The organism is Deinococcus aquatilis DSM 23025, assembly GCF_000378445.1.
GTDB classification, from domain to species: Bacteria; Deinococcota; Deinococci; order Deinococcales; family Deinococcaceae; genus Deinococcus; species Deinococcus aquatilis.
The window spans coordinates 56,007-96,755 of sequence record NZ_KB899709.1 but is presented as its reverse complement, the minus strand read 5'-3'; the positions used below and the strand labels follow the sequence as shown (position 1 = coordinate 96,755).

Annotated in this window: 38 protein-coding genes (1 of these 38 cut by a window edge); 27 read left to right on the top strand and 11 right to left on the bottom strand. The window is 62.8% G+C overall.

Features of this window, described 5'->3' with window-relative positions:
* Nucleotides 1–601: 601 nt before the first annotated feature.
* Nucleotides 602–5,149, bottom strand: a complete 4,548-nt coding sequence (locus tag F561_RS0110485) for a glutamate synthase-related protein (protein ID WP_157451753.1) — start codon at nucleotides 5,147–5,149, stop codon at nucleotides 602–604.
* Nucleotides 5,150–5,790: 641 nt separating this feature from the next.
* Here F561_RS0110485 and F561_RS0110480 point away from each other — a divergent pair.
* The 5 genes from F561_RS0110480 to F561_RS0110460 all read left to right on the top strand — a co-directional run bounded on the left by F561_RS0110480 (nucleotide 5,791) and on the right by F561_RS0110460 (nucleotide 9,422).
* Nucleotides 5,791–6,063: a stage V sporulation protein S gene (locus tag F561_RS0110480; RefSeq protein WP_019009920.1), complete on the top strand. Its 273-nt coding sequence runs from the start codon at nucleotides 5,791–5,793 to the stop codon at nucleotides 6,061–6,063.
* A gap of 231 nt (nucleotides 6,064–6,294) precedes the next feature.
* Nucleotides 6,295–6,984 (top strand): zinc metallopeptidase, encoded by a 690-nt coding sequence (locus tag F561_RS0110475; protein WP_019009919.1) that lies wholly within the window; start codon nucleotides 6,295–6,297, stop codon nucleotides 6,982–6,984.
* 94 nt (nucleotides 6,985–7,078) lie between these two features.
* Nucleotides 7,079–7,294, top strand: coding sequence for a hypothetical protein (locus F561_RS0110470; protein ID WP_026298793.1), 216 nt, complete (start codon nucleotides 7,079–7,081; stop codon nucleotides 7,292–7,294).
* Between the two features lie 73 nt (nucleotides 7,295–7,367).
* Nucleotides 7,368–8,459: a glutamate 5-kinase gene (gene proB, locus F561_RS0110465; protein ID WP_026298792.1), complete on the top strand. Its 1,092-nt coding sequence runs from the start codon at nucleotides 7,368–7,370 to the stop codon at nucleotides 8,457–8,459.
* A 135-nt stretch (nucleotides 8,460–8,594) separates the two neighbouring features.
* A complete protein-coding gene (locus tag F561_RS0110460) occupies nucleotides 8,595–9,422 on the top strand; it encodes an EamA family transporter (protein WP_019009916.1) in 828 nt (275 codons plus the stop codon).
* 183 nt (nucleotides 9,423–9,605) lie between these two features.
* On the opposite strand, the gene F561_RS0110455 is transcribed toward F561_RS0110460, so the two are convergent.
* Entirely contained in the window at nucleotides 9,606–9,968 is a 363-nt protein-coding gene (locus F561_RS0110455; RefSeq protein ID WP_019009915.1) for a metal-sulfur cluster assembly factor, read from the bottom strand.
* Complete coding sequence (locus F561_RS0110450) at nucleotides 9,968–10,297, bottom strand: rhodanese-like domain-containing protein (protein WP_019009914.1); 330 nt, start codon at nucleotides 10,295–10,297, stop codon at nucleotides 9,968–9,970. The genes F561_RS0110455 and F561_RS0110450 overlap by 1 nt, the downstream gene beginning before the upstream one ends.
* Nucleotides 10,298–10,367: 70 nt before the next feature.
* Between F561_RS0110450 and F561_RS0110445 the strand changes: the two genes are divergently transcribed.
* From F561_RS0110445 to F561_RS0110420, 6 genes are all read left to right on the top strand, one after another.
* Nucleotides 10,368–10,640, top strand: coding sequence for a rhodanese-like domain-containing protein (locus tag F561_RS0110445; RefSeq protein ID WP_019009913.1), 273 nt, complete (start codon nucleotides 10,368–10,370; stop codon nucleotides 10,638–10,640).
* A 66-nt stretch (nucleotides 10,641–10,706) separates the two neighbouring features.
* Nucleotides 10,707–13,301: a U32 family peptidase gene (locus tag F561_RS0110440; protein ID WP_425386921.1), complete on the top strand. Its 2,595-nt coding sequence runs from the start codon at nucleotides 10,707–10,709 to the stop codon at nucleotides 13,299–13,301.
* A gap of 217 nt (nucleotides 13,302–13,518) precedes the next feature.
* Nucleotides 13,519–14,100: a DUF402 domain-containing protein gene (locus tag F561_RS0110435; RefSeq protein ID WP_019009911.1), complete on the top strand. Its 582-nt coding sequence runs from the start codon at nucleotides 13,519–13,521 to the stop codon at nucleotides 14,098–14,100.
* 228 nt (nucleotides 14,101–14,328) lie between these two features.
* The gene (locus F561_RS0110430; RefSeq protein WP_019009910.1) at nucleotides 14,329–15,102 is read left to right on the top strand and encodes an ABC transporter ATP-binding protein; all 774 of its coding nucleotides are present in this window, start codon (nucleotides 14,329–14,331) and stop codon (nucleotides 15,100–15,102) included.
* Complete coding sequence (locus tag F561_RS0110425) at nucleotides 15,099–16,793, top strand: putative ABC transporter permease subunit (RefSeq protein ID WP_019009909.1); 1,695 nt, start codon at nucleotides 15,099–15,101, stop codon at nucleotides 16,791–16,793. The genes F561_RS0110430 and F561_RS0110425 overlap by 4 nt, the downstream gene beginning before the upstream one ends.
* An 85-nt stretch (nucleotides 16,794–16,878) precedes the next feature.
* A complete protein-coding gene (locus tag F561_RS0110420; protein ID WP_019009908.1) occupies nucleotides 16,879–17,526 on the top strand; it encodes a GNAT family N-acetyltransferase in 648 nt (215 codons plus the stop codon).
* A 208-nt stretch (nucleotides 17,527–17,734) separates the two neighbouring features.
* On the opposite strand, the gene F561_RS0110415 is transcribed toward F561_RS0110420, so the two are convergent.
* Entirely contained in the window at nucleotides 17,735–18,952 is a 1,218-nt protein-coding gene (locus F561_RS0110415; protein WP_019009907.1) for a saccharopine dehydrogenase family protein, read from the bottom strand.
* Between the two features lie 90 nt (nucleotides 18,953–19,042).
* Here F561_RS0110415 and F561_RS0110410 point away from each other — a divergent pair, with 90 nt between their 5' ends.
* Entirely contained in the window at nucleotides 19,043–19,390 is a 348-nt protein-coding gene (locus F561_RS0110410; RefSeq protein ID WP_019009906.1) for a hypothetical protein, read from the top strand.
* Between the two features lie 140 nt (nucleotides 19,391–19,530).
* Complete coding sequence (locus F561_RS0110405; protein ID WP_019009905.1) at nucleotides 19,531–20,082, top strand: hypothetical protein; 552 nt, start codon at nucleotides 19,531–19,533, stop codon at nucleotides 20,080–20,082.
* A 100-nt stretch (nucleotides 20,083–20,182) separates the two neighbouring features.
* Here the strand turns inward: F561_RS0110405 and F561_RS0110400 are convergent, their stop codons facing one another.
* The gene (locus F561_RS0110400; protein WP_211214808.1) at nucleotides 20,183–21,070 is read right to left on the bottom strand and encodes a bacteriorhodopsin-like; all 888 of its coding nucleotides are present in this window, start codon (nucleotides 21,068–21,070) and stop codon (nucleotides 20,183–20,185) included.
* 355 nt (nucleotides 21,071–21,425) lie between these two features.
* Between F561_RS0110400 and F561_RS0110395 the strand changes: the two genes are divergently transcribed.
* From F561_RS0110395 to F561_RS0110380, 4 genes are all read left to right on the top strand, one after another.
* Entirely contained in the window at nucleotides 21,426–21,767 is a 342-nt protein-coding gene (locus F561_RS0110395) for a hypothetical protein (protein WP_157451751.1), read from the top strand.
* A 50-nt stretch (nucleotides 21,768–21,817) separates the two neighbouring features.
* The gene (locus F561_RS0110390; protein WP_019009902.1) at nucleotides 21,818–22,381 is read left to right on the top strand and encodes a DUF1572 family protein; all 564 of its coding nucleotides are present in this window, start codon (nucleotides 21,818–21,820) and stop codon (nucleotides 22,379–22,381) included.
* Between the two features lie 56 nt (nucleotides 22,382–22,437).
* A complete protein-coding gene (gene aroA / locus F561_RS0110385) occupies nucleotides 22,438–23,763 on the top strand; it encodes a 3-phosphoshikimate 1-carboxyvinyltransferase (RefSeq protein WP_019009901.1) in 1,326 nt (441 codons plus the stop codon).
* Between the two features lie 230 nt (nucleotides 23,764–23,993).
* Nucleotides 23,994–24,284, top strand: coding sequence for a YiaA/YiaB family inner membrane protein (locus F561_RS0110380; protein WP_019009900.1), 291 nt, complete (start codon nucleotides 23,994–23,996; stop codon nucleotides 24,282–24,284).
* Nucleotides 24,285–24,359: 75 nt separating this feature from the next.
* On the opposite strand, the gene F561_RS0110375 is transcribed toward F561_RS0110380, so the two are convergent.
* Nucleotides 24,360–24,659 carry a hypothetical protein gene (locus F561_RS0110375; RefSeq protein WP_019009899.1) on the bottom strand — a complete coding sequence of 100 codons (300 nt, stop codon included), beginning with the start codon at nucleotides 24,657–24,659 and terminating at the stop codon, nucleotides 24,360–24,362.
* A gap of 209 nt (nucleotides 24,660–24,868) precedes the next feature.
* On the opposite strand from F561_RS0110375, the gene F561_RS0110370 reads away from it, so the two are divergent.
* The 3 genes from F561_RS0110370 (at nucleotide 24,869) to F561_RS0110360 (ending at nucleotide 29,288) form a co-directional block, all read left to right on the top strand.
* A complete protein-coding gene (locus F561_RS0110370) occupies nucleotides 24,869–26,062 on the top strand; it encodes a hypothetical protein (RefSeq protein ID WP_019009898.1) in 1,194 nt (397 codons plus the stop codon).
* A 152-nt stretch (nucleotides 26,063–26,214) separates the two neighbouring features.
* Entirely contained in the window at nucleotides 26,215–27,357 is a 1,143-nt protein-coding gene (locus tag F561_RS0110365; RefSeq protein WP_019009897.1) for a [LysW]-lysine hydrolase, read from the top strand.
* Nucleotides 27,358–27,458: 101 nt separating this feature from the next.
* On the top strand, nucleotides 27,459–29,288 hold the full coding sequence (locus F561_RS0110360; protein WP_019009896.1) for an SLC13 family permease: 1,830 nt from the start codon (nucleotides 27,459–27,461) through the stop codon (nucleotides 29,286–29,288).
* Between the two features lie 74 nt (nucleotides 29,289–29,362).
* Here the strand turns inward: F561_RS0110360 and F561_RS29500 are convergent, their stop codons facing one another.
* Both F561_RS29500 and F561_RS0110350 read right to left on the bottom strand, forming a co-directional pair.
* Entirely contained in the window at nucleotides 29,363–29,524 is a 162-nt protein-coding gene (locus F561_RS29500; RefSeq protein ID WP_168733616.1) for a hypothetical protein, read from the bottom strand.
* Nucleotides 29,525–29,649: 125 nt separating this feature from the next.
* Nucleotides 29,650–30,960 carry an MFS transporter gene (locus F561_RS0110350; protein ID WP_019009894.1) on the bottom strand — a complete coding sequence of 437 codons (1,311 nt, stop codon included), beginning with the start codon at nucleotides 30,958–30,960 and terminating at the stop codon, nucleotides 29,650–29,652.
* Nucleotides 30,961–31,220: 260 nt separating this feature from the next.
* Between F561_RS0110350 and F561_RS0110345 the strand changes: the two genes are divergently transcribed.
* Nucleotides 31,221–32,207 (top strand): peptidoglycan endopeptidase, encoded by a 987-nt coding sequence (locus F561_RS0110345; RefSeq protein WP_019009893.1) that lies wholly within the window; start codon nucleotides 31,221–31,223, stop codon nucleotides 32,205–32,207.
* Nucleotides 32,208–32,447: 240 nt separating this feature from the next.
* Here F561_RS0110345 and F561_RS0110340 read toward each other — a convergent pair whose 3' ends face one another.
* Nucleotides 32,448–32,672: a hypothetical protein gene (locus tag F561_RS0110340; RefSeq protein ID WP_019009892.1), complete on the bottom strand. Its 225-nt coding sequence runs from the start codon at nucleotides 32,670–32,672 to the stop codon at nucleotides 32,448–32,450.
* 385 nt (nucleotides 32,673–33,057) lie between these two features.
* Between F561_RS0110340 and murA the strand changes: the two genes are divergently transcribed.
* Nucleotides 33,058–34,341: a UDP-N-acetylglucosamine 1-carboxyvinyltransferase gene (murA, locus tag F561_RS0110335; RefSeq protein ID WP_019009891.1), complete on the top strand. Its 1,284-nt coding sequence runs from the start codon at nucleotides 33,058–33,060 to the stop codon at nucleotides 34,339–34,341.
* Between the two features lie 105 nt (nucleotides 34,342–34,446).
* Here murA and F561_RS0110330 read toward each other — a convergent pair whose 3' ends face one another.
* Both F561_RS0110330 and ald read right to left on the bottom strand, forming a co-directional pair.
* Nucleotides 34,447–36,252 carry an ABC transporter ATP-binding protein gene (locus tag F561_RS0110330; RefSeq protein WP_019009890.1) on the bottom strand — a complete coding sequence of 602 codons (1,806 nt, stop codon included), beginning with the start codon at nucleotides 36,250–36,252 and terminating at the stop codon, nucleotides 34,447–34,449.
* 169 nt (nucleotides 36,253–36,421) lie between these two features.
* Nucleotides 36,422–37,528, bottom strand: a complete 1,107-nt coding sequence (gene ald, locus F561_RS0110325; RefSeq protein WP_019009889.1) for an alanine dehydrogenase — start codon at nucleotides 37,526–37,528, stop codon at nucleotides 36,422–36,424.
* A gap of 176 nt (nucleotides 37,529–37,704) precedes the next feature.
* Here ald and F561_RS0110320 point away from each other — a divergent pair, with 176 nt between their 5' ends.
* The 5 genes from F561_RS0110320 to F561_RS0110300 all read left to right on the top strand — a co-directional run.
* Nucleotides 37,705–38,205 (top strand): Lrp/AsnC family transcriptional regulator, encoded by a 501-nt coding sequence (locus tag F561_RS0110320; RefSeq protein ID WP_051096887.1) that lies wholly within the window; start codon nucleotides 37,705–37,707, stop codon nucleotides 38,203–38,205.
* A 79-nt stretch (nucleotides 38,206–38,284) separates the two neighbouring features.
* The gene (locus F561_RS0110315; RefSeq protein WP_019009887.1) at nucleotides 38,285–39,013 is read left to right on the top strand and encodes a peptidylprolyl isomerase; all 729 of its coding nucleotides are present in this window, start codon (nucleotides 38,285–38,287) and stop codon (nucleotides 39,011–39,013) included.
* 107 nt (nucleotides 39,014–39,120) lie between these two features.
* Nucleotides 39,121–39,807 carry a phosphatidylserine decarboxylase gene (locus F561_RS0110310; RefSeq protein ID WP_019009886.1) on the top strand — a complete coding sequence of 229 codons (687 nt, stop codon included), beginning with the start codon at nucleotides 39,121–39,123 and terminating at the stop codon, nucleotides 39,805–39,807.
* Entirely contained in the window at nucleotides 39,804–40,331 is a 528-nt protein-coding gene (locus F561_RS0110305) for a PH domain-containing protein (RefSeq protein WP_019009885.1), read from the top strand. The genes F561_RS0110310 and F561_RS0110305 overlap by 4 nt, the downstream gene beginning before the upstream one ends.
* Nucleotides 40,328–40,749, top strand: partial view of a tetratricopeptide repeat protein gene (locus F561_RS0110300; RefSeq protein ID WP_019009884.1) — the 5' portion only. It continues 544 nt past the right edge of the window; the window shows 422 of its 966 coding nt (coding positions 1–422); its start codon is at nucleotides 40,328–40,330; the stop codon falls past the right edge of the window. Before F561_RS0110305 ends, F561_RS0110300 begins: the two co-directional genes overlap by 4 nt.

The window sequence follows — 40,749 nt, the reverse complement described above, 5'->3', positions numbered from 1 at the left end:
CGGTCTCGCCTATTTGATGCTCCTGAGTGAAGGGACTGCGGTCGTCGCTGTTGGAGCGCGCCGGACGGTGGATACGCACTGGCAGCGGGGACTAAGCTACCTTCACATCGGCTGGCGAGCTGTTCGTCGATCGCTCACGGAAAGAACGCCGCTCTTGGAGAGGCTGCGCCTCTCCTCAAACGTTGATCCCGAACCCTCACGACGACGAAGTTCCCCACTCCGCTGGCACCTCATCCAAGGCTTCACATGACTTTTGTCGGTCCCCCAGCGGATTCCGTATGATTTCCGTACAGTCGGAACCCCACCGCCTGTCCGTCCATCTCCCGGAATCCGTACTTTTTCCTACTCGCTCCGCTCGAATTAAACGCCGAAAAGCACGGTGTTTAATCGGAATCCGTATCAGTGGGCAGTAGGAAGTGGAAAAAGCGTGGGAGCCGAGAAATCTGGGTTGCGGATAGGTGCGTAAACTTTCAAAACGCTGTCGTGGGCGGTCTTGTCCATTCTCTATCCCAACCCAACAAAAGCAGCCCCCAGCACTCAAGCCGGGGGCTACATCTTTTATCTTTTTCCACTCACCACTACCCACTCACCACTGACTGCTTTACTCCGTTGCCACCGACTGATCCACCGTCTGAGACGCGGGCAGCACCATACGGAAGTGTCCGGCAGGATTCACCAGCAGTTCGGCAATGCGGCGGGCGGGTACGGGCTGTTCACTCTTCAGCAGCAGCTCGTGGTATTCGCCCAGCAGGTCGCGGATGTCGGCGGCTCCCTGTGCGCTGAGAGGCAGAATTTGTACGCTGGCTCCCTTGGCGAGGCGGCGAGAGAGCGCGGCGTCGTCCATGCCCTGACCGGGTTCATAGCGCAGGTACACCACGCCGCCGCTCATGCCGGAGCAGATCCACGGGCCGGGGTCGCCCACCACGATGGCGCGGCCTGCGGTCATGTACTCGAAGGCGTAGCCCTTGGCGTTGGCGCGGGTGGCGAGTGCGCCCAGGCTGTCGTCGATGGGGGTTCTGAGTTCGCCGCCCAGCACCACATCGGCCCCGCTGAGGCGCACGCAGAAGCGGCTGTCGGCGCTGCCCTGCACGAAGAATTTGCCGCCGATGGCTCCGTAAGCAAAGCTCTTGCCGACGCTGCCGTCTACCCGCGTGCCCTGATGGTTGCGGCCCTTCAGGATCACGATTTTGCCGCCCAGTGCACTCTTGCCCACGCCGTCCTGTGCGCCGCCGTCCACATGAATATCCACGGGGCTGTTGTTGAACGCCCCCAGACCGTTGCCGGGAATGCTACCTGCTTCAAAGTGCAGCTTCACGCGGCGGGCCTGACGGGCGGTGCGCGGATCGCGGGTCAGGGTGCCCACCAGATGCGTGCCCAGCGCACGCTCGGCGCTCTGGACGGGGCCATCACGGTAGATCACGTCTTCTTCGTCGTCTTCCTCGATGGCTTCCGTGACCCACTCGCTCACCATCTTGGTCATGTAATTCAGGGGCTTGTGAATCACGCGCTTGCGGCTGCCCACCGTCTGCCACGCTTCGGGTTCTTCGGCCCGGCTCAGCAGTTCGGTCAGGTCAAGGGCGTCGGTCACGCCGCTCAGCAGGTCGGCGCGGCCCACGAGTTCTTGCAAAGAGCCGAAGCCGAGGCCCGCCACCAGCACCCGCAGTTCGGAAGCAATACCGCTGTAAAAGGCGTGCAGGCGGTCTACCTCGGTGGGCAGCACACGCGGCACAAAGCGCTTGAAGCCGTGTGCCTTGGCTTCTTCCTCCGTCTCGACCTGCGTGGTAATCCCCACATGGCAGGTGTCCAGTTGGCAGCCCCGGCAGATCGTACAGCCGATGGCGACCATGCTGAGGGTGCCGAAGCCCACGCGGTTTGCGCCCAGCGCCACCATGCGGGCCACGTCCAGCGCGGTTTTCAGGCCACCGTCGGCCCAGAGTTCCACGCGGTCACGCATTCCAGCGGCCACCAGCATCCGGTGGGCACGCGCCACGCCGAATTCCACGGGCATTCCGGCATATTTCAGCGCGTGGCTGCGGGCCGCCCCCGTGCCGCCTTCAAATCCAGACAGCGTGATGATGTGCGCCCCGGCCTTCGCCACGCCCAGCGCGATGGTGCCCACTCCCGGCGTCACCGGAACTTTCACGCTGATCTTGGCCTGCGGCGCGATGGTCTTGAGTTCCTCGATCAGTTGCGCGAGGTCTTCGATGGAGTACACGTCGTGGTTGTTGGAGGGCGAGATCAGGTCGGTGCCCTGTACCGCGTGGCGGGCCGCCGCGACCTTGGCGCTCACTTTCTTGCCGGGAAGGTGGCCGCCCTCGCCGGGTTTCGCGCCCTGTCCCACCTTGATTTCAATGACGTGGGCGCTGTTCAGCATCACGCTGCTGACGCCGAAGCGCCCGCTGGCAACCTGCTGGCCGCGCCAGTGGGTGTACTGGTTGAGCATCGAGGGAATCTCGCCACCCTCGCCGTTCATCGCCATGATGTTCAGGCGTTTGGCGGCTTCCACGTAGGCGCGGAAGGCCGTTTCTCCCTGAGAGCCGAAGCTCATGGCGCTGATCACGAAGGGCAGGCTGTGGCCGCCCACCGCGAGGTCCACGCTGTCGGGGTCCACGTCTTCGCGGTCTACTGGGGCCTTGAATTCCAGCAGTTGCCGCGCCGAGAGGGGCATTTCCAGTTCCAGCGCCCGAATCCGCTGTTGGTAATCGGCGGGGCTGATTTCCCCGTTGGCGAGGCTGAAGGCGGCCTTGAACACGCGGGGGTTGAAGCGCTGATCGCGGTCCATCGTTTCGCCGCCCGCGCCGAATTTGGTCAGGCGGGTGTGCAGGGTCTTTTCGATTCCGGCGAGGTCGTAGCCCTTCTCGCCGCCCCAGAAGCCGCGTGCGCCGATGGCATTCATCACGTCGGCAGCCAGCCCCAGCGCACTGAAAATCTGGCCGTAGCCGCGCAGCTCGTGAATGCCCATCGTGGACATCACCTTTTCCACGCCTTTGGTCAGGCCCGCCACCAGTTTGTTTCCGGCTTCCTCAGACGGATACAGGGCGTACATGGCCGCAGGTTCCACCGCTTCGGCTCCAAGCCCGATCAGCAGCATCACGTCGTGCAGGTTGCGAATCTGTCCGCTGCGAACCACCACGCTGGTCAGGCGGCGCAGGCCTACGCCAGCGCCAGAGGCAGAGTCAGTATCGGTGCGGGTGTTGGTGAGGGCCTGTTCCAGCGAACCCACCGCCAGCGCGATATCTATGGCGGCTTCTCCGTTGGCATACAGCGCCGAATCGTCCACGATCAGCACTTCCGCACCGCCGCGCACCGCCTCGGCTGCTTGCGCGTGCAGGCGGGCCAGAGCGTCGGTCAACTTCTCGCCCGCTTGCAGGTTGGGCACCAGCGTCACGGTCTGGAAGTAGTCGCGCACGCCCTGCACGGTCAGGGTGCCGTGTGCTTCTGCCACCACCTTGCTGGGGGCTAGAATCGGCGTCAGCAGGTCTACGGAGTTGCCGTCGCTGCTGCCGGGAAGAGGGCGGCGGCCCAGCAGGGCGCGGGTCGAAAAGTGCTCGATTTCGCGCTCCCGGTCAATGGCGGGGTTGGTGACGACGGCCACCGTTTCCTTGAAGAACTCCGCGAGGTTGGGTTTTTCGCCCCGCAGCGCAGGCATCTGGCCGTCGAAGCCCAGCGACGCAATCGGCTCTGCGCCCTTGTCGGCCACGGCCTTCACATATTCCTCGTCCCAGCGTTCCCAGCCCAGCGCGGCCCGCATGGCCTTGGAAAATTCGGGGCGGGTGGCCTCGTCGGTGGCGGGGGCATGGGGGCCGTTCACGCGCTCGTGGGCGTTCTCGAAGTTGTAGCCCTTGCCGTGTACGCGCTCCAGCACGAGGCGCTGCACGTTTTCGTTGGCGTGCAACTTGACCACGCCGCCGCCCAAACAGGCCACCATTTTTTCACCGGGGGCAAAGGGAGCGGGGTCGATGACCATGCTGCCCAGCGGAATCACGCCGCGCTCCGAAGACCAGAAGTATTCCTTCTCGGTTTCTCCGAACCAGAGTGGGCGCAGGCCCATAGCGTCCACGCTGAACACGCACTCGTTGCCGTGCCGCGCAATGATGGCTGCCGGGCCTTGAGCCAGTGGCCCGCCGCCTGCGCGCAGGCCGATATAGGCGCTTTGCAGGGTCGTCGAAAAGCTCTTGACCTCGCTGAGCACGGGTGGAAACACGCTTTCCACGGCTTCCAGCAGGCTCATGCCCCGGTCATGGATATAGCCCATCAGGACGCGGTTCAGGTCCTGACTGTCGCTGCCGCCCGTGAGGGGCAGACCCAGTTGCGTGCCTTCCTTTCTCAGTCGGTCAATGGTATTGATTTCGCCGTTGTGGGCCAGCAGGCTGAAGGGCTGCACCTGCTCGAAGGTGGACAGCGTATTGGTGGAATAGCGGTTGTGGCCGATGGTAACCACCGACATAAAGTCGGGCTTGGACAGTTCGGGGTAATAGCGGGGCAGCAGTTCGGCGCTGCCGCGAACCTTGTACACCACGGCGTTGGTGGCGAGGCTCACCACATGTACGGGGTATTTCTGCTCCAGCTCCAGCGCCAGATTGAAGAGCTGAGCGTCGCGTTCGTGGCGGGTTTCGCCCTTCACCATTCCAGCGATCTGCACAAACTGAGGCTCGGTCAGGCGGGCAATCGGCCCCAGCGCGTGCGAATAGACCTGCCCCTGACGTTCCAGCGTGACGCTGACGCCGTAGCGGCTGGCCGCAACCCGCAGCGCGTCCAGCAGTTCGCGGGTGCTCTGACCCTGCGGCACAAAAAAGTGGCCCACAAAAAAGTTTGGAGAATCCACATCGGCTGCGTTCTGCCGGGCTTCTTCCAGGTAGCGCTTCCAAACGAGGCGTGGAATATCGGTCTGGATGCCTGCGCCGTCGCCCTCGCCGCGCACCTCGCCGCTGCGGTGGGCCATGTGCGCCAGTTCTTCCAGCGCCCGCACCACGTTGCCGTGAGAGGCCTCGCCCGTCTTGCGAATCTTGCACAAAATGCCGCAGGCGTCGTGTCCAATCTCATCGAAATTGCCCGGAAACATCGGTTCCAGCCGGGTGCGCTCGGACTGGCGGTACAGGCTATCGCCCGGTTGGTAGAAGGGTCGGTCAGAGTGAGATGGGTGAGTCATGGGCATCCTCCGGGAGACTGGAACGGGATTGAGGTCAAGCGCAGATTCGGCTTCGTGTCCGGTAGACACCAACAAGGTGTATGCGGCGCGAAATTATTCATGTAATGGCATAAATCGTCGGCTCTAGGCGCGGGCCTGTCCAGATAGAATGCCGTGCCTGTCCAGATCGTGTAGGTCACTTGTACAGGCACAGGTCTTCATGAAAGAGCCGTACAGCTATATGAAAGTAAAGCGTCTGCTTCGCTTCTCATCCGTTACACAATCTATTTTGCCGGATATCTACTCAAGTGATAGGGGCCGGGCACACTCCACAGAAAAGGTTTGGCCCGACTGGTCTAGCCCTCTGCCTGTATGCATTCTCTGCATATAAAATCCGCTTCTGGAGACGAATCCAAAAGCAAATTCAGCCCCAGAGAGATGCCGACTGGTCAATAATGCTGCTCCACACCTACCCGGCACCCCTTCCGACCAGCCGGTTTGCTTCCAGAACAGTGATGAGATTAAACTAAAAAAATATTAAAACAGAGTGAATTTGGTTACACGTCCGATTTCAATTGTTGCCTGCCGCGCGTTCAGACCGCACAGCTCGGTTCAGTGCCCCCGAAACTTCGGCACCGATTCTTTTAAGGAAGTGACCTACAGTGGAAACCTTGCGCGTATCCGGTAAATCTCGGCCCAATGCAGTGGCCGGTGCTATTGCCTCTTTGCTCCGAACGGAGGGGCAACTGGAAGTGCAGGCCATCGGCCCCGCCGCCGTCAATCAGGCGGTCAAGGCGCTCGCCATCGCCCGCAGCTATCTGGAAGGCGACCACCTTGACCTCACCGCCCAACCTGCGTTCGTCAAACTCGAACTCGACTCCGAAGAACGCACAGCCCTGAAATTTGTGGTGCTGGCGCATAAGCCTGCGCGTTAGTACAGCGTTCTGCGTTTGGCTGGTGGTCGGTCGGGAACGCGCACTGGCTCAGTCAGTTGCGCTGCAAAGAGGACTCGGAACAGCCCAATGTGGTCATGCACGCCCTATCCAGCAAACCAGCACATCCGTTCACCCCTTGCAGTCTGCTCTGGAGTCGCTCAACCCACTCCCCGCTGTATCTCATAAAACTTGAGTGCTATGCACTAAGATAACTGTGGAGGAACTGCGTACATGGACTTTCTGTTTGGCCCCTACAGTTCGCTTATTCTGCTTATCTTCGTGGCCTCGCTGCTGATTCAGGGCTACCTGAGCCGTACTTACGGCAAATGGAGCCGGATCGCCAACCCCCGCCAGCTCACGGGCGCACAGGTGGCCCGCATGATGTTGGATGAAAACGGCCTGCATCACATTCCTGTTCAGGCCGTGCCGGGGCAACTCAGCGACCACTATGACCCGGTGCGTAAAACGGTAAATCTGTCTCAGGGCAATTACGCCGTGCCCAGCGTCAGCGCGATGGCAGTGGCGGCGCACGAGGTCGGGCACGCCCTTCAGGACAAGGTGCGGATGCCCGCGCTGGTGCTGCGGGGCAGGCTGGCCGTGCCGCTGAGTCTCGGCATGAACCTGGCTCCCCTGCTGCTGCTGGCGGGCGTTTTCCTGAAACTTACGGGCCTGATCTGGGTGGGTGTGCTGTTGTTCGGTGCGGCGCTGCTGTTTCACCTGATCACCCTGCCCGTCGAATTCGATGCCAGCCGCCGCGCTCTGGCCTACCTCGATTCACGCGGCCTGAACGGTGGACCTGAAACGGCCAACGGCGCACGCACGGTCCTGACTGCCGCTGCCCTGACCTATGTGGCGGGTTTTGCGATGGCTTTGGCCCAACTGCTGAACGTGCTGGGCATCGCCCGCAGCCAGAGCGACTGATCGGGGTGCGGGTCGTGGGATGTGGGCCTGTGCCTGCATCCCTTTTTTCGTTATGGAGTTATTGCACCTCGTTGGTTTTGGCATACTGGCCGCCATGCAGCAGTTTGTGTATGTGCTGGAAGTGGTGCGCGGCAGCGGGTTTGTGCGGGTGCATTTTGCCCAGACGGCGGGCGCGGCGCAGCGCAAGGCCAGCAAGTTTGTGGTGGGTGGAAGTTGGATAGAAACGGGGCAATCGGGCCTTCCGCTGCGGCTGCTGCACGGCGAGCAGGAACTGGCGCGGGTGGTCCGGGAAACGGTGGATTACGGGTGAAGCTCTGAACTCACCTCGCCCCGCCTAAACGAAGCTCGTTCCCCAACCGCTTCAACCCCTATCCTGACCCCCTATGCGCGTTGTTCTGAAGTTGGGTACGAGTGTCTTGACGGCTGGGGGAGACCGGATTCACGCCCCCCGGATCGTGGACTTGATTCGGGGCATGGTGGCCGTACGTGCAGCAGGGCATGAGGTCGTGCTGGTCACCAGCGGCGCAGTCATCGCGGGCTGGGAGGCGCTGAATTTCCCGCCGCGTGACCGTACGTTGGCCGAAAAGCAGCTCTTGGCCGCCGTGGGTCAGGGCCGCCTGATGCACACCTACGCCCAGATTGCCGATCTGTACGGCGTTCCGGTGGCCCAGCTGCTCCTGACTGCCGACGATTTCCGTGACCGCACGCGCTATCTGAATGCCCGCACCACTCTGGATGCCTGCCTTGCGCGGGGCGTACTGCCGATCATCAACGAAAACGATACGGTGGCAACCGGGCAACTGAAAGTAGGCGACAACGACACCCTGTCGGCGTTCGTTGCCAACCTGACCGAAGCCGATCTGCTGGTGATTCTGACCGACGCCCCCGGCCTGTACACCGCCGACCCGCGCACCCACCCGGACGCCACCCTGATTCCCCTCGTGGAGCGTGTGACCCCCGAGATCTGGGCCTTGGCGGGGGGCGTGGGTAGCCACCGTGGTACGGGTGGGATGCACACCAAGATTCAGGCCGCCGAGATTGCCACCCGCGCCGGAACGCCCGTGGTGATCGCGCCCGGAGACGCCCCCGACGCCCTGCCCCGGATCGTGGGCGGCGAGGCACTGGGCACCCGCTTTCTGGCCGCCGTCAACCGGCTGGAGGCCCGCAAACGCTGGATTCTGGCCGAGATCGCTCCGGGCCGGGTCATGCTGGATGAGGGCGCGGCGCGGGCGGTGCGGGAGCGGGGAGGCAGCCTGCTTCCCGCCGGAATTACCGCTGTAGAAGGCGTTTTTGAGCGGGGGCAGACCATTCGGCTGTTTGCGCCCGATGGCAGCGAGGTCGCCCGTGGCCTGACCCGTTACCGCGCCGCCGATCTGTCCCGTATTTTGGGCCGCCATTCCCGCGACATAGAGGGCGTGTTGGGCTTTACCTACGGCGCAGAAGCGGTGCACAGGGACGATCTGGTCAGAATTTAGCGAAAGGCCGCCGCCATACTGCGGATCATCCCGAGCTACTGACCTCCTCACTTCCTACACCCCGCAACCCGCTGCCCCATACTGTCGGGCGTGCGTTCATCCCGCGTTCCGCCGATTCCCGCTCTCGTGCTGTCCATGCTCTCTATTCAGGGCGGCGCGGCCTTCGCCAAAACGCTGTTTCCGCAGTTGGGCGCTATGGGCACGACCACGTTGCGGGTGTCTCTGGCGGCGCTGCTGCTGATGCTTATTTTTCGTCCCCGCTTGGGTGCGCTGACGTGGAAGGACTGGCAGGCCGTTATTCCCTACGGCCTGTCTCTGGGCCTGATGAATCTGGCGTTTTATCTTTCACTGACCCGCCTGCCGCTGGGTTTGGCCGTTACTTTTGAATTCGTGGGGCCGCTGGTGCTGTCGCTCCTGCTTTCGCGCCGCCCACTGGATTTCGCCTGGGTGGGGCTGGCCGCCGTGGGCATCGTGATGATCGCGCCGCACGGGGCCAGCACTGCGCCGCTGGATCTGATCGGGGTCGGGTTGGCATTGCTGGCGGGCGCATTCTGGGCGCTGTACATCCTGGCGGGTGGGGCTGTGGGGCGGCGCTTGCCGGGGGCAACGGGGGTAGTAGCGGGCATGGGCATTGCTGCGCTGGTGTCGTTGCCATTCGGACTGGTGCAGGCAGGTGCGGGATTGCTGCATCCTGCCGCGTTGCTGTCTGGTCTGGCGGTGGCTATTTTGTCCAGCGCCCTGCCCTACACCCTGGAGATGTACGCCCTCCGCGCCCTGCCCGCCCGCGTCTTTGGCGTGATGATGAGCGTGGAGCCTGCCATTGCCGCTCTGAGTGGCCTGCTGTTTCTGCACGAGTACCTGACGCCAGTGCAGTGGGTGGCAGTGGCCTGCGTCATCGCCGCCAGCGCCGGAATCAGCCTGACCGGAGTCAGTGCCCACAGCGAACCCGAGCCGGTTGGCTGAGTAGGTTCTGGCCCTGAGTCTTGAACACTGGGCTATTGGCGGTTCACAGGTTTTCTTGCGCCTCACTGGACTTGCAGAGTTGCCTCCCTGTCGGCCCAAGCCAAAAAAACGCGGAGTGCGTCCGCAGTTGCCCACGGTCTACACTCCACGTTCCGTTGCTTGTTTTTAAGTACTGGCCCTTCCTTACAGGTTAAATCCGAACATCCGCATCTGGCGTTTGCCGTCTTCGGTCATTTTGTCCGGTCCCCAGGGTGGCGTCCACACGAACTCAACGTTCACTTCATTCACGTTGTCGAGGCGGCTCACGGCCATTTCTGCATCGGCGCGGATCAGGTCCTGAACGGGGCAGCCCACGCTGGTCAGGGTCATGGTGATGTCGATCACGCCGTCCGGGTTGATGTCCACGCCGTAGATCAGGCCCAGATCCACCACGTTCACGGGGATTTCGGGATCCTTGACCACTTTCAGGGCTTCCAATACCTGCTCTTCGGTAGGCAGGCCGGAGACGGCGGCTTCGGTCACGGGTGTAGGGGTGAGATCATCCATTATTGACCGCCTTTGACGGTGGGGAGGCCCTCATTTGCCCAGGCCATCGTGCCGCCCTTGAGGTTGGTGACGTCGGTGTAACCGTTTTGCAACAGGAATTGTCCGGCCCGGTCGCTCCGTGCACCGCTGCGGCAGATCATGACCAGGGGGCGGTCTTTGGGCAGTTCGCTGAAGCGGGTTTCAAATTCGCTGAGGGGAATCAGGGTGGCTCCCTCGGCGTGGACTTCGTCGTATTCGTTTTGTTCGCGCACATCGACCAGCAGTGCGCCGCCCTGCACCAACTGTTGGCCCTCGGCGGGCGTCGCTTCGTTCAAAGTTCCGGCAGTCATGACGCCATGATACCCGACCAGAGCACTCGGATTGTGCTGGCTGCTTCAGCCCCGGCGGTATGCTGCCTGTATGTCCATCCCGCCCCACGTTACCCTGATCGACCTGCGCTCAGACGCACTGCGGGCCGCCCAGCCGCTGGAAGGACACGTCAGCAACCGCGTGTTGGCCGTGAGTCTGGAGGCCATAGAAGAGGGAACTCATGACCTTGCCCGTGTGCCGGGGCCGCTGCTGGTGGTCTGTGAACGGGGCGTGCGCTCAGGCCTCGCGGCGCGGTATCTGCGGGCCGATGGTCTGGACGCCGAACATGTGCCGGGGGGCATAGCGGCGCTGTTGAGAAGCTGACCTCTGGCCTCTAACCCCAACCCGCCCCACCTTCCCACCTGCGCCCACCCGCTAGACTGATGCGTTATGTCGTCTGAGCCAGTTCTTTTCCGCCCGCGAGTGAAACCCGAAGTGATGAGTCCCGTGGGCGGCTGGCCCCAACTGCGTGCCGCTGTAGAGGCCGGAGCAGACGCTGTATTTTTCGGAGTCAACCCGGTAGAGGGGACAGGTTCCGGCTTCCATGCCCGTGCCAAAGTCGGCTTCGATGCCGCCGAATTGCCCGACATCATGCGCGATCTGCACGAGCGGGGCGTGCAGGGCTTTGTCACCTTCAACGTGCTGGTCTTTGACCGGGAACTGCGCGACGCCGAGCGGCAACTGATCCACCTGGCCGAAAGTGGCGTGGACGCCATCATCGTGCAGGATCACGGCGTGGCGCGGCTGGCCCGTCAGATTTGCCCTGATCTGGCGGTACACGGCAGCACCCAGATGAGCGTGACCAGCGTGGAAGGCGTGCGGCACGCGGCGCGGTTTGGGGCCAGCCGGGTGGTGCTGGGGCGCGAGTTGTCGCTGCGCGATATAGAACGCATCGCGGCGGCCACCGACATAGAACTCGAAACCTTCGTTCACGGCGCGTTGTGCGTGTCCTATTCCGGCCAGTGCTTTTCCAGCGAGGCCTGGGGCGGGCGCAGTGCCAACCGGGGCCAGTGCGCCCAGGCCTGCCGTCTGCCCTACGAAATGCTGGTAGACGGCGTGCAGCGCGACCTCGGAGACGCCCGCTACCTGCTGTCTCCGGGCGACCTGTACGCGCTGCATCAGGTGCCGGAGTTGGTGCGAATCGGCGTGAATTGCCTGAAAATCGAGGGCCGTTACAAAGACGCCGAATTTGTGGCCCTGACCACCGCCGCCTACCGTCAGGCCGTGGACGAGGCGTGGGCGGGGCTGCCCCTCAGCGTCACGCCGCAGCAGGAGCGCGATCTGGAACAGGTGTATTCACGCGGCCTCGCGCCTCACTTTATGGCCGGAACCAACCACCAGACCGTGGTGCGGGGCCGTGCGCCGCGTCACCGGGGCGTGCAGGTGGGCGTGGTACGCGGCACCACCGAACGCGGCGTACTGGTCGAGCTTTCCGAAGCCCTGAAACCCGGTGACGGCCTGGTCTTCGATCCCGCCAACTGGCGTGCCCCCGAAGGCCGCGAGGAAGGCGGATTCCTGTACGGCCTGTGGTCGCAGGGCCGCCAGTTGGGTGAATCCGAACTCGCCTCGGTGCGTGCGGGCCAGACCTACGAACTCCGCTTCGGACGCGGTGCGGTGGATGGCCGCCGCGTGCGCGTGGGCGATCCGGTGTGGCGCACCCACGACCCCAGTCTGGTGGCCCGCGTCAAACCCCTGCTGGACGCCAGCGATCCGGTGTATACCCGCCCGATTTCGGCTCAGTTCGTGGGGCAGGTGGGCCAGCCCGTGTCTCTCACTCTGACCGACGAGGCAGGCCGCAGCGTGACCGCCACCCTGCCCGAGCCGCTGGCCCCCGCCCGCAACCGGGCACTGGATCAGGCCAGCTTGCAGGAGCAGTTGGGCAAACTGGGCGGCACGCCGTTTCACCTCTCGGCCCTTAGTGTGGACTTGCAGGGCGCTGGATTCCTGCCCGTGTCGTCGCTGAATGCCCTGCGCCGGGATGCCACCGACCAACTCCGTCAACTGCGCCGGGAATGGAAAGCTCAAGCTGTCGCCCCAACGCCTCAGCCTTTCCCACTCACCACTGACCACTCACCACTTCCCGCCCCTGTTTCCCGCCTGCATGTTCTCGTCCGTACCCCCGAACAACTGGACGCCGCCCTCACCGAGCGCCCCGATTCCATCACGCTGGATTATCTGGAACTGTACGGACTCAAGCCCAGCGTGGAGCGGGTGAAGGCGGCGGGCATTCCGGTGCGGGTCGCCAGCCCGCGCATTCTGAAGCCCACCGAACAGAACCTGCAAAAGTTCCTGCTGTCGTTGGGGGCCGACCTCTTGGTGCGTTCCGGCGGACTGCTGGAAGGGCTGCAGGACGCGGTGGCCGAATTGCCAGCGGGCCAGAAACCCGCGCTGACCGGCGATTTCAGCCTGAACGCCGCCAACGCGCTGACCACCCGCGCCCTGCTGGAACTGGGCCTGGACCGCGTGACGCCGACCCACGACCTGAACGCCCGCCAGGTCACTGAGCTGGCAGGTCTGGCTGGGGCCGCCTCGCTGGAAGTCATCGCGTATCAGCATTTGCCGGTGTTTCATACCGAGCATTGCGTGTTTTGTCGCTTCCTGTCCGACGGCACCGACTACACCAACTGCGGCCATCCCTGCGAGACCCACCGGGTGGCCCTGCGCGATGAACGCGGCGTGGCGCACCCGGTCATGGCCGATGTGGGCTGCCGTAACACTGTGTTTGAGGGTCGCCCGCAGGTGGCCGCCGCGCATCTTGGCGGCTGGCTGGAAGCGGGCCTGCGAGATTTCCGCTTAGAGTTCGTTCACGAATCGGCGGACGAGGTGCGCGAAGTCATCCGCGCCCACCGTGCCTACCTGAACGGGCAGGAATCGGCCCAGATGCTTGGCACACGCCTCGCTCCGATTGGCGCTCAGGGCGTCACCGAGGGCAGTCTGTTCGTGCCCAGCGGCTTTGAGCTGTTGCCTGCCCTGCCCGTGCTGTAGTCCCTGCGACGGGGGTGCAACGGCTGTGGGCCACGGACACCTGATCTTCAGTGCAACAACTTCAACATGGACGTCTTGAATGCGTGTGACTGCACTGGAAGAGGCATTCAAAGCTTCTAATTTCTGGCCCAGACTCGAAGACTTGTGCCCCCAATCCATACCCCCACTTGCTTCGACATCTACTTTTTAAACTCAGACCAGTCGGCTAAGCTGCTGTATGTCGGTTCATTTGCGCGCCTGCCCTGATGCTGCGGCACACCCTGTCAAGACCGAGCGTCACGACACCGACGCGATGACGCATCAGACCAACACAGGCATTCGCCGCGTGCAGACCTACCGTGAGCACGCACACGGCCTGTTTGTGGCGCGGCCCTTCGACCGCCACCCACGAATTCGGCACTGGCAGGCGCACCTTCTCCCTGCATTGGGGGTGCAGCTCTGCCGCTACGCCTTCTATCAGGCCCGCGAGCACGACTATTACATTGACATCGCCACCATTTCTCGGCCCCTGGGGAACGCGGCGGTGTGGGAGGTGCGTGACCACTACCTGGATGTGATCGTGCATGAGGGCGTGACCGCCGAACTTGTGGACGCCGACGAGCTGGAAGCTGCCCAGGCCGCCGGATTTATTTCCGAATCGGAGGCCCGCTGTGCCCAGGCCGTCGCTGACGCTGTTCTAGACGGCCTCCGGTTGGCCCGTTACCATGTGGCCGACTGGCTGGCCGCAGAGGGCGTGCAGCTGGAATGGATGGAGTCTCAGGATGTGGAGCAGGCTCAGTTGGCTTTGGGGCTGTCCTAAGTACGTCCTGGCGAGAGTGGAAGGATGGAGCGTTGTTTGCGAAATCCCGAAACGGCAGCCAGGACGTACTTCTGTCCTCTCCCGCTCTGCTCGGAGACCCTAAAGAGCATCAAGGAGCGGCGGAACGTGGATCGTGGAACGTGAGAACGGCCAAACCACGATCCAGAATTCACATTCCACGATCCCACCTGTCACTTTTTCGTGACAATCCACCCGGTAACTTGACCCGTGATACAGGTCAGTCATTACACCAAGCGGTACGGGCGGCATGAGGCAGTCAGCGACCTGAGCTTTACGGTTCAGCCGGGGGGCGTCTTTGGGCTGCTGGGCAGCAACGGGGCGGGGAAGACCACCACCATTCGGGCGCTGGTGGGCCTGACCCGGCCAACTTCGGGCACGGTGCGGGTGCAGGGGTTTGACGTGTGGGCCGATCCCGTGAAGGCCAAAGAAGCCTTTGGATATATCCCGGACCGCCCCTATCTGTACGGCAAACTGACCGCCCGCGAACTGCTGCGCTTCGTGGGGCAGCTCTACCGCGTGCCCAACACCGATTCCGAGATAGACCGCTGGCTAGAACTGTTCCGCCTGACCGAGTACGGCAACGAATTGATCGAAACCTATTCTCATGGGATGCGGCAGAAGGTGGCGATCGTGGCGGCCCTCCTGCCCGATCCACCCGTGCTGATCGTGGATGAGCCGATGGTGGGCCTTGATCCTCACGCGGCGCGGCAGGTGCGCGAACTGTTCCGGGCGCACGCAGACCGGGGCCGCACGGTCCTGCTGACCACCCATTCTCTGCCCCTGGCCGAGGCAATCTGTGACCGTTTGGTCGTGCTGGACCGGGGTAAGGTACTGGGCGAAGGCACGATGGACGACCTCCGCACCCGCACTGGCACGGAGGCGGGCGGCGTCCACGGCGACAGCTTGGAGCGGATTTTCTTCCGGCTGCTGGAAGAAGAACTGGCCGAGGCCGAAAGCAGGAAGGCAGAGGCAGTCGGGTGACCACCCAGCCTTACGTCTCGCCGCGTCCGCCTGCCCGTGCCCCGAGCCTGCTGGCGCTCAAGGCCACCGCTTTCGGGCATACGCTGCGGCGCGGGCCAAAGTGGGGATACGCTTTTCTGGTGCTGCTGGCGGTGGTTCTGGTGTCAGCAGAGGTCTACGGCACGTGGCGTTCACTCCAGTTTCTGGGCCGTTTCGGCTCCATCGGCACCAACGTGTTTGCCCGCATTCTGGAAATCGGCCTGATTACCCTCAGCAGCGGCGTGACCTTCAGCGCCACCACCACCGCCATTTCTACGCTGTATCTCAGCGACGACCTGAATTTTTTGCTGACCCAGCCCCTGCCCACGCGCCGGGTCTTTGGCCTGAAGGTCTTTGAGACATTCCTGAATACCGCGCTTGTGCCGCTGTTCCTGATGCTGCCGCTGCTGGCGACCATCGGCGTATTTTTCCATGCTCCGGTGTGGGCCTATCCTGTCATGCTGGCGGCTGCAATTCTGACTTTCGCCGCCCCGGTGGGCCTCGGCGCACTCCTGGCCGTGGGCCTGATGCGCGTGGCTCCGGTGGGCCGTGTGCGCGAGGTCTCCACGGCGCTGGGCGTGCTTCTCAGTGCGGGTCTGGTGTACGCCATCCGTGCCCTGCGGCCCGAAATCCTGGTGCAGAAGGTGCAGGACCCGGCCCAGTTTGAGGCCCTCCTGAAAAACTTTGCCAGTCCGACCAGTCCACTCCTGCCGCCCGCGTGGGCCTCGCAGGGGATCTGGCAGGCCGCACAGGGGCAACTGGCGTGGCCGCTGTTGCCGCTGCTGCTGCTGGCTGGGGGCCTGTTGCTGGCGGCCACCGCCCTCGCCACCCGCGCCTATCAGGAAGGGTGGGCGCGGGCGCTGGATTCCAGCACGCCCCGGCTCGATCCACGCCCCCGCCGTGCCAGTGCCGCCGAACGTTTTGCGGCCCGCTTCGGCATCGGCGGCAGCCTCGCCTACAAGGATCTGCGCCTGACCCTGCGCGACCCGACCCAGTGGAGTCAACTGCTGGTCGTGGTCGCGCTGGCCGGCGTGTATCTCGTCAGCGTCAAGTCGGTGCCGATTCCGATTCCGCAGTTTCGGGGCATTCTCGGGTACGTGCAGTTGGCGTTTCAGGGCTTCATCGTGGCGGGTGTGGCGGTGCGGCTGGCGTTTCCGGCCCTGTCGGTGGAAGGCCGCGCCTATTGGCTGCTCAGAACTGGTCCCATCACCGCCCGCCAGATTGTGGTCAGCAAGTTTCTGGGCGTGCTGCCCGTCACACTGATTCTGGGCCTGGTCATGGGCTTGGTCAGCGCCCGCAGCATGAGCCTCGGCCCCACCCTGTTTCTGCTCAGCGGGCTGGTCAGCGTCAGCAACGCCTTTGTGATCACGGCTCTGGGCGTGGGCCTCGGCGCGGCGGCTCCCAAATTCGACGCCGACAACCCCGCCGAAATCGGGGTCAGTCCCGGCGGGTTGGCCTTCATGGGCCTGAGCCTCGCCTATTCCGTGCTGGCGCTCCTGCTGTTGGCCCGCCCGGTGGCCGCAAGCGTGCTGCGCCCCGACCTGTTTCCCGGCTACAGCGCTCTGGCCGCCCCCGAAGGAATTCTGGGCCTGATCGGGCTGGCGTTGGCAACGGTGCTGGGTACGTTGGGGGCCTTGCGCTGGGGCTGGGTACGGCTGGACCGGCTGGAGTAAGAAGCAGGACGTCCTGGGTGCCTGAAGGGGGTCATAAGCCCTTTTGCCCATGCTTTTTCCGGGTCGCCCGTGGCTTTCTGTAGCGATGTCGCCAACCTTCTATCCGCCGCTCAATGTCAGGGTCATCACGCCAAAGCTGGAGCTTCACGGAGCCACGGATGACCTGCTGGCCCAGCTTCTTCCGGTGGTTCGTCGGGGCATGATCGGGCCGCCGCCCTACCCGTTCGATGATCCTATGTCTCTGTACGAAGAGAGTCCGCTGCGAGAAAGAAAGTGGCTTCAGGCCATCTGGCGCGGGCGCGGCACGGTTCGCCCCGATACCTGGCGGCTGTACTTTGTGGTTGTGCTGGGCAACAGGGCCGTGGGGATGCAGGACCTGATCGGCGTGAATTTCGACACCTTTCAAACCGTGACCAGTTTTTCTTGGCTGGCCCCAGACTTCCGGCAGCGAGGTCTGGGACGTGAGATGCGCTCGGCCATCCTTCACCTTGCCTTCGAGGGATTGGGCGCAGCGGAAGCGACCAGTGAAGCGTTTGTTGACAATACGGCCTCCAACCGCGTATCGGCGGCCCTGGGATATCAGCCCAACGGCAGCGATTGGGCCACCCGGCGCGGCGAGCCAGCCGTCCTGAACCGGTGGATACTCCGGCGGGATGACTGGGCCACGACTCGCCGTGCCGACATTGACTTGATTGGTGTGGATGAGTGCAAACCCGTGCTGTACATTCCCTAATTCGGCTTCTGAGAATAGGCTGGGAGAGTCTGTGTTCGTTTTGATGCGGGTGCAGTGGAGACCTGACAGGCACTCGGTGTCAGCATCCGTTCTGCTCCACGCAATGCCTATCCATAAAAAGGGCGGGAAGCGCATCCAAACGCCCCCGCCCTTTTCTTTTTCCGTTGTTTTTTTCCTACAACCGACAACCCACGTCCTCTACCCTCACTCAGTCGTGAACGAGTTCGATTCCGCTGAGTTCTTCCACCTTCAGGCCCCACTGGTTCATGGCGGCCACGAAAGGATCGGGGTCAAATTCTTCCACGTTGTACACGCCCGCTTTTTTCCAGGTGCCCTGAAGCATCAGCATGGCCCCGATCATGGCGGGTACGCCGGTGGTGTAGCTGATGGCCTGCGCCTGCACTTCCTTGAAGGTTTCGGCGTGGTCGCAGACGTTGTACACGAAGTGCACCTTCTCTTTGCCGTCCAGACCGATGCCGCGAGCCTGCACGCCGATGCAGGTTTTACCGCTGTAGTCGGCGGCGAGGCTTTCGGGGGCGGGCAGCACGGCCTTCAGGAACTCGATGGGCGCGACCTGCTGGCCCCGGAAGTTGATCGGTTCGATGGAGGTCATGCCCACGGCTTCCAGCACGCTGAGATGCTTGATGTATGCCTCACCGAAGGTCATCCAGAAGCGGGCGCGTTTGATGGTCGGAAAGTTGACCACCAGCGATTCAAGTTCCTCGTGGTACAGCACGAAGCTCTTGCGGGTCGCCACTTTGGGGTAATAGATGTCCTGCGCGATTTCCAGCGGCTGGGTTTCGACCCACTGGCTGTTTTCCCAGTAGCGCCCGTTGGCCGTAATTTCGCGGATATTGATTTCAGGGTTGAAATTGGTGGCGAATGCCTTGCCGTGGTTGCCGTTGTTGCAGTCCACGATGTCCAGATAATGAATCTCTTTGAAGTGATGCTTGGCGTGGTGGGCGGTAAACACGTTGGTCGCGCCGGGATCGAAGCCGCAGCCCAGCAGCGCCATCAGGCCCGCCTTCTCGAAGCGCTCGCGGTAGGCCCACTGCCATGAATACTCGAACTTGGCAACGTCCAGCGGCTCGTAGTTGGCGGTATCGAGGTAATGCACGCCCGTCTCCAGGCAGGCGTCCATGATCGTCAGATCCTGATAGGGGAGGGCCACATTGATCACCAGTTCGGGTTTGAAGCTGTTGAACAGTTCCACCAGAGCCGGGACGTGATCGGCGTCCACGCTGGCCGTGCTGAATTTGGTCTGGCTGTCCGGCATGTGCTGTTGAATTTCGGCCACAATTTTATCGGCCTTGCTCACGGTTCGCGTGGCGATCAGCACTTCCGTGAATACGCTGTCGTTCTGGGCGCATTTTTTGGCAACCACGTTGCCCACGCCGCCCGCTCCAATAATGATGACTCGGCTCATACGCGGCCCAGTGTAACCCGTCTTTGCCCTCCGCCCTGTTCTGCCAGCCGCTGTCACTCCTTTGATTCTTTACCTTGCTAGGCTGCCCCCATGAGTACGCCCAGTCAGCCTCCGCTCCGCACCATCAGCGACGCCCAGCGCAAGAACATTTTTCGCAGTTTTCTCTGGATTCTGGTTGGCTTTTTTGCCCTGATCGGTCTGCTGGTGGCAACCTTCAGTTTTCAGGGCCGCGCCGCCCGCGAATACGGTTCCCGTGCCGTGCAGGCGGCCCTGAGCAGCAACCCCTCTCCGAATATCTCTTATGAACAGAACTGCGCCGATCTGCTCAAGACGCCGCTGCCGGACACCGTCACGACCTGCACAGTCAAAGTCACTGCGGGTAAGCCGGAAGTGATCTTGAATGTAGAAGGTGGCCGCCAATATCGGTTGACCAAATAGGCTGTCATACGTGTGAATGTCACGCTTAGCCTAAAAGTCAGATAAGCCCACCAGAGTGTTTGCAGGACCTCTGGATGCCCTAAACCACCTTTGGCGGGCATCTCATCTGTACGGATCGTGCCCGTTTCACACTGTGAGGCATGAAACATCTGATCTTCCCGACGGTGGCGCAAGCCGACGCTTTTGTCCAGGACCTGCAAAGCCAGGGTGTCATCCGGCCCGAGATGGGTTCTGCATCTCTGAACCGCCGCAGCGGTATGACGGATAGCAGCATGGCGAGCACCACGGGCGTCACCAATGATCTGGGTGCAGATTACGGTGGCGGCACTGCCGAGGATGCAGGCGCAGGCGCAGTGAAAGGTACGGGCGTCGGTGTGGCTGTAGGCGCAGTGGCAGGCGTCGTGGCAACGGTGGCAACGGGCGGGCTGGCAGCCATTCCCGTGATTCTGGGTATGGCGGCGCTCGGCTCGGGCGTGGGTGCAGGCGTGGGCGCGATTGGCGGCGCAGCGGGTGTCGATGAAACCAACGGCACTGGCACGTACAACAGCAGCTACGATGTAGACGACGCGCATTACGACCGTATGAATGACACCGTTTCCAGTGGTGGACGCACCATCGCTGTCGAAGACTCCGTGCCGCACGACGTGGTGGCCGCCGCTGCCGCCCGTCATGGTGGCGAGTTCGTTCAGTAAACCAGCACCGGAGGTTGGTCAGACCAGCTTCCACAAGCAAAGGCCGCTTCTCTGTGGAGGCGGCCTTTGTTCTTGTATCAGGTTTTCAGGCCATCGTTTCTCAGTCGGAAGCGTTGACGGGAAGGGGTGCACCTGCAGTATTGACGCTCTCCACCACACCACCATCATCGCGGGTTTTGGCTACAGCGATGGCGTAGATCAGCAGGCCGAACAGGGGCTTGGCCAGCACATCGGCAATGGTGTAGCCGACCTGTACGCCCACCACCGCCCCGGATCCGACAATGCCCAGCATCGGCAGAATGTAGGCGATGGGGTACACGCCCCAGGAGGCCAGCAGCAACAGGCGCAGATTGCGAACCAGCACCTTGACTTCACTGGTCTGACGCTCGGTGGCGCGGGCCAATTCAATCCACAGGATGTAGAGGATGTACAGGAAAGGAATGGTGCTGAGGGTGCCCCACAGGAAGCGGGTTGCGGTGTCGTTCGCCACCTCGCCGGGGTAGCCCAGAGCGATCATCAGAACGGCGGCCACGGCTAGGCGCAGGATCAGGCTATTGGCCACGTTCCGCGCCAGGGCCAGCACGGCAACGGCTTCGACCAGCAACAGGGGCACGGTCAGCAGCCAGTCTACATAGCGGTAGGCATCGTTAAAGGGCACGGTGGTGGGGGCATATACACCCGCCGCGTTCAGAGCGTAGGCGGCCTCGAAGGAGTTGAAAATTCGGACATAGTGGTAGGCCGCAATACTCACGACAACGCCGCTGATCAGCAGCGCCACGCGGTATTTGGGAGCCACGTTGGAACGGGACAGGAAGAAAAAGATGGCAGACGCGCCCATGGCCGCAATAGCGAAAGAGAGAAAGTTGTAGATCAGGTTGTACTGACCTGCATTAAGAGCTGGCCCGGAGGTGTCTGGCCCGCCGACATTGGTTTGGGCAAGAGCGACACCAGCAAACAAGACGCCAAGGAATGGCAGCATACGTTTCATTGTTGTTCTCCCAAGTACCGCTATGGATGGTGACTGAAATCAAGAAACGACAGGTCACAACCGCAAATGGCGGCTGAGTAAATTTGGGCGCTCGAGCACCACCTGGACTTCTGGCCGAACTCATCATGCGCCTGGCATTAATAGATTTTAATGATGATGTCTTACAGTTTGACCAAGTAGAAAGCTGAATGCGCATTCAAACTTGAGGTCATTGACTTTAATGACAGAATGGTCAACAAAAATCAAACTCCACTCTGCATGACTCACCAGTTCTCAGGGACATTTGACTTCTTTCGATTGACTTGGTTGGCGTTCTTCACGCCTGATTCTCAAGTCTATTAAGATGCCGGGTGAAATGCGCTTCTCCCGAATCAAGCTCCCGCCGCGTTGGTTGATCCTGCCGTTGGCCCTGGCTGTGCTGGTCGGATTGGGCCTCCACACTCGCCAGACTCGCAGCGCAGATGTGGTGGCAGCCCGCGCCTATGCCCGCACCGTGCAAACAACGGCGCAACGGGCATGGAAAACTGACCCGGCCCAGCCTTTTCTGGAAGCCGGATCTTCGGAGGATTGCCGGGGAGCGTACCGGAGCGGTATTGCAGAGGCCAGGGTGAGTGCCTGCACGGTGACGCGTCTGCCCAACGGTTTCGAGGTCAATCTGACCCTGGGGCAAGCGCAGGTCACGGTGACGACGTACTGAAGCAGGCCAGCGTTACCAACAAGCAGGACACCGGAAGTACTGTGGATGCCATGACTCCAGTGGATATTGCGGTGTTATACCTGACAGATGTGCGGGCGCGGATGCGGGGCGTCAAGGCGCTGGGAGACGGAGCGCTGGCGCAGTTGCGGGAAGCCGAGATTGCTACGGCGTTGTCGGAGGAGGGCAACAGCGCCGCCATTCTGGTGCAGCATCTGGCCGGAAACATGCGGTCTCGCTGGGGCGGCCTGCAACTGGGGTATGCGGCGGCAGTGGAAGGCGAGGCCACCACGCGCAACCGCGACGCCGAGTTCGAGCGGCACCTGGAGACTCTGCCGGAGGTGCAGGCTGAATGGGAAGGAGGCTGGGCAGTATTTTTTGCGGCGCTCGATCACCTGACGCCCGCCGACCTGACCCGCCCGTTGACCATCCGGGGCGAGGTCCATACCGTACTGGAAGCAGTGCAGCGGCAGGTGGCTCATTACAGCGGACATGTCTATCAACTGATTTTCTTGGTCAAAACGCTGCGCGGCGCACAGTGGCAGACCCTCAGCATTGCGCGTGGAGGATCGGCGGCCTTCAATGCCCAGATGCACGAACGGCGCGGGAGTTCGTGAACCCCTGTCTTATCTGCCCACCTGCCTGCCCCGGCCTGCCGCGCTAGCCTCACGCCATGAGTGCCGATGGCCTGCCCGAACGTTTTGATGTGATGGTGTACCCCGCTGCCGAATTGCGGGGCGAGTTGAGGGCGCAGCCCAGCAAGAATTACACCACCCGTTATCTGCTGGCGGCCGCGCTGGCCGTCGGGGAAACCCGCGTGGTGGGCGTGGCGACCAGCGAGGATGCCGGGGCGATGCTGCGCTGCCTTGCCGACTGGGGCGCGGGCGTGGAACTGGTCGGAGACGACGCCGTGATCCGGGGCTTCGGCGCACATCCGGCGGCGGGCGTGACCCTGAATCCGGGTAATGCAGGTGCAGTGGCCCGTTTTCTGATGGGAGTGGCGGCCCTGACCACCGAGACCACGTTTGTTACCGATTACCCAGATTCGTTGGGCAAGCGCCCACAGGGTGACCTCTTGGACGCACTGGAGCGATTGGGCGCACGGGTCGCCAGCGAGCAGGGCAGGTTGCCCATTTCCATCAGCGGGCCGGTGAGGGGCGGCCCTGTGGAAGTCAGTGCCGAGCGTTCCAGTCAATACGCCAGCGCCCTGATGTTCCTGGCCCCGCTGCTGCCCGGTGGCCTGCAACTGCGCCTGACTGGAAACATCAAAAGTCACGCGCCCCTGCGTCAGACGCTGGATACGTTGGCGGCGTTCGGGGTGCAGGCCAGTGCCAGCGAGGACCTCAGCCGGATTTCTATTCCGGGCGGCCAGAGCTACCGTGCAGGACGGGTGCTGGTGCCCGGCGACTATCCCGGCAGTGCTGCGCTGCTGGCTGCTGCGGCCACCCGCCCCGGCGTGCTGCGCCTCAGCAATCTGCGCGAGCATGACCTTCAGGGCGAGCGCGAGGCTGTAGAGGTGCTGCGCCAGATGGGAGCCGATATTACCCGTGAAGGCGACACCCTGATCGTGCGCGGAGGCCTGCCGCTGAGCGCCGTGACCCGTGACGGAGACGGCTTCACTGACGCGGTGCAGGCTCTGTCTGCTGCTGCCGCTGCTGCATCCGGCACCACCACCTGGGAAAACGTGTATACCCTGCGCCTCAAGGAGTGCGACCGCATCAGCGATACGCGGGCCGAACTGGAGCGGCTGGGCCTGCAGACTTCCGAGACAGAAGACAGCCTGACCATTACTGGAACCGAGAGAATCGCAGGCGGCATCACGGTCAATGGGCACGGCGACCACCGCATGATCATGCTGCTGACCCTGCTGGGGCTACGGGCCGACGCGCCTCTGCAGATCACGGGCGCCCATCACATCCGCAAAAGTTATCCTCAATTCTTCCAACATCTGGAGGCGCTAGGGGCGCGGTTCGATTACCTGCCCACCGATGCCCATTGATGGCTGAACAGGGGAGCACTGCCCCGAGCTTTTCTGAACCTTCCCTCAATTTCTACACCGCGTTCCAGAACTGGGGCGCGGTCAGTGCAACTATTTATGCTGAGTTCAAGATTCAACCTGGTACAAATCAAGCGCTCTGGGTTGATTCTTCTCGGTTCCGCCTCGGCTTCCCTCTGTTCCCAAGCTGGTCTGTCCCACTGTTCTTGTCTTGTCTTCAGGAGGTTTTGCCCATGACTCAGCCCAACCTGTACAGCAACCCTGACATTCAGGGCGATTCACCCGCATGGATGAGCTTTATCTGGATCGCGTTCGGCCTCAGCTTCACTCTGATGGTCGTGGGCGTGTATTACCTGCCTGTAGATTGGTGGATCAAAGGCTACCTGTACATGGGCACGATCTTTCTGACGGCCAGTACGCTGACGCTCAGCAAGAGCCTCCGTGACCGTCATGAATACGAACGGTTGGTGAACCGGGTCAAGAGCGCCCGTACCGAACAGGTGCTGAGTAAATACGGGGAATAGAGCCGCTATAAAGAAGGGAGGAGGGAAACAGGTTGAAATGTCCTGTTTCCCTCCTCCCTGTAGAGAATGTGCCCGTTATTCTTCGCTGCTGTCGCGGTTCTCGCGGGTCGTTCCATCGTTTGCGGTGTTGGTCGCCTCCACGTCTCTCAGCAGATTGGTGTGCAGGATGGCCGGAACGCCGCTTGCCGTGCCGGTGCCAGTGCCTGGAATTCCGCTGGCGTTGCCGTTGGCGATGGCCGGAACGAAAGTCGCGTCACTGTCCCGACGCTGTTCTCCTTCGACCGGGGAGTTGACCAGATTGCCTGAGTCCTGCTCGATCTCTTCCACGCTCTTGCCCAGAGGTTCGTTGCCGTAGCGGTTCGAGTTGTCGGTCATGGCTTCAGTGTGCGCGTGTCGGGGAGCCGTCAGAGTGAGCCGAGCTTAGGGGCCTCTTCATGCGTGAAGGCCCAATCAGGCTAGAGGGCGCGAACTGTGAATCAAGTCGGTATGCTGCATGGCACAGTGAATGTCTCCTTGCAGGCCACCCCTTTCTTTTCCTTGCCGCATCCTACTTGTGCTGGAGTTGTTCACAGAGGAGCACACGCATGACTGACCGCGCCCAATCGGCCCTGAAGGCCACCGGAATGGATGAATCTCCCCTCGCTTCACTGGAACGTGAGGACGGCCTCTTCGTGCTGACCGCGCAGACCCTGCTGTTTCAGGATTCGGGCGGCACCCGGCGAGTCACCCTGCGCGACCTGACCCGCATTCACAGCGATCAGGAGGGCATCTTGCGCGTAGAAACGCCCGCTGGTACGGCACTGACGGCCAGCCTATTGGGTTTTGATGCTGCCCGCGTGCAGGCTTTCTTCGCCCAGGTTCGTGACACCACCGCCCGTGCCAAGCAGCAGGCCACCTCATCTCCGCCCGCAGCTGCCGAGCCAGTCAGTGAGAAGGCTGTCGTCAGTCCGCAGGCGGCGGTCACGGCTGCACCAGCCCCAGTGGCCCCGGCCAATACTGTTGCCGCGCCGGAACCACACAGGCCAGAAGCCCAGAAAACGGCCCCCACCATCGTCATCGGGGATCCTGACGAAGATACGGAGCCACAGGCGCAGGCCCCCGCCGCTGCCCCGGTGACCCGAACCACCATCAGCGCTGCTCCCACCCTCACCAAGCCTGCTGCGGCCCCGGCCAAACCCCAACCGCAGACTTCCCAGCCGGTGGTCATTTCTTCCAGCGGATTTTCACCATCCAGCACGCGACCTGCTTCATCCAATCATGTGACCGCCAGCCCGGTGGCTCCGGTGGTGCAGCCCATGACGGCTGCCGCGCCCAAAGTGGCCGCACAGACTCCTGTAGCTCAAACTCCTGTAGCGCCGACTTCAGTAACGCAGCCTCCAGCAACGCAGACGCCGTCAGCTCCGACTCCAGCGGCAACGGCTCCCGCCTCCACTCCGTCTACTTCCGCTTCTTCGCCCAAAGCCATCCGAACCCTGCCCACACGCAGCGCCTCGGCCAGTGGTCTGTACGCTCAGGCCGATGCAGTGGAGGCGCTGGTCAGCCGACTGCGGATTCTGGGGGTGGTGCTGGGAGTGTCAGCCATCGCCCTGGCCTTCTTCCTGTTTACTGCCGGACAGGGACTCAGCGGTATCTGGACATTGATCGCAGGCGGTGTGGGTGGAATCTCCCTGCTGACGTTGGCGGAACTGGCCCGCCTGCTGGTGGGCATTGCGCGGGCCACCGGAAATGGCGGCAACGCAGAGACGAGCAACCCAGAGAGCAGCAATACCAACAATTGAGGACACCAGAGTCAGAGCCGATTCGAGGCTGAAGCGGGCAGGAGGTGCGTCAGAAGGCGGTGATGATAAAAACGTCGCCTGCTCCCGCCGTCTGTCCGCAGGCTGCGGGGCCGATCTCATGGTGGTCACTCCGGTGAGGTAATCTCACCCCGATGACCTCCGACCCCACTGCCGATTCCACCGCGCCCGGTCTGGCCCTGACCCCTGCCCAGCAGGAGGCCCGTGAACTGTTGATAGAAACCGTGCGGATTCCGTCTGTGTCTGGAGAGGAAGGCGTGGCGGCGCGGTTTTTGACCGATTGGATGACCGCGCATGGGTTTACGGCGCACATTGACGAGGCAGGCAACGCGGTGGGCGAGCGGGGCAGTGGACCATATACGGTGGCCCTGTTGGGGCACATAGACACCGTACCGGGCAACATTCCGGTTCATGTAGATGAATCCGGCGTGCTGCACGGGCGCGGCAGCGTGGATGCCAAAGGCCCCTTCTGTACCTTCGTGGCTGCCGTCGCCGCCCTGCCGCCAGAGGCATTGGCTCAGGCCCGTTTCGTGTGCATCGGGGCCACTGAGGAAGAAGCTCCCAGCAGCCGGGGCGCACGTCACGCCATGCATACCCTGACGCCTGACGCCGTGCTGATCGGAGAACCCAGCGGTTGGGCGGGCCTCACGCTGGGGTATAAGGGCCGCCTGGTCGCCAAGCTGCGCGTGACCAAAGACAACTTTCATACTGCCGGAGAGGGCACCAGCGCCGCCGATGACCTGACAGAAGCCTGGTTCAGAATTCGGGCGTGGGCAGAGAGTGTAGGTGCGGGCAGCCCCGGTATTTTTGACCGCGTGCAGGCCACCTTGCAGGATCTGGGCGCATTGAGCGACGGGCTGACGCAGACGGCCTGGGCCAGCGTGGGCCTGCGCCTGCCGCCAGAGCTTGCGCCCTACGCTGCTCAGGACGCTGTCTATGAGGCCGCCACTGGCCTTACCGCTGACATCAGCTTCACCGGACATGAAAGCGCTGTGCGGCATCCTAAAGATAATGCGCTGACCCGTGCCCTGCGCACTGCCATTCGCGCTCAGGGAGGCACTCCCACCTTCAAGGTCAAGACCGGCACCAGCGACATGAATGTGGTCGCTGAACTCTGGCCCGTGCCCACGCTGGCTTACGGCCCCGGCGACAGCAGTCTGGATCACACCCCCGAGGAACGGCTGGACCTGGCCGAATATGACCGCGCCGTGCTGGTGCTGACCGACGCACTGACCCGTCTGGCCCGGACTGCGGCGGCAACTTCGCCCTTGCCCTGAACTTCTCCTGCTTCTGTAAACACTTCTCCCGGCTCTATAAACCTCTCGTGGGCCTTTTCCTCACGTAGCGTCCACGGCGCCGGGGCAGTCTGCCTGAACGCATGGAACCCGTCACGCTCATCCTGATTCTGTTCGTGGCGGCGCTGGTGCTGTTTGCCACCGAATGGCTGCCCATCGACGTTACCGCTCTCTGTCTGCTTTCTGCCCTGCTGGTGCTGGGGCTGATCGAACCCAAAGTCGCCTTTGCCAGTTTTGGCAACGATACTGTGCTGACCCTGGCCTCGTTGTTCGTGCTGACGCGGGTGCTGCTGCGGGCGGGCGTGATCGAATGGATCGGCATGACGCTGACGCGCCGGGCAGGCAATCCGGCGGCGCTGCTGCGCGGACTGCTGGGCACAGTGGCGGGCGTGAGTGCCTTTACCAGCAATACGGCCACCACCGCCGTGTTTCTGCCTGTGGTGGCGGGCGCTTCCCGGCGGGCAGGCATTCCGGCCAGCCGTGCGCTGATGCCTCTGGCTTTTGCCAGCATTCTGGGCGGTACGATCACGGTCATTGGCACAAGTACCAATCTGGTGGTGTCGGGGGCGCTTCCGGCCAGTGGCCTCAAACCTCTGGGCTTTTTTGAACTGGCCTGGGTGGGCGTTCCCTGCGCCGTCATCGGCCTTGCTTATCTGTTTTTTGTGGCCCCCCGCCTGCTGCCTGCCCGCGACACCGAACTGGCGGAAGGCGTGCGGGCTTACCTGGCCGACCTGACGGTGGCTCCGGCCAGTCTTCTGATCGGCCTGACCCTGCGCGAAAGTGGGCTGGGACGTGATTACGGCCTGACGGTGGTGGCAGTGCGCCGGGCCGGAACCACAGAAAGCAGCTACGGCCCCGGCCCAGATTTCATTGTTCAGGAAGGCGATACTCTGACCGTAGAGGGCCGCACCGAGCGCATTCTGGCAGGCAAAACGGCGCTGGGCGTCATCAGCCGCAGCGAGCAGAAATTACAGGCTCTCTCTGCCGCAGACGGCGGGGCCGCGGGTTTGGGTGGCGCGGCCCGTCCGGGCGATGTTCGGCTGGTCGAAGCTGTGGTGATGCCCGGTTCGAGCCTGCTGGGGCGCACCCTACGCGAGAGTCAGTTTCGGGAGCGTTACGGGGCGTCGGTGTTGGCGCTGCACCGCCGTTCGCGCACACTGGAGCGGGCCGCAGCCAGAAAACTGGATGACCGCATGGTGGAGCGCCTGGGTCATACCCGCCTGCAAATTGGAGATGTGCTGCTGGTTCAGGGCAGTGCGGCCCGTATAGAGGCGCTGGGAGAGCATCTGGTGGTGCTGGGCGACCTGACTGAACAGGTGCGCGATCTGCGCCGTGCGCCGCTGGCCCTGCTCCTGTTCGGCGGGGCGGTACTGGCAGGTGGCCTCGGGCTGGTGCCGCTGGCGGTGGCGGCAGTCGTGGCCGTGGCCCTCAGCGTAGCCCTGCGCCTGATCACTCCGGAAGAGGCCTACCGCAGCATCGAGTGGCCGATTCTGGTCTTGGTGGCCTGCATGCTGGCCTTCGGTACGGCCTTCGAATCCAGCGGCGCGGCCAAAGTTCTCACGACGACGCTGTCGGGCGTGCTGGAACCGTTGGGGCCATACGGCCTCCTGGCGGCCCTGTTCGCCGTCACAGTGGCCCTCACCCAACCCATGAGCAATCAGGCCGCCGCACTGGTCATGCTGCCGCTGGCTATCGGCACGGCCAACGCACTGGGCTACGATCCGCGCCCCTTCGCCATCGGAATCACGGTGGCGGCCAGCAATTCCTTCATCACGCCGCTGGAGCCATCTTGCATGTTGGTCTACGGCCCCGGACGCTATACCTTCCTTGATTTCGTGCGGGTGGGCGCGGGCCTGACCCTGGTCACGTTCGTGGTCGCCATGCTGATCATTCCCAGAATCTGGCCGTTCTGAGGGCGGCCCACAAAACGGGGCGGACAGCCGAGATGTACTGGCTGACCCGCCCCGTGTTCGTGCCCTGAATCTTTTCAGATGAACAGAGGTTCATCCGGGTCGTCGGGCAGAGGACGACCTTTGCGGGCCAACAGCGCGGCGGTGGTACCGATGCCGACAAGTGCGCCGACAGCCAGCACCACCAGCGTCCACGTCAAGACGAGATGTGAGCGATCCGGGGAGCGGTCTGAACCCATACCCGCAGCATAACAGCCCCCGCCCCGCTAAACCTGAAACCTGAAAGCTTATCCACTATTGAGGAATGCCAGGGTGGGCAATAGACCCTGCACCGGAGCCTTGAAACACAACCACCACACGCTGCTTAATCGGCGCTGGACAGTCCCACAGCCTGTGCTGGAGGCTGCGGCTTGTCCAGCTTGCGCGGCAGCCTGCGCCACAGCGCCGCCACCGACAGGGCTCCCAGCACGGCCAACGTGACCAGACCCCAGCGCGATCCCAGCAGCCCATCTTTGGAAATTAGACTGCTGGCGATCAATGCTCCGGGCGGTCCCATGCCGACCAATACAAAGGAATACAGGCTCATCACGCGCCCGCGCAGGTGGTCGGGCAGAGTCAACTGAACAGTGGAGTTGGCACTGACCAGCAGGGTCAACATCCCGAAGCCGCACACGGCCAGAATTGGTGTGGCGATGGCCGGACCAGGAGCGAAGGCCAACGCGACTGTACTGATCAGCAAAATAATGCTGCCGATGCGGAGATTCTTGAGGGGATTGGGCTTGCTGGCCTGCCAGAGTGCCCCCGCAATTGCCCCCACACCAAAGGACGCGCTCAGCACGCCGAATGCTGCTTCCCGTGCATCAAATACCACGCGGGCGTAATACGGAATAATCACGTTGAAGTTGATGACCGTCAGGCTGAGTGCGCCCACCAGGAACATCACGTTCCGGACGGCGGGTGTGCCGCGTACATAACGCAGACCCTCGCGCACGTCTTCGGCCATGCTGCCGTGCTGACCGCCGTCGCGGGCCGGAAAGGGCAGTGTGGCGATCACGAACAGCACCACGAAAAACGAGGCCACATTCAGGTAAAAGGGGAGAGCCAGCCGCGAGAGGTTGTCGGAATTGCCGCCAGCCAGGAGGGTGATGCCCAGCGCCGCCACCACGCCGAACAGGGCCTGCCCGATGGTGCGGCTCACATTGAAAGACAGGCTGTTGAGGGCCACCGCGTTGGGCACGTCGCTTCTCGGTACAAAGTCCACGACCATGCTCTGGCGGGCAGGCATATCGAAGGCGTTGGCCGTGCCGCTGATAAAGGCCAGCAGCATGACCAGTGGCAGGGTCACGATCCCCAGGTGGGTGGTGACGGCCAGCGCCGTTGCTGTAATGAGCAGGGTAATCTGCGTGGTCATCAGGACCCGGCGGCGAGGTACCCGGTCGATCACTGCGCCTGCAAACAGCGACAGCAGCAGGCTGGGCATAAACTGCGCCACCGTGACCCAGCCCAGAGCCGCGCTGCTGCCGCCCGACAGCTCCAGCACCAGGTACTGCTGGGCAGTGGCCTGCATCCAGGACCCCACCAGCGAGAGAAGTTGGGAAAACCAGTAACGGCGGTAGGCAGGGTGACGCAGGGCGCTGAATGTTCGGCTGCCCCACGCGTGGGCACGCGCAAGCATTCCCGCAGGATAGACTCCTGAGGCGTGCGCCGTGCCCTGAACTGTCCTTCAGTCAGTCATGCAGGACGGCGGGCAGACGTCTTCATCATTGGCATGGGGGGCTTGGCAGGTCAAAGGTGCGCGTGTTACGGTGCGCTTAATCCTGTCCTGAGCGTCACCTGAAGGTCTGTTGATCTTTGGTGGCCTGTCCTGAAGCTCCCTGTGAGACCTTTCTAGTGCGCTACGTTCTCTCAATTCGCCGCTGTGCTCTGGCCCCTCTGATGACGGTTGGCCTGCTGCTAGGCGCGGGCCTGTCTGGTGGAGCAGATGCGGCGGGGGGTACTGTTCCTCCCACCGATCCTGCCCTTTTCGCGGTCACGGTACAGCCCGGTGACACCGCCTATGCTCTGGCCCGACGGGCAGGCATCAGTCTGGAGGCACTGTTGGCCCTCAACGGCCTGACCCCCAACGCGGCGGGGGGCGTGGATCTGCGGGCAGGTCAGACGGTGCGGATTCGGGAACTGCCGCCCCATGTGGTGCAACCCGGCGAAACGCTGTATGGGCTGGCCCGCCGCTACGGAATGACGGTGGATGCGCTGCTGGCGGCCAATGGTTTGCCTGCTGGCGCAGTGCTAAGTGTGGGTCAGAGCCTGCGCCTGTCCGTATCTGCGCCTGTTGCTGTGGCTCCAGTCCCCCTGCTGCCCGTATCAGCTCCGACCGTGCAGGCTCTTGCGCCCCAGCCTCCGGTTGTTCCCACGTTGTCGCCTGTCCTGAGCAGCCAGAGCCAGGACAGCCAGAGTCTGCGGGTACCCGGTCAGGTGCCGAACCAGAATCCGGGCGTTGTTGCACCCCCAGAAGCTCTGTCCAGTGCCCTGCCCAACGACTGGCGAAGCGCGGCAATGGCGCTGCTGGGTACGCCCTACGCTTTTGGTGGGGCCACCAGAGCCGGAACGGATTGCAGCGGCTTCGTGCTTCAGGTGTTCGTGCCGCTGGGTGTGCAGTTGCCCCGGCGCAGCGCAGATCAGGCCCAGGCGGGGTTGCCCATAGACGCCGCTGCCCTGCTCCCGGGCGATCTGGTCTTCTTCGACACCGAGGGGCGCGGCGCGGTCACGCATGTGGGCATCTATCTGGGCGAAGACACCTTTGTGAATGCCAACAGTTATAAAGGGCAGGTGGCCGTAGACAAACTGATGTCAGACCGCTACTGGGCCGCCCGCTATCTGGGAGCGCGGCGCGTGTTGCCTGAAAACCTGGCCTACAGCCACTAGCGAACCGGGTCATAGGAAAGGAGGGTGGCCCGGATTCCCTCTGTTCTGGGCGTAGCCATAAGCTGTCAGCATCAGGAGTTGCCCACCAGAAGAGTTGATGGGGTAAGAACGATAAGCAGGCTGGTAGTTGATAGACCAGAGCTTCAGGCGGCTGTGCCGGAGCTGATGCCTGACCAAAAAAGTCTGAGCAGGAAAAAACCGCCCATTTGCACAGGCGGCCTGACCAGGAGGGTCAACAACTCAGGAGTCGTCAGCGGGTTCGGTCTGATCCAGAATGGCGCGGTACTCTTCCATATTTTCGCCTTCGCCGAGTTCCTTGGCTATTTTTTCTATGGCGAGGCGCACCACTTCGCTTTTGCTGATCAGCCGTTCGGGGCTGGACAGTTCATACGCCGTGCGCGTCAGCAGCGCGTCTTGCTCGTCGCTGATGACCACCTGCAGGCGTTTACGGTCTTTCTTGGGCATGACGCTCCTGCTCGGCCCTCGCAAGTCAACATGGAAAGCGTGGGGAGAAAATGAGAGGGGAAGGCGGAAAAGAATCCAGAGGACAGTTACAGAGCGCTTGTTGACTTGACCTGTCGGCAGCGTAGCATGCATCAAGAGTGACCTCAACATCAGGCTCACCCAGCTCACCAGTCGCCTCTGAGTAGAGGAAGTAAGGTGAGTCTGGGCCTACCCCCGAAGGTGGCGAGTCCATTCGGTCTAGACGCGCAGTGAGTATCGTGTGTAAGATGCACCTGTCAAGAGGGAATCTGCCACCGATTCTGGCTGCTTCTTCTCCGTTTTCTGCCACGCTTTACTGGCACACCAACTTCATCCCCCGCGCCCCCGCGCTGTATAAGGAAACCTCATGCAACTGACCCCACTGCACATTCAGGGAGGCCGCGAACTCAGCGGCGAGATCGCCGTTCAGTCCAGCAAAAATGCGGCCTTGCCGATCATCGTCGCCAGCCTTTTGAGCAGTGAGCCGGTCACGCTGCACGGCATTCCCCGCCTCAGTGACGTGGATACGATTCTGGATCTGGCACAGCATATCGGCACGCGTCACGCCTGGGTCGGCCCCAACAGCCTGAGCCTGTACACTCCCGAAATCCTGAGTACACACGCGCCCTACGCGCTCGTCAGCAAGATGCGGGCCAGTTTCATCATCATGGGTGCCATTCTGGCCCGCGCCGGAAAAGCGACTGTCAGCATGCCCGGTGGCTGTGCGTGGGGTCCGCGCCCGGTGGATCAGCATGTCAAGGCATTCCGGGCACTCGGAGCGCACATCACCGAAGACGGAGGCGATTTCGAGGCCGAGCGAACAGGCAGCCTGAACGGGACGTTCGCCTTCGAACTTCTGACGGTGGGCGGCACACATAACGCAGTGTTGGCCGCTGCCCTCGGTGACGGCGTGGTCGTCCTCGAAAACGCCAGCATCGACACCGATGTGATCGACATGATCGAGTTTCTGAACAGTCTTGGCGCACGTATTGAGGGCGCGGGCACCAACACTCTCACCATTCACGGTGTGCCTGCCCTGCACGGCGGCGAATATACGGTTATCCCCGACCGGATCGAAGCGGCGACATTCATGATCGCTGCCGCCGCCACCCGCAGCCGTATCACGCTGACCAATGTGCGCCCCGACCACCTGCGGGCCGTGACGGCCAAGCTGAGCGAAATGGGCGTCGATGTCACCGAATCGGGCAAAACGATGGTCGTGGATGCCAGAGACCGCGAGCTGAAGCCTGTGAATGTGACCACCCAGAGTTACCCCGGTTTTCCCACCGATGTGCAGCCGCAGATGAGTACGCTGCTGGCAACCATTCCCGGCACGAGCGTGGTACAGGATCCCGTCTACCCTGACCGCCTGACGCATGTGGCCGAACTGCACCGCATGGGCGCAGATATTACGGTCAGTGGTTATACACAGGTCATTCAGGGAGCCAAGTTCCACGCTGCCCCCGTCAAGGCCGCCGATTTGCGGGCTGGAGCCGCCCTGTTTATCGCCGCCCTGACCTGTGAAGGCGAAACCGTGATCGACGGCGTGCAGTACCTGAACCGGGGCTATGAACGCCTTGCAGAGCGCCTGCGGGGGCTGGGAGCTGATGCCCGCCAGCCCGAGCCAGCCCTCGCCAGCGCGATGGACTGAGCTTCTCAGTTTAAACAGCTTTTAATTCTAAACAGCAAAAAAGCGCCTGCTCCAGATCATCGGGGCAGGCGCTTTTTTGCTGTATTACACGAATTGCTCCTGTCTTTACACCAGCTCTGCTCGCGCTTCCTGCTCTTTGCGGAATTGCAGTTCGTAGAGGTCGCGGTAGACGCCGCCCGAAGCCATCAGCGCCTCGTGGGTGCCGTCCTGCACGATGTGGCCCTCGTCCAGCACCACGATTCGGTCTGCATTGCGAATGGTGCTGAGGCGGTGGGCGATCACGAAGGTCGTGCGGCCCACCATCAGGGTTTCGAGGGCCTGCTGCACCAACGATTCGGATTCGTTGTCCAGCGCACTCGTCGCCTCGTCCAGAATCAGAATACGCGGGTCTTTGAGGATGGCGCGGGCAATTGCCACCCGCTGCCGCTGACCGCCCGATAGCTTGACGCCGCGCTCACCGACCACGGTGTCATAGCCCTTTTCAAAGGCGCTGATGAACTGGTGGGCATTGGCGGCGCGGGCGGCGGCCTCAATTTCCTGTGGCGTGGCGTCGGGGCGGCCATACAGGATGTTCTCGGACACGGTGCCCGAAAACAGCAGCGTTTCCTGCGGCACGAGGCCCACCTGTGCCCGTAAATTTTCCAGCGTGTAGTCGCGTACATCGTGTCCATCCACGCTCAGTTGCCCTTCGGACACGTCCCAGAAGCGGGGAATCAGGTTGACGAGGGTGGTTTTACCCGCGCCACTTGGCCCCACCAGCGCCACCACCTGTCCGGCGGGCACGTCCAGATTGATGCCGTTCAGAATCGGTGCGCCCTCATACCTGAAATTGACGTTCTGAAAGGTCACGCGGCCTTCTGCACGGGCCAGCGGCACAGGTTTGGTCGGCTCTGGCAGGTCGCTTCGTTCGTCCATCAGTTCGAAGATTCGGCCCGACGCTCCCAACGCTTCCTGAAATTGATTGAAAATCCCGGTCAGGGCCGCCACTGTGCCGCCTACCTGTAGTGCGTAGATCAGAAAGCTGACCAGTTTTCCGGGGGTCAGGTCGCCCGCCATGACCTGCCGCCCGCCGTACCACAGCACCAACGCCAGCGCCCCAAAGGTCAGAAAGCTCATGACGCCTGCCATCAGGGCCTGCAACTGCGCCCGCTTGAGGGCCGCCACGAAACTTGCCAACACGCCCCGGCCATAGCGGTTGCGTTCCACCTGTTCGGCGGTAAAGCTCTGCACCACGCGCACGCCGCTGATGGCTTCTTCAGCGCTGGCGTTGGCATCGGCAATGGCGTCCTGCACGCTGCGGCTGATTTTGCGAATGCGCCGCCCGATGGTAATGGCGGTGCCGATGACCAGCGGAATGATCGCCAGGGTCAGCAGGCTGAGGCGGGGGCTGGTGGTAATCAGCAGGATCACGGCTCCGATCAGGCTCACGCTCTGGGCGGCCAGCTGCGCCAGAGCGGTACTGGTCACGGTCTGCACTGTTCCCACGTCGGCAGTCAGGCGGCTGGTGAGGTCGCCCGTCTTGTGGTCGCCAAAAAAGCGCGGCGACAGCGTAATCAGATGAGAAAACAGCGCCCGCCGCAGGTCGGCGACCACGCTGGCTCCCACCCGTGACAGCAGATAAGACTGGGTAGCTCCAAACAGCGCTGAGAGCGCAAAAATGCCCAGCAAACTCAGCACCGTGCGGTCAAGCGGCCCAGTATCGGTGCTGCCCACCTTCAAAAATGAGGCGTCAATCAGGCGTCCAAAGAGGCTGGGAAACACCAGATTCAGACCGCTGGACACCAGCGTTGCCAACACGCCCAGGGCAAATAATTTCCAGTAGGGCCGGGCATACGCCAGGAGGCGCAGAAGTTGCCTGGGATCGCGTTTGGGACGTGGTGCGTTTGGGTCTGCATCGGCGGGCAAGGCCATAGAGCGGCTGGGACGAGACAACATATGGTCAGGTTACGCCTCAGAAAGGGGGAAGATGGCCCGACCAACCTTGAGTGGGCCAGAGAGCGGTATTTCTGAGCTAGACGGCAGAGCGGCGGGCGCACCTCTGGCCCCGCCGCTCTGTCCATCACTGACTTTCCGGTTGTGTTTACGCCAGGACGGCCTGCGTCTCCACGTACTCCATGCCCAGTGCATCGGCCACACCCTGATAGGTGAGCTGGCCTGCGTGTGTGTTCAGGCCGAGGCTGAGGGCCTTGTTACGGCTCAGAGCGCCAATCCCGTGATCGGCCAACAGCAGGGCATAGGGCAAGGTCTGGTTGGTCAGGGCAAACGTGCTGGTGCGCGGCACGGCTCCGGGCATATTGGCTACGCCGTAGTGGATCACGCCGTCAACGAGGTAGGTGGGGTCGTCATGGGTGGTGGCGTGAATGGTTTCCACGCAGCCGCCCTGATCCACGGCCACATCCACGATGACGCTGCCTTCCTGCATCAGCGGCAACATATCGCGGGTGACGAGGTGGGGAGCTTTTGCGCCGGGAATCAGCACCGCGCCCACAAGCAGGTCGGTTTCGGGCAGCAGGGCGCGGATGTTGGCTTCGCTGCTCATCATGGTGGTCAGCTTGCCGAAAAACACGTCGTCAAGGTAGGTCAGGCGGCGGTGAGACACGTCCAGCACGGTCACTTTTGCGCCCAGTCCCATCGCCATTTTTGCGGCATTGGTGCCCACCACGCCGCCGCCCACGATCACCACATGTCCGGCCTGCACGCCGGGCACGCCGCCGAGCAGCACGCCGCGCCCGCCCACCGGCTTTTGCAGGTGATACGCGCCCGCCTGCACGCTCAGGCGGCCCGCGACCTCGCTCATGGGCATCAGGAGGGGCAGGCTGCCGTCTTCGACCTGTACGGTTTCGTAGGCGATGGCGGTGGTTCCGGCCTTCAGCAGGGCTTCGGTGAGGGCGCGGTCTGCGGCGAGGTGCAGGTAAGTGAACAGCAACAGATCGCTGCGGAGGTAGCCGTATTCACGCTCAATCGGCTCTTTCACCTTGACGACCATCTGTGCGGCCCACGCTTCGTCTGCCGTGCCCATCACTGCGCCCGCTGCCACGTATTCGGCGTCGGCAATGCCGCTGCCCACGCCTGCGCCGCGCTCCACCGTCACGGTATGACCGCGCCTGACCAGTGTTCCCACACCGCCGGGAGTGAGGGCAACGCGGTTTTCTTTGACCTTGATTTCTTTGGGAAGTCCGATATTCATGGTGTTCCTCCTGGGTAAAACGAATCTGGCTGGGCCGCTGTGACCATCACGCGGCAGACCTGTCTTGAGATGGCGCAATGCTAGCAGGAAGCACCCAAGTCGCGATTGCCCGCACGCCCGCCAACAGAGGCATTGCCGCAATAACGTTGCGCCAAACTGCTAAACTTGGCCTCAAGATGTCACAATCTCAGCCTGCTTCCGCACGTTCCGGTGTCGTGGAACTCGACGCCATCGATCGGCACATTCTCGCCATCTTGCAACGCGATGCCCGCATTCCCAATACCGAATTGGCCGACGAGGTGGGCCTGACACCCGCGCCCACCCTGCGCCGGGTCAGGCGGCTGGAAGAGGAGGGCATCATTCACCGTTATGTGGCCCTGCTTGATCCCAAACAGGTGGGCCGCGACCTGATGGTGGTGGTGCGCGTGACGCTGGACAAGCAGACCAAGCAGGGTTTTGAAACCTTTGCCGAACATATGCGGGGCCGCCCCGAGGTGCTGGAATGTTACCTGTGTCTGGGCGACACCGATTATCTGCTGAAGGTGTGCCTGCCTGATCTGGACGCCTACCAGAAATTCTTGGTGGATGTCTTGGCCGCCATTCCCGGCGTCCGCAACACCGCCAGCACCATCGTGGTCAAGCAGGAAAAGTACACGACCAGTCTGTCTCTGGAATAGGCCCCGGCAACTCTGAGCGATCAGGCCAACCCGTGGGGACTGTTGCCCGTCTCATCTCCACCTTCTCTATACTCCGGCCATGCTTGCTCATAAACGCTTCCTCGGCCTGTCTGCGCTCGGTCTGCTGCTGATGTCCTGTGCGCCCCAGGCCAGCAAGGTTCCCACCTCCGTACCAGCGAAAACGCCTGCCGCTGCCACCACGCCTGCGACTGCTGCCGCGCCAGTCGTCTATGCACCGCTGCCCTACCTCAGCTCCACCCCCATTCGCACCTTCGAGAAGGCCACGCAGGTCACGGTGCCCGGCAAGCAGTACCGCGCCGTCCTGAAAACCACCAAGGGTGACATCACCATCGATCTGAACGCTGCGGGCAGTCCGGTGGCCGTCAACAACTTCGTATTCCTGGCTCTGAATCACTTCTATGACGGCACCCGTTTCCACCGTGTCATCGACGGGTTCATGGCGCAGGGCGGTGACCCTCTCAGCGTCGATCCAGCCAAAAAAGCGGCCTGGGGAACAGGTGGTCCTGGCTACCAGTTCTCCTATGAAGTCAAGAACAAGCTGCGCTTCAACTCGGCAGGTGTGCTGGGCATGGCCCGCTCGCAAAGCCCCGATTCTCAGGGCAGCCAGTTTTTCATCACCCTCACCGACGCTGATTTCCTGAGTGGACAGTACACGGTGTTCGGCAAGGTCACGGCGGGGCAAGACGCCCTCAATAAGCTGACGCGCACGGCGAGCGGCAACGATACGCCCCTGCCCGGAGTGGTGGCCGATACCCTGCAAAGCGTGACCATCCTGGCCTCCAAGTAAGGCTGTTCAGACCCCAGAGCGGCGCGGCCTGCGGGTTTGCGCCGCTCTGTTTTTGGTCTGTGGGGCTTGCCCCTCTGTACGGTGCTGCTTCCCGCTAGACTCCGGCTATGACTTTGTTGCGCCGCATTCTGCCTCTCGCCGCTGCCGGAGCCGCCCTGTATTACCTGCGCGGCGTGTACCGTTTTCGCGATCCGGTGCGGTTGCCGCCCACCGATGCCGATACGGTTCTGGCCCCAGCCGACGGCGTGGTGTGCTTCGTGAAGCGCGTGACGGGCGGGCAGATCGACACTGACTCCGCAGCCCATTCCATCCCGGTCAGCGACCTGTCGGGCCTGTCGGAAGCCGCCCCTGACGGCTGGTTGCTGGGTGTGTACATGGGACCGCTGGACGTGCATTTCACATACCACCCGGTCGGTGGGGCAGTGACCCGTGCCCACCATACGGGCAGCCGCCAGAACACGCCGCTGCTTTCGGCGGGGGCAGCCGTTTCTTTGTTGGCTGGACGCCCTGCCGACCTGTTGGGCACACGTGGCACGCTGGAAAACGAGCGCCACGCCCTGACCACCCAGACCCCGCACGGAGACGTGACCGTGACGCTGGTGGCTCCCGGCAGCGGCCTGAAGGCCACGTCTTACACCCGCGAAGGCGACGCGGCGCGGGCGGGCAACAAGAGTGCGTTTCTGGATGAAGGCGGGTTGGTGCTGCTGCTGCTGCCCGCCGCCTTTACGCCCCAGATCAGCGTAGGCGAGCGCGTAATTGGCGCAGAAACGGTGGTGGCGCGGGCCGAAGCATGACTTTTGAGCTGGCACATCCGGCGGGATCAGGGCCAATTCAGGTGGTGCTGTGGGGGATTCCGCTGCTGCTGGCGGCACTGGCCTTCGTGCCCGACCTCCCCGAATCGCCCACCGTACCGCACTGGGAATTGCTGCTGGGGGCTGCGGCGCTCACAGTTCTTTTTCAGCTTGCGCCGCGCCGCCTGCGTTACCGCCTGACCCCAGATGGATTGGAAATCAGGCATCTGTTTGGAACCACGCTGCTGCCCGTGCTGGGCATGCGGGCACGGCGTACAGCAGGACGCTTGGGCGTTCGCACCTTTGGCACAGGCTTGCCGGGGTATCTCAGCGGCGCATTTTCGTTTGTTTCCGATGAGGTGAAGTCGGTTACGGCTCTGGCATCGGCAGGGTCGGGCGGAATTCTGGTGGGTTTGCCGATCAATCAGGCCGCCTCCCAACCGCTCCGGTGGTACTTCCTGACCCCCGCCGATCCTCAACATCTGCTGGATGAACTGGCGCGGCGCGGCGCGGTGGTCAGCCCATGACCCTCACGCTGCTGCCCGATGTGGGCGACCTGCTGCGCCTCAGCCCGCAGTACAACGCGGGTACGGTGGTCGAACTCCTGCGGTTTCTGGGCGTGTCCGAAGTCTGGTGGGCCACGGGTTCCGACCCCGATCACCCCCTGCGCGACGCCTTGCCCGCCGCCCGAATCGGCATCCGCGAGGTGGCCCCCGACTGGGCCTGGGCCGAGGCTGACTACCACCAGCTCACCAACTTTTTGAACCAGTATCCACAGGGTCGCGAACGGTTGCGGGCGGCAGGGCAGGCCGAACGTGCCCTGAGTGCGGCCCTGACCGAACCCCTCAGTGACGTGCGGGCCATCAGCCCAGAGCTTCTGGACTCTGCCCGCACCTACCACGCCGCCGTGCGTACTGCGCTGGACGAAGGCCCTGGCACGCGCTG

What these genes read in the sequence shown, in the direction of transcription:
- aroA (WP_019009901.1), top strand. Translation starts at nt 22,438, where the DNA reads ATGAGTGCCGATGGCCTGCCCGAACGTTTTGATGTGATGGTGTACCCC.
- F561_RS0110435 (WP_019009911.1), top strand. Translation starts at nt 13,519, where the DNA reads ATGTCGGTTCATTTGCGCGCCTGCCCTGATGCTGCGGCACACCCTGTC.
- F561_RS0110445 (WP_019009913.1), top strand. Translation starts at nt 10,368, where the DNA reads ATGTCCATCCCGCCCCACGTTACCCTGATCGACCTGCGCTCAGACGCA.
- F561_RS0110390 (WP_019009902.1), top strand. Translation starts at nt 21,818, where the DNA reads ATGACTCCAGTGGATATTGCGGTGTTATACCTGACAGATGTGCGGGCG.
- ald (WP_019009889.1), bottom strand. Translation starts at nt 37,528, where the DNA reads ATGAATATCGGACTTCCCAAAGAAATCAAGGTCAAAGAAAACCGCGTT.
- F561_RS0110475 (WP_019009919.1), top strand. Translation starts at nt 6,295, where the DNA reads ATGGACTTTCTGTTTGGCCCCTACAGTTCGCTTATTCTGCTTATCTTC.
- F561_RS0110455 (WP_019009915.1), bottom strand. Translation starts at nt 9,968, where the DNA reads ATGGATGATCTCACCCCTACACCCGTGACCGAAGCCGCCGTCTCCGGC.
- F561_RS0110415 (WP_019009907.1), bottom strand. Translation starts at nt 18,952, where the DNA reads ATGAGCCGAGTCATCATTATTGGAGCGGGCGGCGTGGGCAACGTGGTT.
- F561_RS0110375 (WP_019009899.1), bottom strand. Translation starts at nt 24,659, where the DNA reads ATGACCGACAACTCGAACCGCTACGGCAACGAACCTCTGGGCAAGAGC.
- F561_RS0110410 (WP_019009906.1), top strand. Translation starts at nt 19,043, where the DNA reads ATGAGTACGCCCAGTCAGCCTCCGCTCCGCACCATCAGCGACGCCCAG.
- F561_RS29500 (WP_168733616.1), bottom strand. Translation starts at nt 29,524, where the DNA reads ATGGGTTCAGACCGCTCCCCGGATCGCTCACATCTCGTCTTGACGTGG.
- F561_RS0110305 (WP_019009885.1), top strand. Translation starts at nt 39,804, where the DNA reads ATGACTTTTGAGCTGGCACATCCGGCGGGATCAGGGCCAATTCAGGTG.
- F561_RS0110485 (WP_157451753.1), bottom strand. Translation starts at nt 5,149, where the DNA reads ATGACTCACCCATCTCACTCTGACCGACCCTTCTACCAACCGGGCGAT.
- F561_RS0110350 (WP_019009894.1), bottom strand. Translation starts at nt 30,960, where the DNA reads ATGCTTGCGCGTGCCCACGCGTGGGGCAGCCGAACATTCAGCGCCCTG.
- F561_RS0110320 (WP_051096887.1), top strand. Translation starts at nt 37,705, where the DNA reads ATGTCACAATCTCAGCCTGCTTCCGCACGTTCCGGTGTCGTGGAACTC.
- F561_RS0110400 (WP_211214808.1), bottom strand. Translation starts at nt 21,070, where the DNA reads ATGAAACGTATGCTGCCATTCCTTGGCGTCTTGTTTGCTGGTGTCGCT.
- F561_RS0110395 (WP_157451751.1), top strand. Translation starts at nt 21,426, where the DNA reads ATGCGCTTCTCCCGAATCAAGCTCCCGCCGCGTTGGTTGATCCTGCCG.
- proB (WP_026298792.1), top strand. Translation starts at nt 7,368, where the DNA reads ATGCGCGTTGTTCTGAAGTTGGGTACGAGTGTCTTGACGGCTGGGGGA.
- F561_RS0110345 (WP_019009893.1), top strand. Translation starts at nt 31,221, where the DNA reads ATGACGGTTGGCCTGCTGCTAGGCGCGGGCCTGTCTGGTGGAGCAGAT.
- F561_RS0110405 (WP_019009905.1), top strand. Translation starts at nt 19,531, where the DNA reads ATGAAACATCTGATCTTCCCGACGGTGGCGCAAGCCGACGCTTTTGTC.
- F561_RS0110450 (WP_019009914.1), bottom strand. Translation starts at nt 10,297, where the DNA reads ATGACTGCCGGAACTTTGAACGAAGCGACGCCCGCCGAGGGCCAACAG.
- F561_RS0110340 (WP_019009892.1), bottom strand. Translation starts at nt 32,672, where the DNA reads ATGCCCAAGAAAGACCGTAAACGCCTGCAGGTGGTCATCAGCGACGAG.
- F561_RS0110460 (WP_019009916.1), top strand. Translation starts at nt 8,595, where the DNA reads ATGCTCTCTATTCAGGGCGGCGCGGCCTTCGCCAAAACGCTGTTTCCG.
- F561_RS0110365 (WP_019009897.1), top strand. Translation starts at nt 26,215, where the DNA reads ATGACCTCCGACCCCACTGCCGATTCCACCGCGCCCGGTCTGGCCCTG.
- F561_RS0110330 (WP_019009890.1), bottom strand. Translation starts at nt 36,252, where the DNA reads ATGGCCTTGCCCGCCGATGCAGACCCAAACGCACCACGTCCCAAACGC.
- F561_RS0110370 (WP_019009898.1), top strand. Translation starts at nt 24,869, where the DNA reads ATGACTGACCGCGCCCAATCGGCCCTGAAGGCCACCGGAATGGATGAA.
- F561_RS0110380 (WP_019009900.1), top strand. Translation starts at nt 23,994, where the DNA reads ATGACTCAGCCCAACCTGTACAGCAACCCTGACATTCAGGGCGATTCA.
- F561_RS0110310 (WP_019009886.1), top strand. Translation starts at nt 39,121, where the DNA reads ATGACTTTGTTGCGCCGCATTCTGCCTCTCGCCGCTGCCGGAGCCGCC.
- F561_RS0110420 (WP_019009908.1), top strand. Translation starts at nt 16,879, where the DNA reads ATGTCGCCAACCTTCTATCCGCCGCTCAATGTCAGGGTCATCACGCCA.
- F561_RS0110440 (WP_425386921.1), top strand. Translation starts at nt 10,707, where the DNA reads ATGTCGTCTGAGCCAGTTCTTTTCCGCCCGCGAGTGAAACCCGAAGTG.
- F561_RS0110470 (WP_026298793.1), top strand. Translation starts at nt 7,079, where the DNA reads ATGCAGCAGTTTGTGTATGTGCTGGAAGTGGTGCGCGGCAGCGGGTTT.
- murA (WP_019009891.1), top strand. Translation starts at nt 33,058, where the DNA reads ATGCAACTGACCCCACTGCACATTCAGGGAGGCCGCGAACTCAGCGGC.
- F561_RS0110360 (WP_019009896.1), top strand. Translation starts at nt 27,459, where the DNA reads ATGGAACCCGTCACGCTCATCCTGATTCTGTTCGTGGCGGCGCTGGTG.
- F561_RS0110315 (WP_019009887.1), top strand. Translation starts at nt 38,285, where the DNA reads ATGCTTGCTCATAAACGCTTCCTCGGCCTGTCTGCGCTCGGTCTGCTG.